Below are 57,671 nucleotides of genomic sequence, written 5' to 3'. Positions count from 1 at the left end.
ATCTGACCTTCGCTAACTGATGGTCTAACTGGTCGTGTGTTATTCATTTGGCCTTCACTAACAGACGGTCTTACTGGACGAGTATTTGTATTCGTTTGTCCAACACTTGGTCTTACTTCGCGAATTGGACGAGTGTTATTCGTTTGTCCTTGTCCAACAGATGGTCTCATTTCACGATTAGGACGAGTATTATTTGATTGACCTAATGATGGTCTAGTCGAATTATTAATTCTATCAACTCTTCCGTTTAATCCTGAAATTGGTCGTGTAGAGTTAATACTATTGTTTAAACGTCCACCATATCTGTAACCAGGTTGAGAGTAAATACCTCTTGGTCTGTATCCGTAATTTCCGTAATAACCATTTCCGTACCAGCTATTCCAACCGTAATGAGGGTATCCCCATCCGCCGTACCAAGGATCATTCCATCCCCAATTCATAGAGAAACCGAAACCTCCACCGTACCAGCCAGAAGAATACCAAGGGTTGAATCCCCATCGCCATGGATTATAGAAACTACCCCATCCGTAATAACCACCATACCAAGGTGAGTTGTTCCAAATATTAATTTCTACACCATCATTTCTTCCCCAATCGTAAGTGCTATTTCCAGAATAATTTAGTTGATAATCATCATTATTGTAAAAATTATTCCAACCATTTGAATTAATTTTTACTTTAGTTGAAGAATTTGTTGTACTGTCTGTTTCATCTTGATAATAAAATTGTTCGGCACCATTTCCTTCAGCGTCAAAATAAGGACTTCCTATTTTGATTTCACTTGGATTATCTTGTTCACTTTGCTCATTACCATTTTGAGGTTGAGCTTCTTGGTATGTTTTATCTGTTTTTGGATTATAGTAAACACCATCACTCTCATAACCGCTAGGTTGATAAGTAGAACAAGACGAAATTCCTAAAACAACTCCTAAAGCAAGTGTTATTTTAGATAATTTATTAGAAATTTTATAAACTTTGTTCATAATTATAAATTTACGTCGTTTGTTATCTTTAAATTTGCATAAATTCAAAGGCAATTTTTATGCCAAGTAAAGATACAAAACTTATTAACAAATATAAAAGAATATGGCAAAATTAACAACTCGTACTGAGGATTATTCAAAGTGGTATAACGAGCTTGTTGTTAAGGCGAATTTAGCTGAAAACTCAGGTGTTAGAGGTTGTATGGTGATCAAACCTTATGGCTATGCTATTTGGGAAAAACTACAAGCAGAACTAGACAAAAAATTTAAAGAAACTGGTCATCAAAATGCTTATTTCCCCTTATTTGTTCCTAAAAGTTTATTTGAAGCTGAAGAAAAAAATGCGGAAGGATTTGCAAAAGAATGTGCAGTTGTTACTCATTATCGTTTAAAAAATGATCCGGACAATAAAGGAAAATTAATAGTTGATCCAGATGCAAAATTAGAAGAAGAATTAATTGTTCGTCCAACATCTGAAGCAATTATTTGGAGTACATATAAAAACTGGATTCAGTCTTACCGCGATTTACCAATCTTAATCAATCAATGGGCAAATGTTGTTCGTTGGGAAATGAGAACGCGTTTGTTTTTAAGAACAACAGAATTCTTGTGGCAAGAAGGGCATACAGCACACGAAACAAAAGAAGAAGCTGTAGCAGAAGCAAAACAAATGCAAGAAGTTTATACGGAAGTTGTTGAGAATTTTATGGCGATTCCGGTTGTAAAAGGATATAAAACACCGTCAGAACGTTTTGCTGGTGCAGATGATACTTATACAATTGAAGCATTGATGCAAGATGGAAAAGCGTTGCAAGCTGGTACATCTCACTTTTTAGGTCAAAACTTTGCAAAAGCTTTTGATGTTAAATTTGTAAATAAAGAAGGAAAACAAGAATATGTTTGGGCAACATCTTGGGGAGTTTCTACTCGTTTGATGGGTGCATTAATTATGACGCATTCAGATGATTTAGGATTAGTTTTACCTCCTAAAATCGCACCAATACAAGTTGTTGTTGTTCCTATTTACAAAACGGCAGAACAGTTAGAAGAAATTCGTCAAGTTGTTGGTAAATTTTCGTCAGAATTAAAAGCGAAAGGAATTACAATCAAATTTGATGATGATGAAAAATATAAACCAGGTTGGAAATTTGCTGAATACGAATTAAAAGGTATTCCTGTACGTATTGCAATTGGTCCAAAAGATTTAGAAAAAGGTCAAGTTGAGATTGCTCGTCGTGATACATTAGAAAAGCAATTTGTTGCTTTGGATGAGGTTTCTGATAAAGTAGAAACGTTGTTAGAAGAAATTCAAACTAATTTATACCAACGTGCATTTGATTATCGCAAAGATCACACAACAGAAATTACGACTTATGATGAGTTTAAAGATGTTTTAGAAAACAAAGGAGGATTTATTTCTGCTTTATGGGACGGAACTGAAGAAACAGAAGAAGCAATTAAAAACGAAACAAAAGGTACAATTCGTTGTATTCCTATGGCGTTCGAAATTCCTACAGAAGGCGTAGATTTCTACTCAGGAAAACCTGCAAAATTTAGAGTTTTATATGCAAAAGCATATTAAGCAGAATATAATATTATAAAAAAGGTGCGAATTAATTCGCACCTTTTTTTGTTGAATGTTTTTTGTTATGTAACTCTTTCAGTTTTGCTTTTTGCTCTGCTGTAAAAACAGTATTGATTTCATCAAACTCCTTTTTACGAACTTCTTTCATTTTACGTTTCAATTCAAGTTTTTCATCTTTATAACTATCCTCAATTTGTTTAATTTTGATAACTTGAGCATCACTCAAATTCAAATCTTTTTTTAATTCTTGAAGTTTTTGTTCTCTCGAAGCATCATTATTTCTGTCCTGTGCACTAACCGCAGTTAATGTAAAAGCAAACAATCCGATACATAAGTATTTATAAATTCCATTTTTCATATCAATCATTTTAATATTTTGTGTACACTCTTTTGACATAGATTTTATAAAAAGGTTTAATCTAAAAATGTTAAATTTTAGATTTCCTGATCACTTTTCCTTGACAATAAATGATAAGAGTTGTAACATCTGACAAAAAGTGACGACTTATATATTTAATATTAAATATTTTTTGAAATCGATTAAACCTTTTCCAAAAAGGATTGTCAAACTATTTAGTAAAATTTAAAACTACAAACGAAAAATTAAACAAATGAGGTTAAGAAATTTATTTGCTTTGATGTTTATCTGTGTTTGTGCAAGTATAAATGCGCAAGACCTTATAAAGATTAAAGGAAAAGTCTTATCGAGCGACAACAAGCCAGTTGAATACACAACAATTTCGCTTGAAAGTACGGAAGAAGGAGGTGTTGTGGAAGGCGCAACAGATGCAAAAGGAGATTTTGTGATTGAAGCAAAAGCGGGTCATTATATTTTAGTAATAGAGCCATTAGGATACGATTTAATCCAAAAAGATATCGATTTAACTTCTGCTATAGATTTAGGAACTTTTACAGTAAAAACAGAGCAAACTGTTTCTTTAGGAGCAGCTGTTGTAACGGCAGAAAAACCAATTTATAAAGTAGAATTGGATAAAAAAGTATACGATATGGCGAATGATCCAATGTCTCAGGGTCAGTCTTTGTCGGATGCTTTGGCAAATGTGCCGTCTGTACAAGTAGATGCAGAAGGTAATGTGTCGTTAAGAGGAAATGATAATGTAAAGTTTTTGATTGATGGAAAACCATCAGGAATGTTGGGCGTTTCGTCGGTTGCAGAAGCTTTAAAAAATATTCCTGCAGAAAGTGTAGAACGTATCGAGTTGGTTACAAATCCATCTGCGCGTTACGAAGCTTCTGGATCTGCGGGTATCATTAATATTGTTTTGAAAAAAGGATCAAATACAGGATTTAACGGTTCTGTAACTTTGAATGGAGGAATTCCTACAATGATTGGTGGAAATGTTAACCTTAATTATAAAACAAAAAAGTTTAACTTTTTTACTAGTTTAGGTTCTCGTTACGCTGATAGAGAAGGTGAAGGTTCTGCTTTTATGACAAGTTTTAATCAAGACACAAAAGCAATTACACAATACAGAGCAACAGATCGTACAAATGATCGTATCAGACGAAATTATAACATTCGTTTGGGAACAGAGTATTATTTAGATGATAAAAATACAATCGGATTATCGGCTGGTTACCGTTATAATAACGGAAATAACAATGCATTAGTAGATTATAATTATTATGATAATGCAATGTCTTTCTTACGTAATGAGTATAATATTCAAGACGAAAAAGAAATCGAAAATAATTTTGATTTAGATGTTAGTTATAAACATGAATTTGATAAAAAAGGTCATGAACTAGCATTTACAGGACGTTTTTCTACTCAAAAAGAAGATGAAGACGGAGATGTTTTTAACTATAAAAAAGCAGATGATTTTTCTACAAGAATAACAGATAATTTAGAAGATCAAAAAAATATAGTAATTACAGCTGATTACGTAAAACCAATAGGAGAAAAAGGAAAATTTGAATTAGGTGCTCGTGCAGATTTTAGCGATACCAAAACAAATAATAAAACCTTTAATTTAACAGATACGGGAGAGTTAGTACCAGACAATAATTTCTTTGCAAATGTAGATAACAAGCAAAATGTAATTGCAGCTTATACACAATATGGAAATGCAATTGGAGAAAAATTTCAATATTTTGCAGGTTTACGTTTAGAGACTTCTGATATGGAAATTAATAACTACACTACAAATAAAAAAATTTCTAAAAAATACACAGATTTATTTCCAACATTAACGTTAAACTATAAATTTACAGAGAAAAACGAATTACAATTAAGTTATTCTCGTCGCGTGCAACGTCCAATGGGATTCATGTTAATGCCATTTTTCTCTGCAACTGATGATAGAAATATTAGAAATGGAAATCCAGATTTAAATCCAACTTATACAAATTCGTTAGAGTTATCTTACATCACAACGATCGGAAAATTGATGGTGACGCCAAGTTTATTTTACCAAAAAACGACAGATGTTATCAACCAATTTCAACGTAAAAATTATAACGATAACGGAGAAGATGTGTTAATCTCAAAACCAATAAATGTTGGTGACGAAGATCGTTATGGTTTAGATTTAACGGCAACTTATCGTCCAGCAAAATGGTGGAATTTAATGTTTAACGTAAATTTATTTGGTTACAACAGATCAGGTTATTACGAGGAGACTAATGCATTTAAAGATCCTATTACTGGTGTTGAAGGAACAAAAGTAGATTCGCAAGATTTTTCTGGAGACGGATTTAGTTCTCGTGGTCGTTTATCATCAAATTTCACATTACCAGCAAATTTTAAAGTACAAGTTGCAGGTAATTATATGGGAAGCATGAAAACGGCTCAACAAAAAATAGAAGATAATTTATCAATGGATTTTTCTTTATCAAAAGATTTATTCAATAAAAGAGCAACAATCTCATTTAATATTCGTGATGTATTTGATAGTAGAAAACGTGAAATGACAACGTACGCTTTAGATTATACAAACTACGAAAGCATGCGTTGGATGACACGATCTTTTAATTTATCATTTACATACCGCTTTAAAGCGTCAAATGAAAAAGAACAACGTGGAAAACGTCCTGATGGAGGTGAAGATATGGGAGGAGGCGAAGAAATGGTAATGCCAGCAGCTTCTTAATACAGTTTAGAAAATCGATAAAATAAAAAAAGGTTAGCAGAATTCTGCTAACCTTTTTTAGTTGATAAAACTTTATTTATTGTTTCTCTTTTAATAAATCTCTAATTTGGATCAATAACTCTTCTTGAGTTGGTCCTGCAGGTGCAGCTTCTTCTGCTGGCGCATCTTTTTTCAATTTATTGATTCCTTTTATCATCATAAATAATGCAAAAGCAACTACAATAAAAGAAATAGCAGCAGCTAAAAAACTACCGTATTTTATTGCTGTTCCAGGAATAACTAACGCAGCTAAATTTTCTGCATTAATAGCTTTTAAAGCTGGATTTAATAATGCTGGTGTAATTAAATCTTCTACCAAAGAAGTTACAATTTTACCAAATGCACCACCAATAACAACCCCGACAGCTAAGTCGATTACATTACCTTTTACGGCAAATTCTTTAAATTCTTTTAAAAATCCCATAAGTCTAAATTTATTTCAATGTCTATATAATAATTTATTTTAGTTTGATTGTGTTGTGTCTAATCTGTTTTTTGAAGAAATAAATAAGTAGATTCCGATTAACATAAAAGGAATACTTAAAACTTGTCCGTTGTTTAATCCAATATTTAATGCTTGTGCAACTGCTTCTTCTCCTTGGTTTTCTTTGTAAAACTCTACAATGAAACGTATTAAAAATAAGAAAAATAAGAATATTCCCAACAAAGCTCCCAAATATTTTCTCTTATCTGTTTTGTTGTAAGCATATATCATGACAAATCCTAAGATAATATAACCAATTGCTTCATAAATTTGAGCCGGATGACGTGGTACAACTTCTCCGTAACCACTACTTTGTTGATGAAATTTAACTGCCCAAGAAACTGCTGTTTCTTTACCAACAATTTCCGAATTATAAAAATTACCAATACGCACAGCAGCGCCTCCAAAAGGAACAACAACAGCAATACGATCTAATAACCAAAGTACATTTCGTTTCAAATATTTACGACTAAATAAATAAGAAGAAATAATAACACCAAGTGCTGCACCATGACTTGCTAATCCACTAAAACCGACAAATTCGTAATCTTGTAACAAACCAAAAAAAGCAGATTCACCTACCGCATGTTGCACGGGTAAAAAAACTTCAATCGGTCTTTCTATAAATGCAGAAGGATCATAAAAAAGATATTCTCCTAATCTTGCACCTGCAATGGCACCAACAAATGTGTAAAGAAATAAAGGGTCTAATAATTCTTTCTTTTGATGTTCTTTTTTAAATATGTTCGACATCAAATACCACCCAATTATAAAGGCAACTATCCAACATAAACTATAAATATGTACTTTAAATCCACCTAATTCAAATAAATAAGGTTTTGGATCCCAATCGATATACGCAATTAAATTTATCATTCTTTTTTGTTTTTAGGAACTGGGTCATAACCATGTCCGCCCCACGGATGGCAACGCCCAATTCGTTTTGTTCCAAGCCATAAACCTTTCAGTAAACCATGTTCTTTTAACGCTTCAATCATATACGACGAGCAAGTTGGTTGATACCTACAATTGCTTCCCATCCACGGAGAAATGGCAAGTTGATAAAAACGAACCAAAAGAATAAATGGTGTTACCAAAAATTTGTTCATTGGGCAAAGTTAATCAATCAACGAAATAAAAAAAGAATCAACTCTAAAGTTTTATCCGCTTTTGGAGTTGATTCTGTTGATTTTAGATATAAAAATTATTTTTTAATGTAAGATGCAGGATCTAAAGCTTTGTAAGACCAATTTTGTAAAAACTCTAACACAACTTTTGGATCATGTCCTTTTACTTCTTTACTCTCTAAATAACCCGAATTTTGTGTGTGAATTAAATTTCCTTTTCCATCTAAAATTACAAAAACAGGAAACCCAAAACGTTCTGGATGATTTAGCGCTGCCAAAGTTTCTTCGTTTTTATTTTTAGGAGAATAATTTACATGCACAACTTCGTAATTATTCGCAATATAATCTTTTACTTCTTGGTTTTCTTTTGTCAATTTATCAAACATAATGCACCACGCGCACCAATTTCCACCAATCTGTAATAAAACATGTTTTTTTTCTGTAGAGGCTTTTTGCACTGCATTTGCAATGTCTACTTTCGGATTAGCTTCTTCGTTATAAATTTTTGGTTTTTCGGTTTGTTGACCAAAAGCAAAACTTAATGATAAAACCATTAAGCTTAAAAAAAGTGATAATTTCTTCATTTTCGATTCTAAATATTGAATCGAAAATACAATAAAAAATTATGCCGAAATCAGTTTTCTACAAATTAATTAACCGATAACACGAATTTAATTTTTCTTGAACCGAATTAATTTCGGTTTTCTTTTCATAACATTTTGAATTGTTGATTACATTGATAGAAAATTTTGATTCAAATTCTAATCGATCCAATTCAATTTCATAAAAATTAATTTGATGATGAATTTGATTAAAATAATAATTCACCAATTCCGAATACATTGATTTATATTCTTTATTAAGTTGTATAAATTCTACAAATTCTTGTACTTCTATCAAAAACAAAATCATCTGTTTATTAATTTCAGATTGTTTGTCTTTCAATTCAATCTTTTTTAAATAATCTGTTGACAAAGTAATTTTATCACCTAAAAGTTGGTGTTTTCTTGTCAAAATCAATGCACATTCTAACGCTTTCTTCATCATCTTAATTTTTTATCTATCACAAAGTAAAGTCATTAAAAAGACAAAATATGTCGTTGAAAATTAAGTAGAGATTTATTTAAACTTTACCTAAATTTGAAGTCTAAATAGGATTTTATGAATGCGCCTTTAGCTGAAAGAATGCGTCCAAAAACGCTCGAAGATTACATTAATCAAAAACATTTGATAGGACCAAATGGACCAATTAAAATGATGTTGCAGCATGATATGATTGCTTCGATGATTTTTTGGGGTCCTCCAGGTACGGGAAAAACTACACTTGCACAATTAATTTCTGAGTTAACAGATCGTCCTTTTTATACTTTAAGCGCCATAAATTCTGGTGTAAAAGAAGTGCGAGAAGTAATTGATAAAGCAAAGAATCAGAATTTATTTTCGGGAACTAAAAATCCTATTTTATTTATAGATGAAATTCATCGTTTCAATAAATCGCAACAAGATAGTTTGTTGGGCGCGGTAGAAACTGGCTTGGTTACGTTGATTGGTGCTACAACAGAAAATCCAAGCTTCGAGGTTGTTCCTGCCTTGCTTTCGCGTGCGCAAGTTTATGTGTTAAAACATCTAGAAAAAGAAGATTTAGTAGATTTAATCCATCGAGCTATAAAAAAAGATGCAATTTTATCACAACAAAACATTGAGGTTGTCGAAACGAATGCATTGTTGAGATATTCTGGCGGTGATGCGCGTAAATTATTGAATGGTTTAGAATTGGTGATTAATAGTTTTGCTCCGACAGAAAAAATTACCATTAATGATAAAATTGTACACGAGCGTATTCAACAAAATTTAGCGCGTTATGATAAAACGGGCGAACAACATTACGATATTATTTCGGCATTTATAAAATCTATTCGTGGTTCCGATCCTAATGGAGCGGTTTATTGGTTGGCACGAATGATTGAAGGCGGCGAAGATTTAAAATTTATTGCGCGTAGATTGTTAATTTCTGCTTCAGAAGATGTGGGAAATGCAAATCCAACTGCAATGATTTTAGCGAATAATACTTTTCAGGCGGTTTCGGTTATCGGTTATCCAGAATCTCGAATTTTACTTAGCCAATGTGCGGTTTATTTGGCAAATTCGCCCAAAAGTAATGCAACTTATATGGCGATAAATACGGCTCAACAAGTTGTAAAACAAACGGGAGATTTGCCTGTGCCATTGCATTTACGAAATGCACCAACTAAATTGATGAAAGATTTAGATTATGGAAAAGAGTATAAATATTCGCACGATTTTCCAGGTAATTTTGCTGAACAAGAATTTTTACCAGATGAAATTGCTGGAACAGCTTTTTACGAGCCAGGAAATAATAAAAGAGAACAAGTAGATAAGCAGTCTTTAAACCAAAAATGGAAAGGGAAGTATGGCTATTAAATACAAAATTCCAATTATAATAGATAATTGGAATTTTTGTTTAGGTTGGTTAATAGGTTTAGGTAAGATTATTTAGTTTAGGTTGATATTTTATTGATATTGGTTGGTTATATTAGTAAATACAATATGCGTGCCAAAAGTTAAAAATTTTAATATAAAATGAAAATAATTAGAAAAATTTTAGTTATTTCTTGTTAAAAACAGTCGTAACTTGTTAAAAAATAAGCAAATGAAGCAAATACAAATAATAAACGGACCTAACTTAAATTTGTTAGGAGTTAGAGAACCAGAGATATACGGAAATCAAACTTTTGAAGACTTTTTTATAGAATTAAAACATCAGTTTCCAGAAGTTTCATTGCATTATTATCAGTCAAATCACGAAGGCGATATTATTGATAAATTGCACGAAGTTGGTTTTCGATATGATGGTATAGTTTTAAACTCAGCTGCTTACACGCATTATTCTTATGCAATTGCAGATGCGATAAAAGCGATAAAAACACCAGTTATAGAAGTTCATATTTCGGATATTTATGCACGCGAAGATTTCAGAAAAATTAGTATTACAGGAGAAAGTTGTCTTCAAATTATTTCGGGAAAAGGTTTACCTGGATATGTAGAAGCAATTGATAAATTTGTAAAATAAGCTTATTTTAAGTAACTTAATCATCTAAACTAAATTTAATAGCTATGAAAAAGATTTTATTTGGATGTATAATAAGTTTAACGGTTTTTAGTTGTAATAAAAAGCCAGATAAAGACGATGCAGAGTTGCGTGCACAAGTTATGGCTTCGTGCGAATCGACAGCTTTAAGCCCTGAAATGTCAGAAGAAAAAGAAATATTAGTAAAAGAATATTGCAGTTGTTCTACAGACAAAATGTTGGGCGAATTTACCTATGCAGAAATGATGATGATGAATAATCCGACGAAAGAATTAGAGGATAGATTGAAAAAAATGATTGATCCTTGTTTGAAAGATTTAGAAGCTAAATCAGCAGAATTAGAGAAAAAATAAGTTATAATAAAGTGTAAATAAAAAATCAATAAAATAAAAAAAGTCGAAACTATGTTTCGACTTTTTTTATTAATATTCTTTCTTGAATTGTTCTTTTTTAAACTCGTCTACCAACGTAACGTTTAAGCTATCAATGTAACCTATAATTTCTAGTTTACCAATTTTGCTTGTCGCAGAACTTGTAAATATTTTAGGTAATTCTTCCCATTTCTTTAAAAGTTCAACTTTATAATGGTTCAGATTTTTCTGCATTTGCGTACTTGTTAATTTATCAAGTTTTGTAAATACAATCGAAAATGGAATTTGTTTATTTCCTAACCATTCCATAAACTGCAAATCTATGGCTTGCGGCGTATGGCGAGAATCGATTAATAAAAATACGTTCACCAAATTTTTTCTGAATTCAATATAATCATAAATCATTCGGTTAAATCCTCCACGAACACCTTTTGGTGCTTTTGCAAAACCGTAACCAGGTAAATCGGCTAAATACCAAATATCATCCATCTCAAAAGTATTAATCAATTGAGTTTTTCCTGGTGTAGAAGATGTTTTTGCTAACGATTTACGTTCTGTTATCATGTTAATTAATGATGATTTCCCAACATTAGATCTTCCGATAAACGCATATTCTGGTTTGAACGGATCTGGACAATCCGTATATTTTTGTGAACTTTTTACAAATTCAGCTTTCTTAATCATAATTATGCTTTTGTTGTTGCATTAAATTGTTTTTCAACTAACCATTTAAATAAAATTTCGTTGAATAATTCTGGATGCTCCATCATAGGTGCATGTCCACACTTGTCAATCCAATACAAAGTTGCATCTGGCAATTCTTGCTCAAATTCTATAGCAACTTCTGGTGGAGTAACACTATCTTGTTTTCCCCAAATCAAACAAACTGGTATTTTGATATCAATCAAATCACCTTTCATGTTAGATTTTATGGCGTCACGCGCAATATATAAAGTTTTGATGGCTTTATTTCTGTCATTAACAGTGTTAAAAACATCATCAACAATTTCTTTTGTAGCAATAGCAGGATCGTAAAAAACTTCGCGCGTTTTACGTTCTACATATTCATAATTACCACGTTTTGGGTAAGTTTCGCCAAATGATTTTTCGTATAATCCCGAGCTTCCCGTTAAGCACAACGCTTTTACGAATTCTGGATGATGGCAAGCAACCATAAGACCAATATGACCTCCTAAAGAATTACCGACTAAAATAGCTGGCTCTTTTACAATTTCTTCTACAAATTTTGCAACATGTTTGGCTATATTCTTAATGTTTGTACTAATAACAGGTAATGAATATATTGGCAATTCTGGCGCATAAACTTTGTAGCCTCTTTCTGCAAAATAATTGGTAAGAGAGCTGAAATTACTAAGTTCACCCATTAACCCATGGAGCAAAACAATTGGTTGTCCTTCCCCTTCTTCGATATAAGAGAACTTATCTTTCTTTTTTAAGCTAAAAAACATTAAGTCGATATTAAGTCGACAAATTTAATTAATTATTAGTTTTTATTACTGCTTTATACGAAAAACTTTAAAACTCAATTATAAAACAGTGTAACAAGGTCTATATAAAATTTTAAAAGCGGGCGAATGCTACTGTTTTAACAATAAATAGGTTAACTCATTGATACTAAAAATAAAATTGTTAATAAATATTTAAATAAAAGTGGTAAAAAATGGTATTTAGTGGTAATATTTTATTTATTTTTGAAAAAATTCTATCGTGAATTCACTAATTGGTACATACGAGTGTAAGGTCGATACAAAGGGAAGACTCCCAATACCAGTCGGTTTAAAGAAACAATTGACTGATTATTTGGAAGATGGCTTTGTGTTGAAACGCTCTGTGTTTCAGAATTGTTTAGAACTACATCCTATGAAAGAATGGGAAAAAGTGATGAATGATCTGAATAAATTGAACCGATTTGTGAAAAAGAACAACGATTTTATTCGAATTTTTACCGCAGGGTTAAAAATTGTTGAAGTTGATACGAATGGAAGGCTTCAAATTTCAAAAGATTTAGTGAAATTTGCACAAATTAATAAAGATGTAGTTTTGAATTCTTCTGTTAACATGATTGAAATCTGGGATAAAGACTTGTATGAAAATGCAATAAACGTAGAGGATTTAGATTTTGCATCATTAGCGGAAGATGTAATGGGAAATTTTAACGAAAATGAGTGAATATCATAATCCTGTATTATTAAATGATAGTGTCGATGCATTAATAATTGATGCATCGGGTATATATGTAGATTGTACGTTCGGGGGTGGAGGACACTCTCGTGAAATATTAACACGTTTGGATCAAAACGGAAAATTATTTTCTTTTGATCAAGATGTTGATGCGCTTCGTAATAAAATTGACGATCCGCGTTTTGAGTTAGTCGAACAAAATTTTAGATTTCTTAAAAATAATCTAAGAATTAGAGGAATCAAACAAGTAGATGGTGTTTTAGGTGATTTGGGAGTTTCTTCTCATCAATTTGATACGCCCGAAAGAGGTTTTTCTACTCGTTTTGATGGCGAACTTGATATGCGAATGAATCAAAATGCGAAACTATCTGCAAAAACAATTATAAACGAATACGAAGAAACAGATTTAGCTCGAATTTTTTATGATTATGGCGAATTATCTGGTTCATATCGTTTAGCGAAAGAAGTTGTAAAAGCAAGAACAGAAAAACAAATTGAAACAATTGATGAGTTAAAACAAATTTTCTCATTCATTCCAAAAATGAAAGAAAATAAGTTTTTCGCTCAAATGTTTCAAGCATTACGAATAGAAGTAAATGACGAAATGGCTGCCTTAAAAGATATGTTAATGCAGTGTACAGATGTTATAAAACCAGGCGGACGCTTAGTTATTATTTCATATCATTCTTTAGAAGATCGTTTAACAAAACGATTTATGAAAAACGGAATGTTTGAAGGAGAACCAGAACGCGACGTTTACGGAAATTGGTCAGCACCATTCAAACCTTTACAATCAAAGGTAATTGTGCCGACAAAAGAAGAAATTAATGAAAATCCAAGAGCTCGTAGTGCGAAAATGCGCATTGCAGTAAGAAACGAAGAGTAAATGGCGAAAAAGAAGAAAATATTACCAGAGAAAAAAACTTTTTCAGGATTGTTAAGAGGTGAGTTTTTAATAAAAACAGGCTCGGAGCAAAACTGGAAATTTATGTTGTATTTGGTAGGATTGGCTTTTTTGAGTATTACAAGTTCGCATTGGGTAGATCGCAAAGTAGTTCGCATAGCAGAATTACAAGACAAAGTAGAAGATTTAAAATCTCAGTACACAGACAAGCATCGCGATTTGATGCGTATGCAACTAGAAACAGAAATCTTAGAACGTACAGCAGTGTATGGTTTAAAGATTCCAGATAAACAACCTTATTATATTGTAGACAAGGTTTATGACAGCGTCAACGAAAAATAAAAACAACATGGTCATCAAAGGATGGGTAATAGCCGGCGCTTTAGCGATATGGGCCATCTTTGTTATTGTTTTTATGTTTCGTATAAATATAGTAGAAGGAGTTGAATTAGAGCGTTTTGCAGAGAAAAATAACTTTAGGTTAGATACTGTTGCTGCAGAACGAGGAAATTTATATGCGTCTAATGGAGCCTTAATGGCAACAACGGTAACAAAGCATAATATTTTTGTTGATTTATCTGTTGTAAAAGACGAATTATTCAATACAGAAATGCACAATCTTGCCGATTCTTTAGGTAAGATGTTTACAAAATCACCAGCATATTTTTACGAGAAATTTTCGAAAGAACGTAAAAAGAAAAACCGCTACATGATGTTGGTGAAAGATTTGAATTATGAGGAGTATCAACGAATCAAAAAATTCCCAATTTTTAATAAAGGTCAAAACAAAGGTGGATTTATCCATGAAACTGAATCAAAACGAGAATTAATCGTTCAAGATATCGGTATTCGTACAATTGGATATGATGATCAACGCGGAAAAGTAGGTTTAGAAGGAGCATATTCTGACTTATTAAGCGGTGTAGAAGGTCGTCGTTGGGAACAATTTATGGGTAGAGGAAAATGGAAACCAATGAAAAGTTGGGAACAAGAACCTCAAGCTGGATCTTCTGTTTACACAACCATTGATGCTGATTTGCAAATGGTGGCTTACGATGCTTTATACAAACAACTTTCTCAATTCGAAGCGCAACATGGTAGTGTTGTTGTGATGGAAGTACAGACGGGAAAAATAAGAGCAATTGTTAATCTATCTCGTAAAAAAGATGGTACATATATAGACGATTATAATTATGCTGTAGGTGAAGCTGCAGAACCAGGATCAACATTCAAAACGGTGTCTTTATTAGCTGCGATGGATGATGGTTATATCAATAAAAATTCTACAGTAGAAACGGGTAATGGTAGCTATAAATTTTATGGTCGTACAATTACAGATACACATGGTTATGGAAGAATAACTGTGGATGGTGTAATCAAAAAATCATCAAATATTGGTACAGCTAAAATTATCAATCAATATTATGGTGCTAATCCAAGCTCATTTTTTGAGAAATTGGATAAATGGCACATGACAAAACCATTGGATGTAGATATTTTAGGAGAAGGTCGTCCAATTATGCATCGTCCTGATAGCAAAGCGTGGAGTAATATTACACTTCCGGTTATGGGATATGGATATGGATTGCAATTAACACCAATTCAGATTGTGACATTTTATAATGCAGTGGCAAATAATGGTAAAATGCTGAAACCATTGTTTATGGATAAAATCACGAAAAAAGGCGAAGCAGACAAAATATTTCAACCAGTTGTTTTAGTCGATCAATTAACATCTTTAGACAATATCAAACAAATGCAAGAAATGCTTCGTGGAGCGGTAGAACAAGGAACGGGACGTATTATTAGCAATAGTAATTATGATATTGCAGGTAAAACAGGTACAGCTCGTGTTGATTATTGGAAAAAAGATGGAAAAGGAATGCAATATCGTGCGTCTTTTGCAGGATATTTTCCAGCAGAAAAACCTAAATATTCATGTATAGTTGTGGTACATAAACCAAATACAGCAAAAGGATTTTATGGAGGTAGCGTAACAGCGCCTGTGTTTAAAAAAATTGCCGATTGGGTATATTCAAAAACACCTATACCTTTGCCAAAAGATTTAGTAAAAAGAAATACAGTAGCCGAATTTAAAAAAGGCGATAAAATAAATGTAGGTAAATCTAAAAATACAATTCCTAATGTTACTGGACACGTTGGTTCTGATGTAATTCCAGTGTTAGAGAATTTAGGTTTAGATGTACAATACACAGGTTTTGGAAAAGTGATAAGCCAATCCATTCCTGCAGGAACAAGATTTAAGAAAGGTGAAACGATTTATTTAATGTTGGAAGGATGAGAAATTTAGTTGACTTATTATATAAAGTTTCCATCTTAGAAACCATTGGCACTACAAAAGTAGACGTTAATGAGATTCAGTTCGATTCGAGAAAGGTAGGAAACAATGACGTTTTTGTAGCAGCAGAAGGTGTAACAGTAGACGGTCATCAGTATATAGATAAAGCAATCAGTTTAGGAGCGAAGGTTATCGTTTGCGAAAATTTACCTACTAATTTAGTAGAAGGCATTACTTATGTTAAAGTAGAAAACTCTACAATAGCATTGGGTATTATTGCATCCAATTATTACGGTAATCCAACAAAAGATTTAAAATTAGTTGGCGTTACAGGAACAAATGGAAAAACAACCACAACAACTTTATTATACGAGTTGTTTACAAACTTAGGATATGCGTGTGCTTTAGTCTCTACGATTAAAATTGTGATAGATGGCGAAGTTATTCCATCAACACACACAACACCAGATATTTTAACGTTAAACAAAATGTTTCGCGAAGCTGTAAATCGCGGATGCGAATATGCTTTTATGGAAGTTTCTTCGCATGGTATTCATCAAAATCGAATTGCTGGTTTGCATTTCGAAATTGCTGGTTTTACAAATATCACGCATGATCATTTAGATTATCACGAAACATTTGCAAATTATTTATCAGCAAAGAAAAAATTCTTTGACGATTTACCAAAAACATCAATCGCAATTTCTAATGCAGATGATAAAAATGGTAAAGTAATCCTTCAGAACACAGTTGCAACAAAAAAAATGTATGCACTAAGAACGGATGCTGATTTTAAAGGAAAAATTATTGAAAATCAATTTGATGGAATGCAACTAGAATTTAATGGAAAAGAATTCTGGACTTCATTAATCGGAAAATTCAATGCATATAATTTATTGTTAGTTTTCGGAGTAGCAACAATTTTAGGACAAGACGAAATCGAAGTGCTAAAAGGATTAAGTACTTTAGGAAACGTAGATGGACGTTTTCAGACATTTCAAACTCAAAAAGGCATTGTTATAATTGTAGATTATGCACATACGCCAGATGCGTTGGATAATGTTTTGAATACGATTGAAGCGATTCGTACAAAAAATGAAAAATTAATTACAGTTGTAGGTTGTGGTGGCGATCGCGATAAAACAAAACGTCCAGAAATGGCGGATATCGCAAGCGAAAAATCACAAGTTGCTATTTTTACATCAGATAATCCAAGAACCGAAGATGCAGAAGAAATTCTTCGCGAGATGGAAGTTGGCGTAAAAGCGCAATTTTATAATCGTACATTAAAAATAACTGATCGTAAAGAAGCGATAAAAACCGCTCTTAAAATGGCCGAACCAAAAGATATTATTTTAATCGCAGGTAAAGGCCACGAAACGTATCAGGAAATTAACGGAGTGAGAACACATTTTTCTGATGTAGAAGTTGCATCAGAATTAAGTAAACTATTGGACAAATAGAGTATGTTATACTATTTATTTGATTATTTAGAAGGTATCCATTTTCCAGGAGCGAGAATGTTTCAGTACACATCTTTTCGCGCAGGAATGGCAATTTTATTGGCAATGTTCATCAGCTTATTTTACGGAAAACGAATTATCAGTTATCTACGTAAAGAGCAAATGGGCGAAATTGTTCGTGATTTAGGATTAAAAGGACAAATAGAAAAAGCAGGAACGCCAACCATGGGTGGTTTAATTATCATCATGGCAACGTTAATTCCGACAATTCTATTTGCACGTTTAGACAATATTTATATCATCATTCTTTTGGTCTCAATGATTTGGTTGGGCGTAATTGGATTTTTGGATGATTATATCAAAGTTTTTAGAAAAAATAAAGACGGATTAAAAGGTAAATTTAAAATTCTAGGACAAGTTGGTCTTGGAGTTGTAGTTGGATTAATGCTTTACTTTAGTCCATCGGTTACCGTAAAACACCAAGAAAATAAAGTAAAATCAACTGCAAATACGGAGTTGACAGAATATAGACCAATTAAATTTGGAGCCGAAGAAAAAACGTTAGAAACAACAATGCCTTTTGTAAAAGGAAATGAGTTTAGCTATTCGGATATTTTATTTTGGATGGATGCACAAGATCGTCCAGTTTGGGCAGTAGCATCAATTTTCATCTTTGCCGTAATTTTTATCATTACAGCAGTTTCTAACGGAGCCAATTTAACAGATGGTATTGATGGTTTAGCAGCAGGTAGTTCCGCAGTAATTATGGCGGCTATTGCAGTGTTTGTCTTTGTATCTGGAAACCTAATGTTTGCCGATTATTTAAATATCATGTTTATTCCTCGTTCCGAAGAAGTTTTGATTTTTTGTGGTGCATTTTTAGGAGGATTAATAGGTTTTATTTGGTACAATACCTATCCAGCCCAAGTATTTATGGGAGATACAGGAAGTTTAACAATTGGAGGTGTAATTGCAGTTTTAGCAATTATAGTGCGTAAAGAATTATTACTACCAATTTTATGTGGAATTTTCTTTGCAGAAAGTTTATCGGTTATGCTTCAGGTATCTTATTTTAAATACACGAAGAAAAAATTTGGCGAAGGACGAAGAATCTTTTTGATGTCGCCATTGCATCACCATTATCAAAAATTGGGTTATCACGAAAGTAAAATTGTGGTAAGAGCAATTATCATCGGAATCATATTAGCGGTAATCAGTATCATTACCTTAAAGATTAGATAAAATGAAAAGATTAGTCATTTTAGGAGGAGGAGAAAGCGGCGTAGGAACTGCGATTCTTGCTAAAAAGGAAAATTTTGATGTTTTCCTTTCAGATAGAGGATTAATAAAAGAAAAATATAAACAACTTTTAGAAGAGCACGGGATTGCTTACGAAGAAGGTCAGCATACAGAAGATTTAATCTTGAATGCGGATGAAGTAATGAAAAGTCCAGGTATTCCGAAAAAAGCAGAGCTAATTCAGAAATTAGAAGAAAAAGGTGTTTCAATTCTTTCTGAGATTGAATTTGCGTCTCGTTACACAGACGCGAAGATAATTGCGATAACAGGATCTAATGGTAAAACAACAACATCAAGTTTGATGTACCATATCCTAAAGCAAGCTGGATTAAATGTAGAATTAGGCGGTAACATAGGCAAAAGTTTTGCGAAATCTGTAGCAGAAAATAACTTCGATTATTATGTATTAGAAGTAAGTAGTTTTCAGTTAGACGATATCAAAACAACGTTTAAACCCTTTGTTGCAATTTTGTTAAACATTACACCAGATCATTTAGACCAATACAATTATCAGTTTGATTTGTATGCACAGTCTAAATTCAGAATTACAATGAACCAAGATGAGAACGATTATTTTATTTACAATCTAGACGATCCAAAAACAATGGAGATGATTGATCAAATAACAATACGTTCAATTCGCAAACCGTTCACTATGATGGATGCAGCTCAAGACGCATACGCCAACAACGAATTGTTCAGAGTTAATGAAACAAATGGTGATTTTTCGATGAATGTTAACGAGTTAGGATTAATTGGTAAACACAATGTCTCTAATTCTTTAGCAGCTGCCGTTGCAGCAAAAATTATTAATATTCATAACGAAGATTTAAAAAGAAGTTTATCTGATTTTAAATCTGTAGAACATCGTTTAGAGCCAGTTTTAACAATTGGAGGAATAGATTTTATTAACGATTCTAAAGCAACCAATGTTAATGCAACATATTTTGCCTTAGAAAGTATGACAAAATCTGTTGTTTGGATAGTTGGAGGAACAGATAAAGGAAACGATTACAACGAAGTTTTACCTTTTGTAAAAAAGAAAGTAAAAGCAATTGTATGTTTAGGTGTTGATAACCAAAAAATCGTTGATTTTTTTAGCCCATACATCGATACAATTGTCGAAACAAATACAATGAAAGATTGTGTAGAACAAGCTTACAAATTAGCAAGCAAAGGAGAAACAGTATTATTATCACCAGCTTGTGCAAGTTTCGATTTATTTAAAGGATACGAAGATCGCGGTGATCAATTTAAAGAAAACGTAAGAAAATTATAATAACTAAACCAACCAATGGGGAACCTAGTTCAAAAATATTTTAAGGGCGATAAACCGCTTTGGGCTTTCATTTTATTGTTAGCTCTGTTTTCATTCTTACCTGTATATTCAGCAAGTTCTAACTTGGTATATACAGTTGGGTCGGGAACTATTTTTGGACATTTAGGTAAACACGCCGTTATTTTATTAGTTGGTTTATTAATTATATATGGTTTACAACGAGTAGATTATCGTTGGTTTGGCTTATTGGCTTTAAGTGCAGTTATAATACTCTCAATTGTGTTGCTCTTTACATTAATTCAAGGACAGACAATTGGAGGTGCAAATGCCGCACGTTGGTTAACAATTCCGGGAACAGGAATTGGTATTCAACCCTCAATGATTGCATCACAAGCATTGTTGATTTATATAGCTCGTTATTTAACAAAAAATAGAGACAAGGAATATACATGGAAAAACACGTTTTTACCATTATTCCTACCAATGATTGTAATTATAGGATTAATCTTTCCATCAAACGGATCAACAGCATTAATGTTGGCTGGGATGTGTGGATTATTATTAATTATTGGCGGATTTCCATTTAAATATCTATTCGTTATTGCAATGACGGGTATAGTTTTGGGAGGAGGATTTATTTGGGTAGCTCTATCAAAACCAGACTTAGTTTCAAATTCTCGTGTGCATACATGGATGTCACGTATCGAGAAATTTAATGATGATTCTGGATTAGAAAGTTACCAAGTATTACACGCCAAAGCAGCAATTGCAAGAGGTTTAAATGAAATGGCTGGACCAGGTAAAAGTGTGTTTAAACAAACTTTACCGCAATCATCTTCCGATTTTATTTTTGCAATTATTGTAGAAGAATATGGTGCAATTGGTGCAATATTATTAATCGGAATATTTCTGTTGATATTATTACGAATTTGTATCATAGCCTCAAAAATACACACCATTTTTGGCACATTATTGGTATTTGCCGTAGGCTTGCCAATTATAATACAAGCAATGGTAAATATGGCGGTAGCCGTAAATTTGATTCCAGTAACTGGTCAACCATTACCCATGATTAGTTACGGAGGAACATCCATTTGGATGACATGTATTTCTTTCGGAATTATTTTGAGTGTAAGTACTCAAATAAAATCGCAAGAAGAATTAGAAAAAGATAGAAAAGAACTAAGTGAAGAATACATCGAAGACATCGCCTAAAGTTTTAATAAGCGGCGGAGGAACAGGTGGACATATATATCCAGCCATAGCAATTGCAGACGAAATAAAAAGACGTTTGCCAGATGCTCAAATTTTGTTTGTAGGAGCAGAAGGAAGAATGGAAATGGAAAAAGTTCCGAAAGTAGGTTATCCCATAAAAGGTTTACCTATTTCTGGGTTTGATAGAAGTGATATGAAAGCGAATTTAAAATTTCCTTTCAAATTGATAAAAAGTTTAAATCTAGCAAAGAAAATCTACAAAGAATTTCAACCAGATTTAGCTGTTGGTACTGGTGGATATGCAAGTGGACCAATGTTGTGGATTGCAGGAAAAAATAATGTTCCGTATTTGTTACAAGAACAAAACTCTTTTCCAGGTGTAACCAACAAAATTTTGAAAAATAAAGCAGCTGCAATTTGTACAGCTTACGAAGGAATTACACAGTTTCCACAAGAAAAAGTGCATTATACTGGAAATCCTATTCGTGGTGAAATTTTTCAGAATTTACCATCAAAAGCAGAAGCAATTACTGTTTTTGGCTTAGATCCAGAAAAACCAACTATTTTATCAGTTGGTGGTTCGCAAGGATCAAGAGCAATGAACAATGCTTGGTTAGAAAACCTTGACGAATTTGTTGCAAGTGGCGTTCAATTAATTTGGCAAACAGGAAAGTTAGATTATCAAAAAATCAAAAATTTGGTTGGCGATAAATATCCAACAATTCATGTAACCGAATTTATTTATAACATGAAAGATGCTTATGCAGCATCAGATGCAATTGTTTCTCGCGCAGGTGCAATGGCAATTTCAGAATTATGTATTATAGGAAAACCTACAATTTTAATTCCGTTGCCAACAGCCGCAGAAGATCATCAAACAAAAAATGCAGAAGCTTTAGTAACTCAAAATGCAGCAATTTTGGTGAAAGATGCAGAAGCAAAACAAAAATTAGTCAAAGAAGTAATTGCTTTGGCAAATAATGAAGATTTGAAGAATAAATTAGCTCTAAATATAAAGCAACTTGGGAAACCAAATGCGACAAAAGAGATTGTAGATATATTACTGAATTTATTATAATGAATATTTTAGATAAAACATATTATTATTTCATCGGTGCAGGAGGAATCGGAATGAGCGCTTTGGAACGATTTTTTAAATCAATCGGGAAAAATGTAGCGGGTTACGATAAAACGCAAACCGAACTTACAGCAGAATTAATTGCTGAAGGAATTGATATTCATTTTGAAGATAATATTGATTTAATTCCTTCGGGAATTAATAAAGATAATACGTTGGTTATTTATACGCCAGCTGTACCAAAAGATCTTACTTTATTGAATTATTTTTTGGTAAATGACTTTAAGGTCATGAAACGTTCTGAGGTTTTAGGAGAAATTACAAAACATACTTACAACATTGGTGTTGCAGGTACACACGGTAAAACAACAACTTCTTCAATTTTAGGTCATATACTTAAAGTTGCAGATTTAGAATGTACAGCTTTTTTAGGTGGTATTGCAGAGAATTACGATTCTAATATCATCTCAAATGGTTCTAAATATACAGTTGCAGAAGCAGACGAATTTGATCGTTCTTTTTTACGATTATCGCCAAAATTAGCCATTATAACATCTGATGATGCAGATCATTTAGATATTTATGGAGAAAGAGACGAAGTAAAAAAATCATTTCAAGAATTTGGAAATATCGTCGAAGAAAAACTTTTTGTACACAAAGGTTTACCTTTTGATAATGCACTTACATACGGTGTAGATTTAGATGCAGATTACAATGCATACAACGTAAGAATAATTGATGGACATTATGTTTTTGATGTTAAAACACCAAACGGAATTTTAACTGATATTGGGATTTTATTACCAGGACATCACAATATGGAGAATGCTGTTGCAGCATTGGCTGTTGCAGATTATATGGGTGTTTCTCATGAAAAAATAAAAGAAGCTTTGTCTACTTTTATAGGAGTTAAAAGACGTTTTAATCGTTTCGAGATAAATGGTAAAATTTATATTGACGATTATGCGCATCATCCAACAGAATTGAATGCGGCAATTCGTTCAGTTCGCGAATTATATCCGGGTAAAAAAGTGTTAGGCGTTTTTCAGCCACATTTATTTACACGTACGCGCGATTTTGTAGATGAATTCGCACAAAGTCTAAGTCAATTAGATAGCTTAATTTTGTTAGATATTTATCCGGCAAGAGAGCTACCAATCGAAGGTGTAACTTCAAATTGGTTGCTTGAAAAGGTTGATTTAAACGAAAAAATTGTATCTTCATTAGAAGATTGCATGGAGAACATAAAAAAACAAGATTTTGACGTATTATTGACTGTGGGAGCAGGAAATATTGATACGATTGTTAAACCAATTAAAAAATGGTTAGGTGAAGCATAAATTAAAAATCATAAAAGTGGTTTTTGGAGTTGCGTTGCTTATTGCTTTAATAAGTTTTGCTGCAATTCATAATGCTTCACGTAAAGTGGAAAAATTGGACGTGGCTTTTGTTCAGCCAGTTGAAAACTATTTTATCAACGATAGTGTGATAAGAGAAGTGATTAACAAAGATGATAAAGACATCTTGAAACAAACGTTGAGCGAAGTAAACGTCAAAAAAATAGAAGAAAAAGTAAGTAAAAGCCCGTACGTTGATTCGGTACAAGTAAGTAAGGATATCAACGGACATTTACGACTTGATATAAAAGCAAATAAGGCAGTAGCCCGAATTAATGCGCCGAAAAATGAATTTTATTTGACAGAAAAAGGTACTAAAATGCCTTTATCAAAATTAAGTTCGGCAAATGTAATTTTAGTTTCGGGAGATGTAAAACCGAATGAATATGAGGAATTGAGTAAATTTGTACAAGCTTTAAAAGCAGACGATTTATTGAAAAATCATATCATTGCAGTTCAAAAAGTTGGTCAACGTTCTTATAATTTAATAGTTAACACAGGAAATTATTATATCGAATTAGGAACTTTAAACAATTTTGAACAAAAGTTACATAACCTAAAGTTATTTTATAATCAATATATCGATTATATCGGAACTGGAGATTATGAAAAATTAAGCTTAAAATTTGTCAATCAAGTTGTAGCAACCAAACGTATAAAAAATGGAAAACAATAGTAACATCGCAGTTGGTCTAGACATAGGGACTACTAAAATTGTAGCGCTAGTCGGAAGAAAAAATGAGAATGGTAAAATAGAAATACTTGGTCACGGACAAGCTAAAAGTTTGGGTGTGCACAGAGGTGTTGTAAATAATATTACACAAACCATTAATTCTATAAAAGAAGCGATAGAAAAAGCTGAACGTGCTTCTGGAGTTAAAATTACAGATGTTACTGTAGGTATTGCCGGACAACACATTCGTAGTTTACAACATAGCGATTATGTTACTCGTGCTAATTCTGAAGATGTTATTGATGATAATGATTTAAAACTGTTAACAAACCAAGTTTATAAATTGGTTATGTTACCAGGAGAAGAAATTATTCATGTTCTTCCTCAAGATTTTAAAGTAGATAACGAAGGCGAAATTAGAGAGCCAATCGGTATGTACGGAAGTCGTTTAGAAGCAAATTTTCATGTGGTTGTTGGGCAAGTTTCTTCAATCAGAAATATAGCGCGTTGTGTAAAAGCTGCTGGTTTACGTTTGGCTAGCATTACTTTAGAACCAATTGCGTCGTCTAGTGCTGCACTTAGCGAAGAAGAAAAAGAAGCAGGTGTTGCTTTGATTGATATAGGAGGTGGAACAACAGATATTGCAATTTTTAAAGACAATATTATTCGTCATACATCTGTAATTCCTTTCGGAGGAAATGTAATTACAGATGATATAAAAGTAGGATGTTCTATTATTGGAAAACAAGCCGAAGCATTAAAAGAGAAATTTGGATCTGCTTGGCCAGGAGAAAATAAAGAATCAGAAATAGTATCAATTCCAGGATTGAAAGGACGCGAAGCAAAAGAAATATCTTTAAAAAGATTATCACAAATAATACATGCACGTGTTCAAGAAATTTTAGAACAAGTTTATTTAGAATTAAAAAATTACGGTTGCGAAGATCAAAACAAAAAATTGATTGCCGGAATCGTGCTAACAGGTGGAGGATCAAAGCTAAAACATATCCGTCAGTTAACAGAATATGTAACTGGAATGGATGTACGCATTGGTTATTCTAACGAACATATTGTTGGTGCAAAAGCAGAAGAAATTTCTGGCCCAGAATATGCTACATCAGTGGGATTATTGATGAAAGGTTTAGACGAATTAGAGTCTAATTATCAAAGAGAAATTTTTGAAACACCAGTAATTAATAATCTAAATAATCAATCAGAAATTGAAATTGGTATTCGTCCAGAACAAAAGAAGATTGTACAAGAAGCAGAAGTTGAGGTAGAAAAAACAATTGAAAGACCAAAACGAGAAGATTATGTAGATGAATTATTAGATGAAGAAGTTGGTGATAAAAAAGCAACTAAATCTAAACCAGAAAAGAAAAACTTCTTTTCAAAATGGACAGATAAATTTATCCAAATGATTAACGAAACAGAATAATAAGAATATAACCAAATAAATTACGAACCAATTTAATAAGAAGAATATGAGTGATATGTTAACAGGAGATATTGTTTTCAACTTACCAAAAAGCCGCTCGCAAGCTATCAAAGTGATCGGTGTAGGTGGTGGTGGAAGCAATGCCGTAAACTACATGTTTGAGCAAGGAATCGCGGGTGTACAATTCGTGATTTGTAATACAGATTCACAAGCTTTGGCAAATAGCCCAGTACCAACAAGAATACAATTAGGACAAGCTATTACCGAAGGATTAGGAGCAGGTGCAAACCCAGAAGTGGGAGAGCAAGCTGCAATAGAAAGTATGGAAGAAGTAAAAGCAGTTTTAGACGAAGGTACTAAAATGGTTTTTATAACAGCCGGAATGGGTGGTGGAACAGGAACTGGAGCTGCTCCGGTAATTGCAGGAATCGCTAAAGAAATGGATATTTTAACAGTAGGTATTGTAACAGCGCCATTCTTTTTTGAAGGAAGAATGAGGTTGGAACAAGCTGAAAAAGGTATCGAAAATTTAAGAAAAAATGTTGATTCATTAATCGTTATCAACAACGATAAGTTACGTGAATTGTACGGAAATTTAGGTTTCAAAAACGGATTTTCTAAAGCAGATGAAGTTTTAACAACGGCAGCCAAAGGTATTGCAGAAGTTATTACACAACATTATGCTATGAATATTGATTTACGTGATGCGCGTACAGTGCTTAAAAACTCTGGTACAGCAATCATGGGATCTGCAAGAGGTTCTGGAGAAAATAAAGCAAAAGATGCAATTTCTGCAGCTTTAGATTCGCCATTACTTAATAACAATAAAATTACAGGTGCTCGCAATGTATTATTATTGATTTTGTCTGGTAATAACGAAATTACAATGGACGAAATCGGAGTAATCAACGACTATATTCAACAAGAAGCTGGTAATAGTGCCAACATTATTATGGGTATTGGCGAAGAGTTAGATTTAGGAGACGAAATCTCTGTAACTGTTGTGGCGACTGGTTTTCCTACAGAAGATCAAACGTACACAGGTAAAGAAGAACAAAAAATTGTTCATACACTAGAGGAAGAACAACCAATAAATAAAACATTATCTATCGATCAACCATTTGTTAATCGTGTAAAACCAATGACGTTAGATTTTGGTAGATCAAATTCGGGTTCGAATTCTGCTCCACAACAAAATCAAACGCCAGAAACACCGACTAATATTTATCGTAAGGCAGATACAAATCAAGATTATAATCAATCATATCATAATGCGCCAACGCAATCTTTGAATGATGATTCGCCAAAAAGATATGTTTTAGATGAGCTTGATGATGAACCAGTTCAAGAGAAAAAATCGTTTGATGATTTCGAACCACGTTTAAAATCTGATTTTAATCGTCCACAAGAACCGACAAATCAAGCGCCAACTAATCAAACATATAATTCATATTCTAATCCAGTTGCTTCGGAACAGTCTAATTATCCACAAAATAATTATTCAGGTTATCAAGCACCAAAATCGGAGACGTTTAATATTGATCAACCACAAACTTCAACTAATTATGCAAACGCAGTTGCACCAGAAGAGCAACAAGTGGCTGTAGAAGTTGATCCGTTTAGTAAACCAATAGAACAATCTACGGATAGCGATTTGAATAATGTAATTGAGGAAAGAAGAAATCGATTGAAACAATTTAATTTTAAATTTAACAATACGATGACTAATTCTCAAGTAGACGAATACGAAGCTATACCAGCTTATAAGCGTCAAGGACTTAATTTAGCAGATCGTAACGAGAACCAATCATCAGATTTTTCTGTCGGTACAAATCGCAATAACGATACGCAAATTCGTCCAAATAATTTTTTACATGATAATGTAGATTAATTATTAATCACTCGTAAAATATATTCTTATTATAGAAAAGGTTCATCACTTTTGTGATGAGCCTTTTTTTGTCTTAAATTTGTAGTCTAAAAGCAAAACTCATGAATTTAGAAACCCAAATAATGGGGCAATTAAAAGAAGCTATGAAAGCTAAAAATACAATTGCCTTAGAAGCTTTAAGAGCTGTAAAATCTGAATTATTATTAGCAAAAACATCTGGAGCTGGTGGTGAATTATCAGAAGATCAAGAAATTGCTTTATTACAAAAATTAGTAAAACAACGCAAAGAAGCGGCAGAACAATTTGATGCAAACGACAGAAAAGAGTTGGCAGAAAAAGAATTGGCACAAGCAGAAGTTATTCAACAATTTTTACCTGCACAGTTAACAGATGAAGAGTTAACAGTAGCAATAAAAGACATTGTTGCAGAAGTTGGTGCGACTTCTCCTAAAGATATGGGAAAGGTAATGGGAGCAGCTTCGGCAAAACTTGCTGGTAAAGCAGAAGGAAAGTTAATTTCGGCTAAAGTAAAAGAGATTTTAGCAAGCTTATAATTGATTTTTAGTTACTTAAAAATTAAGAAAAGGTAAAACTAATGTAGTTTTACCTTTTTTATTTCTTATTTGGATAAAATTACTCAAATTTTCAAAATAGTTAAATCATTGATTTTTAGCCAGAAAAACGATTTAAATGAATAATAGCCAAAATTATTGTGAAATTGACTTTATTTTAACAATTAATTAACAAATCGCTGTGTTGTACTGATATGGGTTGGTTGGGAAGAAAAAAAGATTAGAAATCAGTCGATTAGAATAATTCTAAATAAGAAGGCATTTCTACCCGTAAATTTGCAACGTAATCAGAAAATATCTAAAGGATGACGAAAAGCATTACAGCTTTTATAGCTTTGTTAATGATTTTTCCAATAGCAAACGCTGATGGTAAAATTTTTAAAGACGCTGGTAAGAATGACACAATTATTATGCCAGTTTCAGAGAAAAGGTTTAGTGAAGAAATTGATAATGATACCATCAAAGAAGATACATTATCAGTGGAAGATGAAAAAAAGGTTGAAGACATTTTAGAGAGCACTGCTCATGAAATATCAACAGGAGTTGTTTCTTGGTATGGAGGCAAGTTCCACGGACGCAAGACAGCAAGTGGTGAAAAGTACGACAAACATGAACTAACTGCTGCCCATAAGTCTTTACCATTTGGTACAAAAGTAAAAGTTACGAATATCAGAAACGGTAAATCTGTAGTTGTAGAAATTAACGACAGAGGTCCATATGCTAAATCTAGAGTTTTAGACTTAAGTCAAGCTGCATTCAGCGAAATTGGTCACACAAATACAGGTGTGATGCAAGTTGAATACGAAATTATGAATAGCGAAGACTAAGCTAAAATGTTCGGAAAAGAATAAAAAGGTTTAAGATTAAGTTCTTAAACCTTTTTTTATTTAATTAAGTTCACAAAAAAAGCCTGATAAATTAATATCAGGCTTACTATATAATAAGATATAAATCAATCTTAATCTAATATTTTAAGAACCTTAGTTGTTCTTGCGCGCGAAGCGTCAACTAATTCTGCGTTAGTTAAATCTTCTCCATGAGAAGGAATCATTTGTTTGATAAGCGGATTCCAATCATTCATCGATTTAGGGAAACATTGTCCAAGTAAATCAAGCATTGCACTTACAGATGTAGATGCACCCGGAGAAGCGCCTAATAAGGCAGAAATAGAACCATCTTGAGATGTTACGATTTCTGTTCCAAATTTTAAAATACCTTTTCCGTTTTGATTTTCGATAACTTGCACACGCTGACCAGCAGTTTGTTCAAACCAATCTTCAATTTTAGCTTCTGGATAATATTCTTTTAACTCTTCTATTTTTTGAGCTTTTGATAACATCACTTGCTCGACTAAATATTTCGTTAAATCCATATTATTAATTCCACAATTCATTAAGAAACCTACATTTCCTAAGTTTACAGATTTAAACAAATCACAGTTTGATCCGTATTTTAAGAATTTTGTAGAAAACGTAGCAAATGGTCCAAATAATAAAGATTGTTTGCCATCAATAACACGTGTATCTAAGTGAGGTACAGACATTGGTGGAGCACCAAGTTTTGCTTTACCATAAACTTTTGCATGATGTTTTTTGATCACTTCTTCGTTTTGACAAATTAACCATTGTCCACCAACAGGAAAGCCACCAAATTTTTTAGCTTCGGGAATACCAGATTTTTGTAATGATAAAATTGCACCACCACCAGCACCAATAAATACAAAATCTGCATTAACAGATTTGTTATTTCCTGATTTTAAATCTTTTACTTTAATCGCCCATTTACCATTATTTAAACGAGTTAAATCTTTAACTTCGTGTTCAGTTTCTAGTGTAATTTCGTTTTTGTCTAAAAGACCTTTAAAAATTTGACGTGTTAATTCTCCAAAGTTAACATCCGTTCCTAAATTCATGTGTGTTGCCGCAACTTTTTCTGCAGCAGCATCTCTACCTTCAACAATTAATGGCGACCATTCTTTGATTTTATTAAAATCTTCAGAATATTCCATTTCTTTAAATAAAGGATGTTGTGATAATTTTTCGTAACGTTTTTTCAAGAAATTTACATCGTCATCTCCCCAAACAAAAGACATGTGTGGAGTAGGACGTAAAAATTTTTCTGGAGAAGAAACATAATTATTTTCAACTAAGTACGACCAAAACTCTTTAGAAGTTTCAAATTGTTTTGCAATATTTATTGCTTTATCAATGTTAACAACTCCATTTTTGTCAATCGGTGTATAATTTAATTCACAAAAAGCAGAGTGACCTGTACCAGCATTATTGAAAGCATCAGAACTTTCAAATCCAATCTTATCTAATTTTTCAAAAACAGAAATTTTAATAGCAGGATTTATTTTTTTAAGAAGTATGCTTAGGGTAGCACTCATGATACCAGCACCAACTAACACTACCTCTTGAGGTTGTTTTTCCATTTCTCAAAAATATAATTATATTGCAAAGGTATTAATAAATAGGCTTTTTTGGGAAAGAATATGCATAAAAAAGAATGATTTTTTACATAAAATGATTTTTTAATAAAAAATCAATTTCAATTAAAGTGCAATATTCTATTCAATCTCAGTTGTACCAATACTTTCGATGTTGTCTTTTTGTAATAAATCAGCTTCAAAAGCTTTTTTATTGACAACTGTTGTTTTTGAAATTGTATCGTGAAATCCTGCTCCGAATAAAAAAGAAAGTGGTTCGAAAGGAATTATTCTACAAATACTTCTTACAAAATAATCTTTTGTTGTAGGTTCTGAACCGTCAATTCTAACAACTTTTGTATCTGAAATAAATTTTCCGATAGAGCGTCCTTTTGTGGCTGTTTCAATCAGAAAATAATAAAGAATAGTTACAGCATAACTAACAAGATTAATTGATAAATCATTATCAAATAGAGAATCATAAGTATTTGGTATAATTAAATAGAGAATGACCAGTATAAAAATAATTAATATAAAAAGGAAAATTATATCAATCAAATAATTAAGAAATCGTTTTCCTTTATCTGCTTTGTGTTCGCCAACAATATAATCTTGGTGCATAAGTTTTTGGTTTGATTAGATGATAAATATACTATAAACAATATTGTTTTTGAGGTTGTTTGATTAAAAATAATTCATAAAAAAAAGCCACTCAATTTGAGTGGCTTTTTGATTTTATAGGGCGATGTTAAAATTACATCATTCCTGGCATTCCACCTCCCATTGGAGGCATACCAGCGTCATCTTTTTTAATTTCTGTAACTACAGCTTCAGTTGTAATTAACATACCTGCAACAGAAGCAGCATTTTCTAATGCAACACGAGCAACTTTAGTTGGATCAATAACACCAGCTTCAATCATGTTTACATATTCGTCTGTTTTTGCATTGTAACCAAAGTCACCTGTACCTTCTTTTACTTTTGCAACAACTACAGAACCTTCACCACCTGCATTAAGAACAATTTGACGTAATGGCTCTTCAACTGCACGCGTTACAATTTTAATACCTGTAGCTTCGTCAGCGTTATTTGTGTCAATGTTAGATAAGTTACCTAAAGCTCTAACAAAAGCAACACCACCACCAGCAACAATACCTTCTTCTACAGCAGCGCGAGTTGCGTGTAAAGCATCATCAATACGGTCTTTTTTCTCTTTCATTTCAACTTCAGAAGCAGCACCAACGTAAAGTACAGCAACACCACCAGCTAATTTAGCTAAACGTTCTTGTAATTTTTCGCGATCATAGTCAGAAGTAGTTGTTTCTACTTGCGCTTTGATTTGGTTTACTCTGTTTTTGATTTGGCTTTGGTCACCAGCTCCATTAACAATAGTTGTATTGTCTTTATCAATAGTTACTCTTTCTGCAGTTCCTAACATTTCTAAAGTAGCAGTTTCTAAAGTAATTCCTTGTTCTTCAGAAATAACTGTACCTCCTGTTAAGATTGCAATATCCTCTAACATTGCTTTACGACGATCTCCAAAACCTGGTGCTTTAACAGCAGCAATTTTTAAAGAACCTCTTAAACGGTTAACAACTAAAGTAGCCAATGCTTGACCTTCAACTTCTTCAGAAATGATTAAGAATGGACGACCTGATTGAGCAACTGGCTCTAATAATGGTAAGATTTCTTGTAAGTTAGAGATTTTTTTCTCACATAATAAAATGTAAGGATTTTCTAACTCAGCAATCATTTTATCTGGGTTTGTTACGAAGTATGGAGATTGAAATCCGCGATCGAATTGCATACCTTCTACAACGTCAACATAAGTTTCTGTTCCTTTTGCTTCTTCAACAGTAATTACACCTTCTTTTCCTACTTTAGAAAAAGCTTCTGCGATTAATGAACCGATAGTTTCGTCATTATTTGCAGAGATAGAAGCAACTTGTTTGATTTTTTCTGATGAATCTCCAACTTCTTCTGATTGCTCTTTTAAGTTTGCAACGATAGAAATTACAGCTTTATCAATACCACGTTTCAAATCCATTGGATTTGCACCTGCAGCAACATTTTTTAATCCTTCGCGAACGATAGCTTGCGCTAAAACAGTCGCAGTAGTTGTACCATCACCAGCAACGTCGTTGGTTTTAGATGCAACTTCTTTTACCATTTGAGCACCTAAGTTTTCAATTGGATCTTCTAATTCGATTTCTTTTGCAACAGAAACACCGTCTTTTGTAACATGTGGAGCTCCGAAAGATTTTTCTAAAACTACATTACGACCTTTTGGTCCTAAAGTTACTTTAACTGCATTTGCTAATGCATCAACACCTCTTTTTAAAGCGTCTCTACACTCAATATCGAATTTAATATCTTTTGCCATTTTTTTTATTTTTTATAAGTTTGATTAAACGATTAATTAGATGATTGCTAAAATATCAGCTTCGCGCATGATTAAGTAATCTTTACCTTCTAATTTTAATTCTGTTCCAGAATATTTACCATAAAGTACTTTATCACCAATTGCAACTGTCATTGGTTCATCTTTTTTACCATTACCTACAGCTACAACAGTACCTTCTTGTGGTTTTTCTTTTGCTGAATCTGGAATGATAATTCCTGAAGCAGTTTTTGTTTCTGCTGGAGATGGTTCGATAACCACTCTATCCGCTAATGGTTTAATGTTTAATTGTGACATATGTATATTTTTATTTTTTGATTTGTTACTTTTAATTCAACGAAAAACGTGCCAATCGCTTTTTTCTGCCATTATGGATTGGTTAAATAATTTCTTAAAAATAAAAATGCCAAGCTGTCAGACAACTTGGCATATAAGTGCATTATGTGCAACTTTTTATTTTTTGATAATTAACTTCTTAGTGTATTTTTGTTGATCTGCTTCTACCGAAACAATATAAACTCCATTTCCTAATTGCTCTACATTTAATTGTTTATTTTTAGAAGAATTAAGTTTTGATGTATAAACAGTTCTACCCGCTAAATCTGTAATTGTGATTGTAGCATTAGCAACAGTTTTTGCAAAATTAAGTTGAACAATTCCTTTTGATGGATTTGGAGAAATTGTAAATAACTCATTTTTGTTTACTTCGTTTGTTGCTAATTTATCAGAAATTTCAAAATTTGAAGCATTAACCGCTAAGAAAACATTGTCTATTGCTTTTATCATAAAGCGCGCTTCTTTCGTCAATTTAATATCCGAAGGAACATTGAATGTATACGTTCCGTTATTTTGAATTGATTCTGCTAAAATGTAATCAAATTTTAGTCCACCATCTGTAGATAATAATACTTTTACATTTGTTGTATTAACTCCGTTAGCATCTGTACCAGCTACATCCCACGTAATTGTAGCAGGATAATTGTATGTCCAAGCTTCATTAGCAGCTTGCGATGTTATTTTAAAAGGACCAGCTTCTGCAATTACATTTAATTGTACATTTTTACGATCTGTTTGTCCTCCTTTTGGATTATTATCTCTTACAAGAAGTGAGAATTTTAATACTCTATTAACTGATGGTATAACTTCCCAAGTTAACGGCTCTATATTCGTATCTAAAATTAATTTATTTTGTAAGATAGCGCTTAGATTAGGGAAATATCTAAAATTATCTGTTGTAGGATTGTATGATCTAAATAATACGCCAGTTTTATTTGTAGACATTGGCAACAACGAAGTGCTAGATGTATCTGTTTGTTCCCAGTTATATGTTAATGCATCACCATCTTGATCAGATGCATTTGCTTCTAAAACAAAAGCTGTAGAATTTGGAACAGTGTAAGTTAATTTGTCTAGTGTAATTAATGGCTCATTATTCCCCGAATCTGTGTTTACAGAACAACTACCTGCAGTTGATTTTATAAAATTATAAATTTCATTAACAGTTACTGAACTAAAGTAAGGATCACTATGTAATTGTACATTTTCTGGTGCACAAATACCTGCATATGCCATAATAGTGCTTCCGCTTCCAGGTTCTACAGAGGTTGCTGTGTTTTTATTTCCACCAGCACAAGAGCCTTTTGTTCCGTTAAAAGTATGATTACCTCCAAATTGATGCCCCATTTCATGAGCAACGTAATCAATATAAAAAGCATCATTTATAGGAGCTCCAAGACCTGTTACACCCCCGGCTTTTATAGTAGAACAAGGGCTTTTTAAGTATGCAACACCACCACCACCAGTAGAAAATACGTGTCCAATATCATAATTAGCTGTTCCAATAACCTTATCAAGAACTGTTTGGTTTTCACCAAGCATAGCACTACCACTGTTATTTGTGTATTCATCTGTTGTTACAAAAATAATTTGATCATTATTAGAAACTAACTCCATTGTTACACCAAACTCTTTTTCGTAAACACCATTTACACGTGTCATTGCAACATTAATTGCAGACATAACGATGGCTTTTTTTTCTTCTTCTGTCCCTGATTGTCCGCCAGCTCTATTAACATGATAACGTGAATACTCTATCGTAGTAGCTAAAGCTAAACGATATTTTCTCATTTTTCCATCTGTAACAGTTTTATTAGCTGGAATAGATGAAATTGCTTGATCAATTAATTCATTTTGTTTATCATCATTTGTATGACAAGCAAAATTTAAATTATTTTCTACATTTTTTCGGTTATAGGTAATGTAAGTTTTTAAATCATTTGTATAAGCATCAATATACGAAGTTGATTGTGCAGTAAAAATCATTGCGCTAAAACCATGATATGGTGAATAACTAAAACGAATAGATGATTTTCCGTCTAATGATTTTCCTACGTAAGATTTTATTTGATTATATTTTTCCTGTAATTCAGGAGCCATAATCGAAGCTTCGTTTACTTCATATTTTGTTATTTTACCATTTTCATCTGGTATGTTAACAATTTGAGCAGCAGATCTACTTTTTACATTATTTAGGTCGTTTAGTAAATTATCAACATTAAGGCTAAATAATTTATATTCTTTTGGTGTACTAGAACGATCAACTAAATTGGTTGATTGAGCATTTCTTTGATTAATTTCTTTCCAGTGATTCTGTTGTGCAAAAACAGAACTACAACCTAATAGTAGTGTTAAAATAATAGATGTTTTTTTCATAATATTATAATTCAAGTGTTAATTTTTTTATCGTTTTAGGGATTTCTATGATTATTAAATTATCCATATTCGCAGGATCTTGATCTTCATTTAGTTCAAGTTTTAAACTGTTTTTCTTTGAAGAAGAATTTATTTCCGAAATATGATAATTCGCGATATTTTGTTTACAAATTACAGCAATATTTTTTGTAGAAAAGTCAATAATTTGAAGTGGTGGATTTCTTTGACCTGGTTTTACTAATGATAATTGAAATGTGTTATAATCCTCCATATTTGTAAAAACTTGCAATTCGTTTTTGCAACTTTCTTCTAAATAAGTAGATCTTAAAATATTTATTTCCGAACTTGGAATTATGGTAACATTTTTCTGTTGACTACAACCCATCGTAAATAAAATTAATAATAATAAAGAGGATAAATAATATTTCATAATTGATTTATTATCTAAATTAATGATTATTAATTAATATAAACAAAAAAAGCCTCACAAATTTGTGAGGCTTAGTTATGTAAAATAAATAATTATTTTGTTGGTTGTGCAGGTTGTGCCGGCAATTGTGCCGCACCGTTAGCAGATGGCTGCGCTGGTAAATTATTAGCAGGCGCCGTTACATTTTGTTTAATTGGTTTTAATGCGTTTGGATTTTCGTGTGTTACACCAGCTCCAACGATTAAAAGAATAATAGCGATAAATAATCCCCAAGTTGTGTTGTCTAAGAATTTGTTTGTTCTCTGAACTCCAAACATTTGGCTTCCTCCGCCACCGCCAAAAGTAGAAGATAATCCTCCTCCTTTAGGGTTTTGAGATAAAACTACTAATACCAACAATACGCATAAAATCATGATAATAACCATGAAAAACTGAAATAGTCCCATTTTATTATTTAGAGTTTTTTAAATTTTCAATTTCTTTAATTCGATTTGCAAATAAACTATTTTTTTCTGGATATTTCAAAATTAATATCTTATAAGCTTTAATTGCTTTATCATATTTTCTTTGCTCAATGTAAATTTGAGCCAAAGTTTCGGTCATCAAATCCGAATATTCTTCGCTGTTATGACTGAAATTTGATGAAACTTGGATAGGTGTAATATCCGTTTTTTTCATCGGAATTATTTTTGGATTTTTTTCCAAAAAGTCATCAATCAATTTATATTTTATTTCTCTTTCGGCAGTTTCTTGTTCTGCTTCAATTGTTTTTTGATCTTTTGATTGCGAAGGAACCTTTTTTAACCAATCCGAAAAAGAAAACGATTCTTTATCTAAATTATTGTTTAATTTTTCTTCGATTATAGCAGAATCTTGTACCATAACTTCTTTTTCTTCAGAAATCATTTCATCAATTATCACAACAGATTCTGATATTTCAACAAGATTATTTTCTTCAGTTTCTTGAATTGTATTTTTTTCTTCTGGCTGAGGTTTTTCAACAGAAATTTCTATTCCAGAAGTTTGTAACACCGCATTTTCAATTTCTTGATCCGACGTTTTATGTGCTAATTTAGATTCTTCAACAACTTTATTCAATTCATCTTCCGAAATAATTTCAACCACATGATCTGTTCTCAATTCAGATTCTTCGGTATCATTTTCAATCATTTCATCAACCAAATCGTTGTCAATATTATCTTCTTCAATTAGAGAAATAGGCTCAACTTTTAAAACTTCTTCCTCTAATTTCTCATCATTAAAAGATTCAGTTTCTTGTTCGATTGTATTTTCCTTTATCGTAGAATTTTCTTGTACATTTTCAATAATTTTTTCTTCTTTTGGAAGTGGTTTCGAATTGATATAATGATACAAATCAACACGATTACTACTATGGATAGAGGTTTTGTTTAAATAATCCTCAAACGATGGATGATTTTCTTTCTTCAAACCATAAAGCAAAAGTGCGCGCAAAGTATAGAAATAAGGATATTTTTCGACTTCTTTTTTAAGAAGCGGTATATCCGATTTTTCTACCTCGTACGGATGTGCTACTAAATATTCAATTCTAGTCATTGCTCAAATTTAAGTTAAATTTTACCAATCCATCGCAATAGAAGCAAATACTTGGTCGCGAATATCTTCGATAATTTTAGGAACAATATTAGGCTCTACAGTACTCAACATTGCATTTCCGTCATAAGGTTGAAAGGCAGAAAAAGTACGTTCGTAACTTTTAGTCTCGTCTTTGTTGTTAATATAACGAATTTTTACATAGACAGTTAATCGGTTTTCTGCTGCAATGTCATTACTCTGAATGGCTTGTGGCGCAACATCGTATCCAGAAATTTCTCCTTCAATAATTAAGTCCGAATTTTCGTTCGAGTTTAATTTTAACTTTGTTCTACTTCTAAAAATATCTTGTACCGCAATTGTTAAATCTTGACTTAAAGTCGGATTTTGTTGCGGTGCATAATTAGGAAAAGTAGCCACATAAATTGTTTGCCAATCGGGTTGAATTGCCGCGCCAGAAAGCGAATAACCGCCCGACATAGATCCACAACTTGATAACGTAAAAATAGCAAAAACGGATAATGCTAAAAATTTTAATCGATTCATGTTACAAATGATATTGTTTGATTTTACGGTACAACGTACGTTCGGAAATGCCTAATTCGTCTGCCGCCATTTTTCGTTTTCCTTTGTGTTTTTCCAAGGCCAATTTTATCATTTCCTTCTCATTATCTTGTAACGAAAGCGACTCTGGCTCTTCAATTGGACTAACATCATACACATCATCCGAATAATCGTATTGAGGTGGTTGATAAGTTGGTTTTGGAGCGTTTGCAGCTGGAACTAAATTATAAGAACTTGGCGTAAAATCGTGTTCATCTTCGTCTTGTTCTTGATAAACGCGCTGAATTAATTCTTGCGTACTACCATTAAATTCTTCATTGTCTTTGTGTTTAATCAAATCCAATGTTAAAGCACGTAAATCATTCAAATCTTTTTTCATGTCGAGCAGAACTTTAAATAAAAGTTCACGTTCCATAAAGTCAGAAGAATTCTTGTCTTTTTTATTGGTAACCGTTAACATTGTTGAACTATGTGGTAACAATTCCATTATTTTTTCTAATGAAATTACACGCTCTTTTTCAACAACAGAAACCTGTTCTGCAAAATTTCTTAATTGACGAATATTACCTGGCCAAGGATAATTTGCAATATAGTTTTGCGCTTCTGGAGAAAGCTCGATATGCGGCATTCTGTATTTATTCGCAAAATCTGAAGCAAATTTTCTGAACAATAAATTAATATCTTCTTTACGCTCGCGCAAAGGCGGAATATCAATTTGAATTGTATTTAAACGATAATATAAATCTTCTCGGAATTTAGCTTTTTCAACAGCTTCTTTCAGTTTTACATTGGTTGCGGCAACAATACGCACATTTGTTTTTTGCAATTCCGAAGAACCTACTTTCATAAATTCGCCCGATTCTAAAATACGTAACAAACGAATTTGTGTAGATAAGGGTAATTCGCCAACTTCATCTAAAAAAATTGTTCCTCCATCGGCAACTTCAAAATAACCTTTACGTGCTTGTGTAGCACCAGTAAAAGCTCCTTTTTCGTGACCAAATAATTCAGAATCAATTGTACCTTCTGGTATTGCACCGCAGTTTACAGCAATGTAAGCATTGTGTTTGCGGGCAGATTGATTGTGAATGATTTTTGGAAAAAACTCTTTACCAACACCACTTTCTCCGATAACCAAAACAGAGATGTCGGTAGGTGCAACTTGAATCGCTTTTTCAATTGCGCGATTCAAGACTACATTATTTCCAATGATTCCAAAACGTTGTTTAATAGTTTGTAAAGAATCCATTTTTTATTATTTTTTTAATTGTCAAGTTGAATTTATTTTTAATTATTGATTAAAAAATATTCAAAAGACATCAATTATTTTTAAGCTGAAATCATTTCGCCAATTATAGTGGCTGTTGTGCAAGTATTTGCTTTTACGTTTACAAAATCACCAATTTTTGTTCCTTCTACTTTCGGAAAAACAAGAACGGCATTGTGTGTATTTCTTCCGTACCAAAAGTTTTCGTCACGTTTAGAATTTCCTTCGATTAAAACCTCGTGTGTTTGTCCAAGATAACTATTCATACGTTCTGCAGAATGTTTTTGCTGCATTGCGATGATTTCTTGTAAACGACGTTTTTTGTCTTCTGGTAATACATCATCTGGCATTTTTTTGTGCGCAGGTGTTCCTGGACGCTCAGAATAAGCAAACATATAACCGAAATCATATTTCACATATTCCATTAACGATAATGTATCTTGGTGTTCTTCTTCTGTTTCTCCACAAAAACCAGCAATCATATCAAAAGAAATTGCACAACCTGGTACAATGCGACGAATTTTATCTATTAATTCAAAATATTCTTCGCGTGTGTGTTGACGATTCATACGCTCTAAAACAGTTGTAGAACCCGATTGCACAGGAAGGTGAATGTATTTACAAATGTTTTTGTGTTTCGCCATCATTTCTAAAACATCTTCCTGCATATCTTGTGGATTAGATGTAGAAAAACGAATTCTTACATTTGGAACTTGCGTAGCGACCATGTCTAATAATTGACCAAAATCTACCGCTGTTGCTTTCTGAATTTCGTTTGCATTTTTGAAATCTTTTTTAGCTCCACCACCATACCATAAGTACGAATCGACGTTTTGACCTAAAAGTGTAATTTCTTTGTAGCCACTTTCTGCTAATTCTTTACACTCATTTAAGATTGAATGTGGATCACGAGAACGCTCGCGACCACGTGTAAAAGGAACAACACAAAATGTACACATATTATCGCAACCACGTGTAATTGTTACAAAAGCTGTAACGCCATTTCCTCCTAAACGAACAGGTGAAATTTCGGCATATGTTTCTTCTTTTGATAATTGCACGTTTACAGCATCACGACCATCTTCTACTTCGTTTAGTAAATTTGGTAAATCGCGGTAAGCATCAGGACCAACAACAATATCAACTAAATGTTCTTCTTCAAGAAATTTATGTTTCAATCGTTCGGCCATACAACCTAAAACGCCAATTTTAAGACCTGGATTTTGTTTTTTAATTGCGTTTAAAGTTCCTAAACGTTTACGAACAGTTTGTTCTGCTTTTTCGCGGATAGAACAGGTGTTTAATAAAATTAAATCTGCTTCGTCTACTTTATTTGTGGTTTGATATCCTTCGTTATTTAAGATAGACGCAACAATCTCGCTATCCGAGAAATTCATTTGACAACCGTAGCTTTCTAAGAATAATTTCTTCGTTGCATTACGTGTAGGTGCTGTAAGTAAAGCCTCTCCTTGTCTTGCTTCGTCTATATGTTTTTCTTCTGTATGCATTCTGAAATGTATATTTATGGTGCAAAAATAATAAAACTATGTGACATATTGGCAGTAAAATTTTCTTTTGCATTTTATTAACATTATTGTAGATTTGAGGAAACCAAATTCTAAAAATAAAGAACGTATGGATAACAGTATACAGGAAAAGATTAATAAACAGCTAGAAACGGGATTTAAAGTAAGTGCAAGCTCTGTAATGGATAAAGCCTTTGAAATTTTTAAAGGTATTGCAGGTTTTGCAATCTTAGCTGTAATTATTTATGGATTAACTTCATGGATTTTGAGCGCTATTTTAGGAATTTTTCTTCCGACTGTAGAAATTGATCAAGATGAATTAGAAGCAATTTCAAACAGTGGTGATATTACTGCAATGCAAGATTATTATAAAGATATATTTATGAATTCTAATTTTGCACTTTCATCAACAATTAGTAGTTTATTATCATCGGCTTTATATCCAATTTTGTATAGTATTTTTGTGATGGCGCGTAAATTTGATCAACATCAAAATATTGAGTTTTCGGATATATTTGTTCATTATAAAAATGGTAAATTCTTAAACTTATTTTTAGTTACATTAATTGTTCAAATTGTAGGGTCTGTAGGTTTTGTATTATGTATTATTCCAGGTTTTGTGGTATATACAATGTGGTTATTAGTGCTTCCACTAATTATTTTTGCATCAGCAGATATTAAAGATGCACTTAGTTATAGTATGAAATTAGCTTTTAAAAGTTTTGGCGGATTTTTTACAGTATTATTAATATGTCTTGCAGCTTTGTTTGTCGGATTATTGTTATGTTGTATCGGTGTAATAGCAACAATTCCGATTATTTACATCCTAATGTATGTTTTATACAAAGAAGTTGTAGGTTTTTCTGAAGATAATTCAGATGAAATAAGTCAAATAGGAACAGATATTTATAAGGATAATCCTTACATGAAATAGAAAAAAATTGGAGCAGTTGAAAATCATTTTTGGCTGCTTCATTTTTTTGTCATTAATTTTGCAGAAATTTTTAAGAAAACAATATGTCGAAGAATCTCGTAATTGTTGAGTCCCCAGCAAAAGCAAAAACCATTCAAGGTTTTTTAGGTGATGATTTTATCGTGGAGTCAAGTTTTGGTCACGTGGTAGATCTACCGAAGAAAGGAATGGGTATCGAAATAGAAAATCATTTCAAACCAATTTACGAAGTCACACCAGATAAAAAAGATGTAGTTAGTAAGTTAAAAAAACTATCAGCAAAAGCACAAACTGTTTGGTTGGCATCCGATGAGGATCGCGAAGGTGAGGCAATTTCATGGCATTTGTACAATGTTTTAGGTTTAGAAAATAAAGATACAAAACGTATTGTTTTTAACGAAATTACAAAGAAAGCAATTCAACGCGCCGTAGAAAATCCTCGCGAAATAGATATTAATTTAGTTGATGCACAACAAGCGCGTCGTGTATTAGATCGTTTGGTAGGTTTTGAAATGTCTCCAATTTTATGGAAAAAAATTAAACCAGGCTTATCTGCAGGTCGTGTACAATCAGTTTCGGTTCGATTAATTGTCGAACGCGAAAAAGAAATTCAGAAATTTGTACCCGTTTCTTCTTATCGCTTTGTTGCAATTTTTGAAACAGCCGAAGGAAAAACTTTAAAAGCAGTACTTACAAAAGAATTTTCTAAATTAAAAGAAGCCGAAGATTTCTTAGAAACATGTATTGGCGCTAGTTTTAAGGTAAATGATTTACAGAAAAAACCTGCAAAACGTACACCTTCTGCACCATTTACAACATCTACAATACAACAAGAAGCTTCTCGTAAATTAGGTTTTTCAGTATCTAGAACCATGCGTGTTGCGCAACAATTATACGAATCTGGACACATTACTTACATGAGAACAGATAGTGTAAATTTATCTGATGATGCATTGTCGGCTTTAAAAGCAACAATTAGTGCAGAGTATGGTGATAAATATGTTGAGATAAGAAAATATAAAAACAAAAACTCATCTGCGCAAGAGGCTCACGAGGCAATTCGTCCAACACATTTCGAAAATCAATCGATTAGTGGAGACGATTCTATGCGTAAATTATATGATTTAATTTGGAAACGTACCGTTGCTTCGCAAATGGCAAATGCCGAATTAGAGCGTACAATTATTGATATTGATAACAATCAAAATAAATTTATTTTTCAAGCAAAAGGAGAAGTAATTGTTTTTGATGGTTTCTTAAAAGTTTACCAAGAATCTCATGATGATGAGGAAGTTGATGACGACAAAGTTTTATTACCAAGTGTAAAAGTTAACGAAAAGTTGATTGCAGACGAAATTAACGGAACTGAACGTTTTTCTCGTGCACCAGCGCGTTACACAGAAGCATCTTTGGTAAAGAAATTAGAAGAATTAGGTATTGGACGACCATCTACATACGCACCAACAATTTCTACAATCCAGAACAGAGGATATGTTGAAGTTGGAGAATTAGACGGAAATTCAAGAAAATACAATACATTAAAATTAGTTGATAATCAAATCAAAAAAGCTGAATTGACAGAGATTTATGGTGCAGATCGTCGTAAATTAATGCCAACAGATATAGGAATTGTTGTAAATGATTTCTTGGTTGATTATTTCAAAAATGTAATGGATTATGACTTTACAGCTCGCGTAGAATCTAGCTTTGATGATATTGCAGAAGGTAAAGTGAATTGGACAAATATGATTGGTGATTTTTATTCTAAATTTCACGATGTTGTAGAAGATGTTCAAGAAAATGCAGACCGTGCAACTGGAGAACGCGAATTAGGAATAGATCCTGTTTCGGGTAAAAAAGTGCATGCTCGTATTGGTCGTTTTGGACCGATGATACAAATTGGAGAATCGGATGACGAAGAAAAACCACGTTTTGCGAGTATTCAAAAACATCAATCAATTCATAATATTACATTAGAAGAAGCGATGAAACTTTTCGAATTACCGAAAGTTTTAGGCGAATATAAAGAACACGAAGTTGAGGTTAATATTGGTCGTTTTGGACCTTATGTTAAGTTTGACGATAAATACATTTCTATTCCAAAAGAAGAAGATCCAATGGATCTTTCGTTTGATCGTGCAGTAGAATTAATCGAAGAAAAGCTAAAAGCTGATGCTCCGGTTGCGCAATACGAAGGACACGATGTAACGAAAGGAAAAGGACGTTTTGGACCTTTTATCAAATGGAATGAATGGTTTATTAATGTGTCTAAAAAATATGATTTTGACCATCTTTCTCAAGCTGATATCATCGAGTTAATCGAAGATAAAAAGCGTAAAGAATCTGAACGCGTTGTGCGCGAATGGCCAAAACAAGAAATTAGATTAGAAAAAGCACGTTGGGGAAGATATAATTTGATTCAAGGCAAAATAAAAGTCGAATTATCAAAAGAAACTAATCCAGAAGCTTTAACTTTAGAAGAAGTTGAGAAAATAATTGCAGACAATGCGCCGAAGAAAAAAGCGCCTGCAAAAAAAGCAACAACTAAGAAAACTACAGCTAAAAAAACAACGACTAAAAAGTAATGTATAAAGACTTTTTAAAACCAGTTACAGAAGAATTACAAGACTTTGCGAAGTCTTGTAATTCTTTTTCGTTAGGTGCATCAATTAAATTTCAAGAAGATATTATTCTTGAAATAGAAGAAAATGCAGCCGATAAAATTGCGATAATTGGCGTAACAGAATCACGATCAAAGCAAAAAGATTTAATAGAAGATGTTGAATTTAGTTTAATTAGAACACAATTGTACGAGTTGCAATTGGGTAATTGGACGATTGATTTGTATGATTTTGGAGACATCAATTATTACGACGATAAACACGAAACTGAAACTGTTTTTAGAGAAGTTACAAACGGATTAATTCGCGACGGATACATTGTTGTTATTTTAGGTGGTTCGCCAAGTTTGGGTTATCAACAATACCGTGCTTACGACGAAGTAATTAATAAAATTAATTATTTATCAATCGACTATAAACTTCGATTAGGTAAAGATGAAGAGCAAACGACGGATCAAAATTATTTAACAAAAATTATTTCGAATGCGCCATTTAATCTTTTGGATTATACAAATGTCGGATTTCAGACTTATTTTGTTGCTCAAGAAAAACAAGATTTGATTCAACAATTAAATTTTGAAGCGATAAGATTAGGCGTAATTGCAGAATCTGTAAAAGAAATTGAACCTTTTTCTAGAGATGTAAATGCTGCGTTAATCAATCTTTCGAGCATGCAAGGCACAGATTTTTCATCAACCAAAAATATGACGCCAAACGGCTTTACGTCTAGAGAAATATGTGCAATTGCAAGATATTTGGGTTTCAGCAATAAATTGACCTCTCTTTACGTTTGTGATTATATCGAGAATTATAAAAAATTGGATCATTTACTTGTAGCGCAAATGATTTGGTATTTTATTGATGGAAAAAATCATCGTCCAGAGATAAAAAGTTTTGATGATACACAATATTTTGATAAAATTTTTGTTCCTACAGAAGGATATAATTATATTTTTTATAGAAATGTGTATACCAATCAATGGTGGATAGAAGTTGACAACACGGTTGATGGGGAAAGAAGTTTTGAGATAATTTCTTGTTCTGAAAAGGATTATGAACAAGCCTTAAATGGTGAAATCCCAAATAGATGGTGGAAGTATTTCAAAAAATTTTATTAAAAAATAATATATAATTCGAAAATCAATTAATAAAAATGCCTTAATTTGTAGCCTTATTAATTGACAACTAAAGTATAAACCTGTATAAAAAATAAATCTATAGCAGAATGAATAGAATTTTGGTAAGTGCATTGTTGCTAACTCTTTCTTTATCATCATGTAAAATGTTGAAAAACAGAGGGAGTAGTGATAGAAATGATGGACAAATAGTTTCGAAAGCATCATCGTCTTGGACACCAATTCGTCCAAAGGGAATGGTTCCGATTCCGAGTGGATCGTTTGTTTTAGGACAAACTGACTACGATTTTACAAAAACAAATGACGCTCCTGTAAAAACAGTTACTGTAACAGGTTTTTATATGGATGATACAGAAATTACAAACTCTGAGTATCAGATTTTTGTAAACTATGTAAAAGATTCTATTGCTCGTACTGCTTTAGCTAATAAAGCTGAAACATTAGGATTTGACCCGTTAAATCCTGGTACTGATAGTGAAGGAATTGGTGCATATTCGTACGTTTCTGGATCTGAAGATGGAGAAGGAACAGCGTATGACGAATACATCAAACAAAATAATACAGGTAGAGATGGACAATCTTTAGATGGTAAAAAACTAAACTGGAAAGCAAAATTAGAGTGGGATAAATACAAATATCCAGACGTTGATTATGCTGAAGTTATGGAAGGTTTATACTATCCACCAGAAGAAAGAATGAATGGTGAAAGACGTATTGATACGCGTAAATTAAACTATTCTTATGTGACAGTAGATCAAACTGCTGCTGCAAAGAAAAGAGGAACTTTTCGTGTAGATTTCCGTAAAGAATTTAATATGAATATCTATCCAGATACAACTGTTTGGGTAAGAGATTTTAACTATTCTTACAACGATCCAATGCACCAAGATTATTTTTGGCACAAAGCATATTCAAATTATCCTGTTGTAGGAATTAACTGGAATCAAGCAACTGCTTTTTGTGATTTCCGTACAAGATATCACAATACTGCTTTAAATAATAAAAAGAAAAAAGGAAACCAAGTAAAAGTAATTAGCTACCGTTTACCAACTGAAATTGAGTGGGAATATGCTGCGAAAGGAGGTTTAGAAAACGCACCTTACCCTTGGGGAGGACCATATTTAACAGACGATAGAGGATGTTATTTAGCTAACTTTAAACCAAAACGTGGAGATTATTTAGAAATCAACGATGGTAAAAAGACAGGTTACATGTACACAGCACCAGTAAAAACTTTCCGTGCAAATGGATACGGTTTATACGACATGGCTGGTAACGTAGCAGAATGGACAAGTTCACCATACAATAGATCATCATACACAATGTCTTCTTCTCTTAACCCGTCACTTACAATGACAGGAGAAGTTAATAGAAGTGTACGTGGAGGTTCTTGGAAAGATATCGGATATCTTTTGATGACATCTTCTAGAGATTGGGAAAATAAAGATTCTGCAAGAAGTTTCATCGGATTCCGTACTGTACAATCTTTCCCAGAAGGATCAAAAATAAATTTCAGAAAAACCAAATAAACTAGTATAAAAACAATTTAAATTAAAAAAGCACTTTTATGGCAATACAAGCTTCAAAACAAGAACGTCTTACAAATTTTTTGTATAATTTCTTTGCCGCAGTAGTAATTATCGGGGCATTATGTAAAATTACGCACACTAATTTAGGGCCACTTTCGGCAAACTTAATCTTAACAATTGGATTAGTTGCAGAAGCATTCGTTTTCTTATATTCAGCATTTTTCGATAAGCCAGAAGGAAGTTATGAGTGGGAAAAAGCTTATCCAGAATTATTAAGCGGAGAGCCAGTTCAAAGAAAAACTGCAGCTGTTGCAAATGCAGGAAATAATTTAACAATAGAATTAGACAAGGTTTTAGCAGATGCAAAATTAGACAAAGAAGTTTTCGAAAGATTACGTGGCTCTTTAGATAAATTTGGTTCAGCTGTAAACGAATTAAATACAACAACGTCTGCCGTAGCATCTACAGAGCAATATAGTAATGAGATTGCAAAAGCATCTAACAACATTAGTACATTGAATGGTGTTTACGCACAACAAATAGAAAACAGCCAAAAACAAGTAGAATTAAATAAACAATTTATCGAAGAAATGCAAAAATCTTCAGGTAGTTCAGAGCAATTCTTAAAAGAAATGCAAGAGCTTTCTGCAAACATTAATGCATTAAACAAAGTATACGGAGGTATGCTTTCTGCAATGAAAAACAACTAATCATTGCATTGATAAATTAAACTAATTATTAATTAATTCTATAAATTATTATGGCAGGAGGTGGTAGACTAACCGGACGTCAGAAGATGATCAACCTGATGTATCTCGTGTTCATTGCAATGATGGCATTGAATGTGGATCGCGAGGTATTGAGATCTTTTGAAAGCATAAATACAACTTTAGAGTCAACGTCTAAATTGACTTTAGAAAATAATAATACTTTTTACAATCAGATTGATTTAAAAGCGAAAGAAGATCCATCATACATGGATACAAAAACGCAAGCAGCTGAAGTAAGAAAACAAACAACAGATTTCGTTTCTTACATAGACGGATTGAAAAAAGAGTTAGCAGGAGCAGATTTTGTTTCGGGTAGCGAAGACACAGATTACAACGCATTATCAAATACAGAACCAATTGTTTCTTTATTCTTTAAAGGAAAAGGAGGTGATAACGGAAATGAGAAGGCACAAGAATTTACAGGTAAAGTAGACGGATACAGAAATTTCTTAATGCAGTTTGCAAAGAAAAGTCCAGAAGCTAAAAGTGCAGAAACTCGTATCAACGAATTTTTTGGAACTAAAGCAAAAGGAAAACAAACTTGGGTTCAAGAGAAATTTTATGATCAACCAATGGTTGCAGCTTTAACAAACTTAACTAAAATGCAAGTTGATGCACGTACGGAGGAAGGAAACTTAGTAAGAGCATTATTATCTGGTAAATTAGAAGAGAAAATTGAGTTAGACGCATTCCAAGGTTTATTCTTATCTCCAGGAGTTGTTAAAATTGGTGACGATGCAATATTAAATGTTGTATTAGGAGCTTACGATAACAGCGTAAAAGGATCTGTACAAACAAGTGTTGGTTCTGCACAAGTGGTAGATGGTAAAGCATCAATCAAATTAAATACTTCGTCAGTTGGTGTTCACCAATTAACAGGTAGTATTACGTATGTTGCAAACGGACAAACAAAAACAGCAACTATTTCGCCTTCAACTTACCAAGTTGTAGCGCAAACATTAGATAAAAAAGCAGCTGAAATTATTGAGAAAGATCCTACAGGAGGTTCTATCGTTGCAGATAATTTACGTGTTGTTTATCGTGGTGTAACAAACCCAATTTCAGCAACAATTAACGGTGCAAACGGACCAGTTAGTTTAAGTGTTTCTTCGGGAAGTGCTTCTGGTGCTGGAGCAAATAAATGGAATTATACTGCAGGTGGTGGTAGTGAAGTAGTGTTTACTGCATCGGCAAGAGCAAGTTCTGGTAAAACATTATCTGTTCGCGAAACATTCCGTGTAAAACCAGTTCCACCGGCACGTGGAGTAATTTTAGGAAAAACGAGTCCAGCTATTCCAGATAACGGAATTGCAGCACAAACAATTCGTATTGATTGGCCAGATTTCTTATTCCCAATTTCAGGAGAAGTAACATCATTCAATGTTAAAGTTCCTGGACAACCAACGGTTCGCGTTTCTGGAAGTAAAATGTCAGGTGCTGCGGGTGCAATATCTAAAGCTAAAAAAGGTGATATAATTGGAGTATTCGATATTAAGTACCGTACAAATTCTGGTGCAAATGGAGAAGCTTCTTCAATCGCAATTCAAGTACAATAATTAAAATTAAAAAATAAACAATATGAAGTATCTTTTGTTTGGTTTAATGAGTTTCTTTTCAACTCTTACAATGGCGCAAAATGTTCTTAACGCTGTTTCGCCAGAACAGTTAAGAAGAGACCGCGAAAATAAAACAAGAGTTGATGAAGCCGGTGATACTGTTAGTACAGCCCAAGACCCATTAAAATACGGATTTATCGAAGATAAAGACAATGTGTGGTCAAAAGTTGTATGGGAAGTGATCGATTTGAATGAAAGACTTAATCAGCCTTATTATTTAGCTGGTGACGAATTAGTTCAAAATTCTCAATCATTGTATGACGTTCTTGTAGAAGGAGTTCGTAGTAAAAAAATTACAGAAATTTACGACGACGAATTTTTCAAAAACAAAATGACGTACGACCAAATTATGGCGCGTAACGAGAAAAAAGATACACAACAGTATTACTATGATATGATAGCAGCTGGTGAAAAACCAGATGATGCAGCAATCTTTAATTACAAAGTAAAATCTGCTGATATCAAAATGTTAAAGACCAAAGGTCTTTGGTATATCGATCGTCGTTTAGGAGAACTTAGATACCGTTTGTTAGGTTTAGCAATTATGGGACCTGATGCACAATCTTTAGGAACAGAATTTAACGATGGTACTTTCGTAGATTTATTTTGGATTTGGTATCCAGATGCACGCCAAACATTGGTAAATGCAACTGTATTTAATCCAAGTAACTCTAATTCTGCGATTTCTTATGATGAAATGTTGAATGCTCGTCGATTTAATTCGATTATTTACAAAGCGCAAACAATGTACGGAACTAAGATGATCGAAGATTATATTCCAAACGATTCAAAAGGTCAGTTAGAAGAACATCACAAAATTAGAAACTCTATCATACAAGCCGAGGCTGATATGTGGAATTACTAAGAGATACAAAAGAGTACAAAAAAATCCGATCAATTTTGATCGGATTTTTTTGTTTATATATTTAATAAAATTTAGTTTTAATAGATAGTTAAAATTCATAAATATGAAGAAGATTATATTATTTAATATCTAATTTGCATCACCTTTTTCAATCCCATCTTCTATTTTTTCAATCACTTCTTGCTTTTCTTCTTCGTCCAATTTCATTTCTCCCGAATCGTCATCACTTCGTAAAACAACTTGAATGCTTATCGGAAAATGGTCCGAGCCAATATTTGGTTCGCGTTGCATTCCGATTAATCTAAATTGAGAACTTAAAAAATAATGATCCAAAGGCCAACGTAAAAACCAATGATGCGCATGAAAAGTATTGAACATTCCACGTCCGCGACGAGGGTCTAACATTTGAGAAGTTTTTAGAAATAAACGCGTCGTTCTACTCCAAGCAACATCATTCAAATCTCCAAAAACAATACAAGCTTTTCCATAATCTTTAGCTGATTTTCCAATCAATAAAATCTCGGCATCACGCTCAGTACTTTCTTCATTTTCTTGCGGAACTGGCGGCGTAGGATGTAAACCATACAAACGAACAAGCTGATTATTATATTCGATATCCGCAATAATAGAAGGAATTTCGGTACTAATTAAATAATTTACTTCGTAAGTATTGATTGGTAATTTCGAGTAAAATAAAAGTCCATACGTATTTTCTAAAGGAACTTCAATTTTATATGCATATTCATCTGTTGCATTTTTTATATTTTCTTTCCATGCATTATTTGTTTCCAACAAAAAAATCACATCCGGCTTTCTCTTTTTTATTAATTCAACCAAATTTTGATACTGTGTATTGTCTTGCAAAACATTATAAACAAGTAAATCTAAAGGTTTTTCGTTCTCATTTAATTCAACTTGATCAATCATTTTTTTACCGAAAGGCGAATACGGAATTATCATCCACAACAAATAAATAATGCAAAAAATTAAGCCACAAAAAAGAGAAATTGTAAATGGAGTTTTATCTGTAAACACAAATAAAACACAACAGATAAGTATTAAAATTAATTTCTGAAATCTTGGATAATCAAAAACGCGAACAGACCAATGTGTATTTTTTATGAACGGTATAAGGATTGATAAAATTAATAGGCTAGCAAAAATGGAATATATAATAAGCATAGATTTGATTGAATTTAGAATAAAGATAGCTAAAACCGAAACATTAATTAACTTTACAAACAAATTTTAGAACTTGAAAAAAGTAGATTATATCATCGTTGGGCAAGGTGTCGCAGGAACTTGTATGGCGATGAAATTAATGCAAGAAAACAAGACATTTATTGTAATTGACAATCATTTTCATAAAGCTTCGGCAATTGCGGCTGGAATTTATAACCCGGTTGTTTTAAAACGTTTTTCGATTGTTTGGAATGCTACAAAACAAATTAATCGTTTGCGCGAAGTTTTCGGTGATTTCGAAAAATTATTGAATAAAAAATACATTTATGATTTTCCTGTTTATCGAATTTTTAATGATGAACAAGAGAAAAAAACGTGGCTAAAAAAAGCAACGACTCATCCAGATTTGATTGATTATCTTTCGACAGAAACAGAACAATTAAATCAATATAATGCAATTCAAAACCCGATTGGTTCGGGAGAAGTATTGCATACCGGACGTGTAGATTTAACTAATCTTTTGGCTGATTTTAAAAATTATTTAGTCGATAAAGAATCGTTTTTAGATGAAACATTTGATTATGATGCATTAGTTTTAGACGATAATAAAGCGAGCTATAAAAATATTGAAGCAAATCGCGTTATTTTTTCGGAAGGATATAATATTTTAAACAATCCATATTTTAAAAATCTTCCGGTAATTGGTGTAAAGGGCGAAGTTCTAAAAATTAAAACCGAAGCAATTTTACCCGAAGCAGTTGTAAAAGGAAAAGAATTTTTGATGCCATTGGGTAATAATAATTATTTTGTTGGCGCAACCTACGACCGCGATAACGTTAATTATGAAAACACAACAGAAGCCAAAACATATTTGGTTGATGGTGTAAAACAATTTCTGAAAACTGATTTCGAAATTTTAGAGCAACATGCGTCTATTCGACCAACGGTTGTCGATCGTCGTCCAATAATTGGTCCGCATCCCATTTATTCGCAACTAATTTGTTTGAATGGTATGGGAACGCGAGGTACAATGTTGGCGCCGGTTATGGTAGACGATTTGTATGATTTTTTAGAGAATAATCAACCAATTGAGAAAGAAGCGTCGATTGTGCGTTTTTATGATCGATTTTAGAATTTATAAACCATGAAAAACTTTAATTTTAAAATTTTCGCAATTCAGCTTGTCGCAAGTATTTTGTTGTTTTTAGGAATTCAACAATTTTATGTGCTTGCAGAATTAGATTTAATCGAGTTGATTCATTCTATCGGAAAAGAAAATTTTTCTTATTATGTTCAGAAAAGCGATCAATTCGGAATAAGTAATAAATTAAAACATCTTTCGACAATCAAAATGATTTTATCGTTTGTTGCAATTGTATTGAGTTATATTATTTGTTCGGTTATCAATCACAAAAAACAATTGGACTGGAAAATGGCTTTATTTGTCGTTATTAGTTGTTTTGCGGTTTATCAATTCAAAATTATAAACCTTCCAATTCACTATATTTCGACTAAAAATTTAGCAATTGCATATTTTGTACCCGCGTCAATCGCTGTATTTATCAGTTTTTTTCTATATTATTTGAGTTATCGAGTAAAACCTTGACGTTGTAAGTTTTCAACAATAAAAAAAGAACGTATTTTTGCAAAATGTTATTAGTACAAAATTTAGGAGTTTATTTTGCGGGTAGATATTTATTCGAAAACGTTTCGTTCCGCATCAACAAAGGAAATCGTGTTGGTTTAGTAGGGAAAAATGGAGCAGGAAAATCTACATTGCTTAAGATTTTAGCCAAAAGTCAACAATCTTCAGAAGGAGAAGTGGTTTACGAAGGAGAAGTTACAGTTGGATATTTATCGCAAGATATCGATTTTGTAGAAGGCAGAACCGTTTGGCAAGAGGCTGATTCAGCTTTTGAACAATTAGTAGAAATACAAAATCACATAGATTTTGTAAACAAAGAATTGGTTGAACGTACCGATTACGAATCGGACGAATACGGAAAATTAATCGAAGATATTTCGACTTATACAGAACGTTTTGGTTTATTAGGTGGATACACAAAAGATGCCGAAATAGAACAAATCTTAATCGGTTTAGGTTTCAAAAAATCTGATTTTCACCGTCCAACAGATGAGTTTTCTGGAGGTTGGAGAATGCGTATTGAGTTAGCTAAATTATTACTTCAGAAAAATGATGTAATGTTGTTAGATGAGCCTACCAATCACTTAGACATTGATTCTATTGTTTGGTTAGAGGAGTTTTTACAAAGTTATTTAGGTGCTATTGTGTTGGTTTCGCATGACCGTCAGTTTTTAGACAATGTAACCAATCGTACAATAGAAATTGCAAACCGTCATATCTCAGATTTCAAAGCAAATTATACACGTTATTTAGAATTACGTGAAGATCGCCGCGAAAAACTAGAGCAAGCGCAGAAAAATCAAGATCAAATGATTAAGCACACGGAAGAATTAATTTCAAAATTCCGTGCAAAAGCAAGTAAAGCGTCGATGGCACAATCTTTAATTAAGAAATTGGATAAAATTGATCGTATCGAAATAGAAAATGAAGACATTACAAAAATGAATATTCGTTTTGTAGACGCTGTACAACCAGGACGTGTTATTTTTGAGTTAGACGAAGTTGGTGTTGCTTTTGGCGATCATCAAGTTTTTGATAATGTGTCATTTTATGTAAATCGTGGTGAAAAAGTAGCTTTTGTTGGTCAAAATGGTCAAGGAAAAACAACTTTATCACGTTGTATTATTGATGAACAAGTGCATTCTGGGAATATTAAACATGGTCATAATGTAGAAATTGGGTATTTTGCTCAAAATCAGGCACACATTTTAAATGATAAATTAACAGTTTTAGAAGAAGCGGAGGATTCTGCTACAGAGGAAACACGTAAACATGTTCGCGATTATTTAGGTGCGTTTATGTTTGGTGGAGATGCTGTGGAGAAAAAAGTTTCTGTTCTTTCTGGAGGAGAGCGAAATCGTTTGGCTTTGTGTAAATTATTGTTACGTCCGTTTAATGTTTTGATTATGGATGAGCCGACGAATCACTTGGATATTCAATCGAAAGAGATTCTTAAAAAAGCGCTTAAAAAATATACAGGAACATTAATTTTAGTTTCTCACGACCGTGAGTTTTTAGAAGGTTTGGTAGACAAAGTTTTTGATTTCCGTAATGGTCAAGTAAAAGAATATCTTTTTGGTATTGACGATTATTTAGCAGAAGTAAAAGCAGGTAATTTCCGCGAAGTTGAAAAAGGTTTTGAACCAGAAGTAAAAGTTGCGAAGAAAGTAGAAGTAAAGGTTGAAGAACCTAAAAATGAACTTTCTTTTGAAGATGCAAAGGAACAAAAACGTTTAAAAAATAAATTATCTCGTATTGAAACTGAGATTACAGATTTAGAAACGAAAGTTGTTGCAATAGAAACTAAAATGGCAGAAGGCAATCAATCTCAAAAAGAATTAGATGATTATCAAAATGCTCAAAAAGATTTAGAAAATAAAATGAAAGAGTGGGAGGAAGTTTCTGAACAAATCATTTAATTTTTTAGAATAGATTTTTAAAAACTAAATAAATTATAATAATTTAAGTGTTACATTTTTGTAACACTTTTTTTATGTAAAAATGTTATATTTAAAAGAATTTAAAACCTAATTTATGAGCGAATTTACAATTAGTCAATTTATAGAAAAGACAAAACAAAACGATGCTGAACACGATTATTTTGAGTTAGAAAAACCTCAAATGCTTGAGATTAATTTAAATAATCAAGCTGTTTGGACAAAAGCGGGAAGCATGGTTGCGTACACGGGAAATATTAAGTTTGAACGTGAAGGAATGTTATCGGGCGGTTTAGGTAAATTTTTGAAGAAAACATTATCAGGTGAAGGAGCAAAGTTAATGAAAGCCGAAGGTTCTGGACGTTTGTATGTTGCAGATTCTGGTAAAAAAGTACAGATTTTACAAATGAATAGCGAAGCAATTTGCGTAAATGGAAACGATGTTTTGGCACATGATCAATCTTTAAAAAGTGATATCACGATGTTAAAAAGCATTGCAGGTATGATGGCTGGTGGTTTATTTCAAGTAAAATTATCAGGATCGGGAATGGTTGCAATTTCTACACACGGCGATCCGTTGACGTTATTGGTTACACCCGAAAACCCTGTTTTTACAGATCCTAACGCAACAGTTGCTTGGTCTGGAAACTTATCTCCCGAATTAAAATCAAATGTATCCTTAAAGAGTATTTTAGGAAGAGGAAGCGGAGAAGAATTTCAAATGAAATTTTCTGGAAGCGGTTGGGTTTTGATTCAACCTTACGAAGAAGTTTATTTTCAAGAAGGCAAATAAATGATGAAACAATCATTTTTACCCATATTATCAAATGAGCCCAGGATTTTAATTCTGGGCTCTTTGCCTGGCGATTTATCAATAAAAAAAAATCAGTATTACGCACATCCACAAAATAGATTTTGGAAGATTTTAGAAATTATAAAGTATTAAAAAGCGAAAGATGAAAAAAATATTATTTTTAATTATTATTTGTCAATTTAGCTGCAAAGGCCAAGAATATTGTCCAGAAGGAACAAATTTATTACCAATGTACGGGCAGATTAAAAAATGCAAAGAACAACTTGATTCTGATAAAAAATTCATTGCAGAGTCAGAAAAGCATTTTGGTGACGAAAAAAAAGCATCTAAATTTTATGTTTCGAAAGGTTGGGAATATTTCTATAAAAATGAGAATGAAATATCTATGAAAAGATTTAATCAAGCTTGGCTTTTAGATGAAACCAATCCTGAAATTTATTGGGGATTCGGTAATTTATTGGGGAAAAAAGGAGAATTTGAAAAGTCAATAAAATATTTTGAAAAATCAATAGAAATTGACCCAAAAAATGCGAAAGTTTATGAATCAATTTCCATAAGTTATGGGCAAATTTTCTATAAAACAAAAAATATTAAATACTTAGATTTAACAATTGAGAACTTAAAAAAAGCTGTGAAAATTGAACCGGAAAATGGAAGAGCATTCGCACAGTTAGCAAGCTCATATTCATATTTTGTACAAAAGGACAGTTTAAGAAAATATATAAAAATTACTGATAGAATAGATCCTAATCTTATTAATCCAAAAATTAGAGAAATAGCAAAAAAATAAGTAAAATACTACTCTAAAATTTTAATGTCATACCTCTAAATTATAAGAAATAGATTTAAAAATATTGATCAATTACATTTCTTTACCAAGTACAAGTCCAGCAAATGCTCAATATTCTTTAGATAGATTAATCGAAATTTGGAAAAATGCCTTGATTTGAACGGATAATTAGCAATCAAAGGAAATAAATTAAAAAAAGTTTGAAAAAATATTTAGTGCTAAATTTTTTAAGTTGAGAAACTTAGAAAGTAAAGTTATAAAAACATTAAAAAATAATCTCTTAAAAGTTTTGTAATTAAAAAACCTACTCTATATTTGCACTCACAAACGCGGGAATAGCTCAATTGGTAGAGCGTCAGCCTTCCAAGCTGAATGTTGCGAGTTCGAGTCTCG

The 57,671-nt window shown here is 32.4% G+C and carries 54 protein-coding genes and 1 tRNA gene (2 of these 55 cut by a window edge); 34 read left to right on the top strand and 21 right to left on the bottom strand.

What is annotated here, in order from left to right; genetic code table 11:
• On the bottom strand, nt 1-983 hold the 5' portion of the coding sequence (locus BM072_RS04765; RefSeq protein ID WP_092907083.1) for a hypothetical protein. It extends 286 nt beyond the left edge of the window; 983 of the gene's 1,269 nt are visible here — the first part of the coding sequence; its start codon is at nt 981-983; its stop codon lies beyond the left edge, outside the window.
• A gap of 103 nt (nt 984-1,086) precedes the next feature.
• Between BM072_RS04765 and proS the strand changes: the two genes are divergently transcribed.
• Nucleotides 1,087-2,565 (top strand): proline--tRNA ligase, encoded by a 1,479-nt coding sequence (gene proS, locus BM072_RS04760; RefSeq protein ID WP_092907081.1) that lies wholly within the window; start codon nt 1,087-1,089, stop codon nt 2,563-2,565.
• Nucleotides 2,566-2,596: 31 nt separating this feature from the next.
• Here proS and BM072_RS04755 read toward each other — a convergent pair whose 3' ends face one another.
• A complete protein-coding gene (locus tag BM072_RS04755) occupies nt 2,597-2,965 on the bottom strand; it encodes a hypothetical protein (protein ID WP_092907079.1) in 369 nt (122 codons plus the stop codon).
• 214 nt (nt 2,966-3,179) lie between these two features.
• Here BM072_RS04755 and BM072_RS04750 point away from each other — a divergent pair, with 214 nt between their 5' ends.
• Nucleotides 3,180-5,681, top strand: coding sequence for a TonB-dependent receptor (locus BM072_RS04750; protein WP_092907077.1), 2,502 nt, complete (start codon nt 3,180-3,182; stop codon nt 5,679-5,681).
• A 76-nt stretch (nt 5,682-5,757) separates the two neighbouring features.
• Here the strand turns inward: BM072_RS04750 and mscL are convergent, their stop codons facing one another.
• The 5 genes from mscL to BM072_RS04725 all read right to left on the bottom strand — a co-directional run bounded on the left by mscL (nt 5,758) and on the right by BM072_RS04725 (nt 8,378).
• Nucleotides 5,758-6,144 (bottom strand): large conductance mechanosensitive channel protein MscL, encoded by a 387-nt coding sequence (gene mscL, locus BM072_RS04745; RefSeq protein ID WP_092907075.1) that lies wholly within the window; start codon nt 6,142-6,144, stop codon nt 5,758-5,760.
• 39 nt (nt 6,145-6,183) lie between these two features.
• Nucleotides 6,184-7,080, bottom strand: coding sequence for a prolipoprotein diacylglyceryl transferase (lgt, locus tag BM072_RS04740; protein ID WP_092907073.1), 897 nt, complete (start codon nt 7,078-7,080; stop codon nt 6,184-6,186).
• Nucleotides 7,077-7,313 (bottom strand): membrane protein insertion efficiency factor YidD, encoded by a 237-nt coding sequence (yidD, locus tag BM072_RS04735; RefSeq protein WP_092907071.1) that lies wholly within the window; start codon nt 7,311-7,313, stop codon nt 7,077-7,079. Before yidD ends, lgt begins: the two co-directional genes overlap by 4 nt.
• Nucleotides 7,314-7,408: 95 nt before the next feature.
• A complete protein-coding gene (locus BM072_RS04730) occupies nt 7,409-7,915 on the bottom strand; it encodes a thioredoxin family protein (protein WP_092907069.1) in 507 nt (168 codons plus the stop codon).
• 58 nt (nt 7,916-7,973) lie between these two features.
• The gene (locus BM072_RS04725) at nt 7,974-8,378 is read right to left on the bottom strand and encodes a hypothetical protein (protein WP_092907067.1); all 405 of its coding nucleotides are present in this window, start codon (nt 8,376-8,378) and stop codon (nt 7,974-7,976) included.
• Nucleotides 8,379-8,492: 114 nt separating this feature from the next.
• On the opposite strand from BM072_RS04725, the gene BM072_RS04720 reads away from it, so the two are divergent.
• From BM072_RS04720 to BM072_RS04710, 3 genes are all read left to right on the top strand, one after another.
• On the top strand, nt 8,493-9,773 hold the full coding sequence (locus BM072_RS04720; RefSeq protein ID WP_092907065.1) for a replication-associated recombination protein A: 1,281 nt from the start codon (nt 8,493-8,495) through the stop codon (nt 9,771-9,773).
• A 229-nt stretch (nt 9,774-10,002) separates the two neighbouring features.
• Nucleotides 10,003-10,422, top strand: coding sequence for a type II 3-dehydroquinate dehydratase (locus BM072_RS04715; protein ID WP_092907303.1), 420 nt, complete (start codon nt 10,003-10,005; stop codon nt 10,420-10,422).
• Between the two features lie 44 nt (nt 10,423-10,466).
• Nucleotides 10,467-10,793, top strand: a complete 327-nt coding sequence (locus BM072_RS04710; RefSeq protein ID WP_092907063.1) for a hypothetical protein — start codon at nt 10,467-10,469, stop codon at nt 10,791-10,793.
• A gap of 69 nt (nt 10,794-10,862) precedes the next feature.
• On the opposite strand, the gene yihA is transcribed toward BM072_RS04710, so the two are convergent.
• Together yihA and BM072_RS04700 are read right to left on the bottom strand one after the other, a co-directional pair.
• Nucleotides 10,863-11,495 (bottom strand): ribosome biogenesis GTP-binding protein YihA/YsxC, encoded by a 633-nt coding sequence (gene yihA, locus BM072_RS04705; RefSeq protein WP_092907061.1) that lies wholly within the window; start codon nt 11,493-11,495, stop codon nt 10,863-10,865.
• Nucleotides 11,496-11,497: 2 nt separating this feature from the next.
• Nucleotides 11,498-12,280, bottom strand: coding sequence for an alpha/beta fold hydrolase (locus BM072_RS04700; RefSeq protein ID WP_092907059.1), 783 nt, complete (start codon nt 12,278-12,280; stop codon nt 11,498-11,500).
• 259 nt (nt 12,281-12,539) lie between these two features.
• On the opposite strand from BM072_RS04700, the gene mraZ reads away from it, so the two are divergent.
• From mraZ to BM072_RS04625, 15 genes are all read left to right on the top strand, one after another.
• Nucleotides 12,540-13,001, top strand: coding sequence for a division/cell wall cluster transcriptional repressor MraZ (mraZ, locus tag BM072_RS04695; protein ID WP_092907057.1), 462 nt, complete (start codon nt 12,540-12,542; stop codon nt 12,999-13,001).
• Nucleotides 12,994-13,899: a 16S rRNA (cytosine(1402)-N(4))-methyltransferase RsmH gene (rsmH, locus tag BM072_RS04690; RefSeq protein ID WP_092907055.1), complete on the top strand. Its 906-nt coding sequence runs from the start codon at nt 12,994-12,996 to the stop codon at nt 13,897-13,899. Before mraZ ends, rsmH begins: the two co-directional genes overlap by 8 nt.
• Nucleotides 13,900-14,259, top strand: a complete 360-nt coding sequence (locus tag BM072_RS04685; RefSeq protein WP_092907053.1) for an FtsL-like putative cell division protein — start codon at nt 13,900-13,902, stop codon at nt 14,257-14,259. It abuts the gene before it with no gap.
• Nucleotides 14,237-16,219, top strand: a complete 1,983-nt coding sequence (locus BM072_RS04680) for a penicillin-binding protein (RefSeq protein ID WP_092907051.1) — start codon at nt 14,237-14,239, stop codon at nt 16,217-16,219. The genes BM072_RS04685 and BM072_RS04680 overlap by 23 nt, the downstream gene beginning before the upstream one ends.
• Nucleotides 16,216-17,679 carry a UDP-N-acetylmuramoyl-L-alanyl-D-glutamate--2,6-diaminopimelate ligase gene (locus BM072_RS04675; protein WP_092907049.1) on the top strand — a complete coding sequence of 488 codons (1,464 nt, stop codon included), beginning with the start codon at nt 16,216-16,218 and terminating at the stop codon, nt 17,677-17,679. Before BM072_RS04680 ends, BM072_RS04675 begins: the two co-directional genes overlap by 4 nt.
• Nucleotides 17,680-17,682: 3 nt before the next feature.
• Entirely contained in the window at nt 17,683-18,921 is a 1,239-nt protein-coding gene (gene mraY / locus BM072_RS04670) for a phospho-N-acetylmuramoyl-pentapeptide-transferase (protein ID WP_092907047.1), read from the top strand.
• Nucleotide 18,922: 1 nt separating this feature from the next.
• A complete protein-coding gene (murD, locus tag BM072_RS04665; protein WP_092907045.1) occupies nt 18,923-20,257 on the top strand; it encodes a UDP-N-acetylmuramoyl-L-alanine--D-glutamate ligase in 1,335 nt (444 codons plus the stop codon).
• Between the two features lie 15 nt (nt 20,258-20,272).
• Nucleotides 20,273-21,472, top strand: coding sequence for an FtsW/RodA/SpoVE family cell cycle protein (locus BM072_RS04660; RefSeq protein WP_092907043.1), 1,200 nt, complete (start codon nt 20,273-20,275; stop codon nt 21,470-21,472).
• A complete protein-coding gene (gene murG / locus BM072_RS04655; protein ID WP_092907041.1) occupies nt 21,444-22,550 on the top strand; it encodes an undecaprenyldiphospho-muramoylpentapeptide beta-N-acetylglucosaminyltransferase in 1,107 nt (368 codons plus the stop codon). Before BM072_RS04660 ends, murG begins: the two co-directional genes overlap by 29 nt.
• A complete protein-coding gene (gene murC / locus BM072_RS04650; protein ID WP_092907039.1) occupies nt 22,550-23,890 on the top strand; it encodes a UDP-N-acetylmuramate--L-alanine ligase in 1,341 nt (446 codons plus the stop codon). Before murG ends, murC begins: the two co-directional genes overlap by 1 nt.
• Nucleotides 23,880-24,623 carry a cell division protein FtsQ/DivIB gene (locus BM072_RS04645; protein ID WP_092907037.1) on the top strand — a complete coding sequence of 248 codons (744 nt, stop codon included), beginning with the start codon at nt 23,880-23,882 and terminating at the stop codon, nt 24,621-24,623. Before murC ends, BM072_RS04645 begins: the two co-directional genes overlap by 11 nt.
• A complete protein-coding gene (gene ftsA, locus BM072_RS04640) occupies nt 24,610-26,058 on the top strand; it encodes a cell division protein FtsA (protein WP_092907036.1) in 1,449 nt (482 codons plus the stop codon). The genes BM072_RS04645 and ftsA overlap by 14 nt, the downstream gene beginning before the upstream one ends.
• A gap of 46 nt (nt 26,059-26,104) precedes the next feature.
• A complete protein-coding gene (ftsZ, locus tag BM072_RS04635; RefSeq protein ID WP_407927120.1) occupies nt 26,105-27,949 on the top strand; it encodes a cell division protein FtsZ in 1,845 nt (614 codons plus the stop codon).
• A 101-nt stretch (nt 27,950-28,050) separates the two neighbouring features.
• Nucleotides 28,051-28,503 carry a GatB/YqeY domain-containing protein gene (locus BM072_RS04630; RefSeq protein ID WP_092907032.1) on the top strand — a complete coding sequence of 151 codons (453 nt, stop codon included), beginning with the start codon at nt 28,051-28,053 and terminating at the stop codon, nt 28,501-28,503.
• A 323-nt stretch (nt 28,504-28,826) separates the two neighbouring features.
• Complete coding sequence (locus BM072_RS04625) at nt 28,827-29,348, top strand: septal ring lytic transglycosylase RlpA family protein (protein WP_092907030.1); 522 nt, start codon at nt 28,827-28,829, stop codon at nt 29,346-29,348.
• Between the two features lie 131 nt (nt 29,349-29,479).
• Here BM072_RS04625 and mqo read toward each other — a convergent pair whose 3' ends face one another.
• The 11 genes from mqo to miaB form a co-directional block, all read right to left on the bottom strand.
• Entirely contained in the window at nt 29,480-30,955 is a 1,476-nt protein-coding gene (gene mqo, locus BM072_RS04620) for a malate dehydrogenase (quinone) (protein ID WP_092907028.1), read from the bottom strand.
• A 135-nt stretch (nt 30,956-31,090) separates the two neighbouring features.
• Nucleotides 31,091-31,570, bottom strand: a complete 480-nt coding sequence (locus BM072_RS04615; RefSeq protein ID WP_092907026.1) for an RDD family protein — start codon at nt 31,568-31,570, stop codon at nt 31,091-31,093.
• A 133-nt stretch (nt 31,571-31,703) separates the two neighbouring features.
• The gene (gene groL / locus BM072_RS04610) at nt 31,704-33,332 is read right to left on the bottom strand and encodes a chaperonin GroEL (protein ID WP_092907024.1); all 1,629 of its coding nucleotides are present in this window, start codon (nt 33,330-33,332) and stop codon (nt 31,704-31,706) included.
• 36 nt (nt 33,333-33,368) lie between these two features.
• Nucleotides 33,369-33,647 carry a co-chaperone GroES gene (locus tag BM072_RS04605; protein WP_092907022.1) on the bottom strand — a complete coding sequence of 93 codons (279 nt, stop codon included), beginning with the start codon at nt 33,645-33,647 and terminating at the stop codon, nt 33,369-33,371.
• A 156-nt stretch (nt 33,648-33,803) separates the two neighbouring features.
• Nucleotides 33,804-36,062 (bottom strand): zinc-dependent metalloprotease family protein, encoded by a 2,259-nt coding sequence (locus BM072_RS04600; protein ID WP_092907020.1) that lies wholly within the window; start codon nt 36,060-36,062, stop codon nt 33,804-33,806.
• Between the two features lie 4 nt (nt 36,063-36,066).
• A complete protein-coding gene (locus tag BM072_RS04595) occupies nt 36,067-36,492 on the bottom strand; it encodes a hypothetical protein (protein ID WP_125113529.1) in 426 nt (141 codons plus the stop codon).
• A gap of 92 nt (nt 36,493-36,584) precedes the next feature.
• Complete coding sequence (gene secG / locus BM072_RS04590) at nt 36,585-36,938, bottom strand: preprotein translocase subunit SecG (RefSeq protein WP_092907016.1); 354 nt, start codon at nt 36,936-36,938, stop codon at nt 36,585-36,587.
• A 4-nt stretch (nt 36,939-36,942) separates the two neighbouring features.
• The gene (locus BM072_RS04585) at nt 36,943-38,067 is read right to left on the bottom strand and encodes a tetratricopeptide repeat protein (RefSeq protein WP_092907014.1); all 1,125 of its coding nucleotides are present in this window, start codon (nt 38,065-38,067) and stop codon (nt 36,943-36,945) included.
• Nucleotides 38,068-38,088: 21 nt separating this feature from the next.
• Nucleotides 38,089-38,610, bottom strand: coding sequence for an LptE family protein (locus tag BM072_RS04580; RefSeq protein ID WP_092907012.1), 522 nt, complete (start codon nt 38,608-38,610; stop codon nt 38,089-38,091).
• Nucleotide 38,611: 1 nt separating this feature from the next.
• Entirely contained in the window at nt 38,612-39,877 is a 1,266-nt protein-coding gene (locus BM072_RS04575; RefSeq protein ID WP_092907010.1) for a sigma-54 interaction domain-containing protein, read from the bottom strand.
• Nucleotides 39,878-39,957: 80 nt separating this feature from the next.
• Nucleotides 39,958-41,403 carry a tRNA (N6-isopentenyl adenosine(37)-C2)-methylthiotransferase MiaB gene (gene miaB / locus BM072_RS04570; protein ID WP_092907008.1) on the bottom strand — a complete coding sequence of 482 codons (1,446 nt, stop codon included), beginning with the start codon at nt 41,401-41,403 and terminating at the stop codon, nt 39,958-39,960.
• Between the two features lie 127 nt (nt 41,404-41,530).
• Here miaB and BM072_RS04565 point away from each other — a divergent pair, with 127 nt between their 5' ends.
• From BM072_RS04565 to porN, 7 genes are all read left to right on the top strand, one after another.
• Nucleotides 41,531-42,355: a hypothetical protein gene (locus BM072_RS04565; RefSeq protein WP_125113530.1), complete on the top strand. Its 825-nt coding sequence runs from the start codon at nt 41,531-41,533 to the stop codon at nt 42,353-42,355.
• Nucleotides 42,356-42,438: 83 nt separating this feature from the next.
• Nucleotides 42,439-44,958 (top strand): type I DNA topoisomerase, encoded by a 2,520-nt coding sequence (gene topA / locus BM072_RS04560; protein ID WP_092907004.1) that lies wholly within the window; start codon nt 42,439-42,441, stop codon nt 44,956-44,958.
• A complete protein-coding gene (locus tag BM072_RS04555) occupies nt 44,958-46,112 on the top strand; it encodes an arginase family protein (RefSeq protein ID WP_092907002.1) in 1,155 nt (384 codons plus the stop codon). The genes topA and BM072_RS04555 overlap by 1 nt, the downstream gene beginning before the upstream one ends.
• Before the next feature lie 107 nt (nt 46,113-46,219).
• Nucleotides 46,220-47,659 carry a T9SS ring complex lipoprotein PorK/GldK gene (gene porK, locus BM072_RS04550; RefSeq protein ID WP_177190254.1) on the top strand — a complete coding sequence of 480 codons (1,440 nt, stop codon included), beginning with the start codon at nt 46,220-46,222 and terminating at the stop codon, nt 47,657-47,659.
• Nucleotides 47,660-47,697: 38 nt separating this feature from the next.
• Nucleotides 47,698-48,369, top strand: coding sequence for a type IX secretion system motor protein PorL/GldL (gene porL / locus BM072_RS04545; RefSeq protein WP_092906998.1), 672 nt, complete (start codon nt 47,698-47,700; stop codon nt 48,367-48,369).
• A gap of 50 nt (nt 48,370-48,419) precedes the next feature.
• Nucleotides 48,420-49,985, top strand: a complete 1,566-nt coding sequence (gene porM, locus BM072_RS04540; RefSeq protein WP_092906996.1) for a type IX secretion system motor protein PorM/GldM — start codon at nt 48,420-48,422, stop codon at nt 49,983-49,985.
• A 22-nt stretch (nt 49,986-50,007) separates the two neighbouring features.
• On the top strand, nt 50,008-50,910 hold the full coding sequence (gene porN, locus BM072_RS04535) for a type IX secretion system ring subunit PorN/GldN (protein ID WP_092906994.1): 903 nt from the start codon (nt 50,008-50,010) through the stop codon (nt 50,908-50,910).
• A 129-nt stretch (nt 50,911-51,039) separates the two neighbouring features.
• On the opposite strand, the gene BM072_RS04530 is transcribed toward porN, so the two are convergent.
• Complete coding sequence (locus tag BM072_RS04530; protein ID WP_245752055.1) at nt 51,040-51,837, bottom strand: endonuclease/exonuclease/phosphatase family protein; 798 nt, start codon at nt 51,835-51,837, stop codon at nt 51,040-51,042.
• A 328-nt stretch (nt 51,838-52,165) separates the two neighbouring features.
• Here BM072_RS04530 and BM072_RS04525 point away from each other — a divergent pair, with 328 nt between their 5' ends.
• From BM072_RS04525 to BM072_RS04490, 7 genes are all read left to right on the top strand, one after another.
• Nucleotides 52,166-53,224: an NAD(P)/FAD-dependent oxidoreductase gene (locus tag BM072_RS04525; protein WP_092906992.1), complete on the top strand. Its 1,059-nt coding sequence runs from the start codon at nt 52,166-52,168 to the stop codon at nt 53,222-53,224.
• Between the two features lie 12 nt (nt 53,225-53,236).
• Nucleotides 53,237-53,698 carry a hypothetical protein gene (locus BM072_RS04520; RefSeq protein ID WP_092906990.1) on the top strand — a complete coding sequence of 154 codons (462 nt, stop codon included), beginning with the start codon at nt 53,237-53,239 and terminating at the stop codon, nt 53,696-53,698.
• Between the two features lie 44 nt (nt 53,699-53,742).
• Nucleotides 53,743-55,656: an ABC-F family ATP-binding cassette domain-containing protein gene (locus BM072_RS04515; protein WP_092906988.1), complete on the top strand. Its 1,914-nt coding sequence runs from the start codon at nt 53,743-53,745 to the stop codon at nt 55,654-55,656.
• A 115-nt stretch (nt 55,657-55,771) separates the two neighbouring features.
• Nucleotides 55,772-56,467: an AIM24 family protein gene (locus tag BM072_RS04510; protein ID WP_092906986.1), complete on the top strand. Its 696-nt coding sequence runs from the start codon at nt 55,772-55,774 to the stop codon at nt 56,465-56,467.
• Nucleotides 56,468-56,620 (top strand): uracil-DNA glycosylase family protein, encoded by a 153-nt coding sequence (locus BM072_RS15605; protein ID WP_125113531.1) that lies wholly within the window; start codon nt 56,468-56,470, stop codon nt 56,618-56,620.
• Between the two features lie 10 nt (nt 56,621-56,630).
• Nucleotides 56,631-57,278 carry a tetratricopeptide repeat protein gene (locus tag BM072_RS04500; RefSeq protein ID WP_092906984.1) on the top strand — a complete coding sequence of 216 codons (648 nt, stop codon included), beginning with the start codon at nt 56,631-56,633 and terminating at the stop codon, nt 57,276-57,278.
• A gap of 329 nt (nt 57,279-57,607) precedes the next feature.
• Nucleotides 57,608-57,671 (top strand) — tRNA-Gly (locus tag BM072_RS04490) (it continues 9 nt past the right edge of the window).

The organism is Algoriella xinjiangensis, from assembly GCF_900115015.1.
GTDB lineage: Bacteria > Bacteroidota > Bacteroidia > Flavobacteriales > Weeksellaceae > Empedobacter > Empedobacter xinjiangensis.
Note: the sequence above shows the minus strand (reverse complement) of the source record. Positions and strands in the feature narration are given on the sequence as shown.

Excerpts from the sequence above, each read along its gene's own strand:
- proS (WP_092907081.1), top strand. The coding sequence starts at position 1,087 with ATGGCAAAATTAACAACTCGTACTGAGGATTATTCAAAGTGGTATAAC.
- BM072_RS04755 (WP_092907079.1), bottom strand. The coding sequence starts at position 2,965 with ATGTCAAAAGAGTGTACACAAAATATTAAAATGATTGATATGAAAAAT.
- BM072_RS04750 (WP_092907077.1), top strand. The coding sequence starts at position 3,180 with ATGAGGTTAAGAAATTTATTTGCTTTGATGTTTATCTGTGTTTGTGCA.
- mscL (WP_092907075.1), bottom strand. The coding sequence starts at position 6,144 with ATGGGATTTTTAAAAGAATTTAAAGAATTTGCCGTAAAAGGTAATGTA.
- lgt (WP_092907073.1), bottom strand. The coding sequence starts at position 7,080 with ATGATAAATTTAATTGCGTATATCGATTGGGATCCAAAACCTTATTTA.
- yidD (WP_092907071.1), bottom strand. The coding sequence starts at position 7,313 with ATGAACAAATTTTTGGTAACACCATTTATTCTTTTGGTTCGTTTTTAT.
- BM072_RS04730 (WP_092907069.1), bottom strand. The coding sequence starts at position 7,915 with ATGAAGAAATTATCACTTTTTTTAAGCTTAATGGTTTTATCATTAAGT.
- BM072_RS04725 (WP_092907067.1), bottom strand. The coding sequence starts at position 8,378 with ATGATGAAGAAAGCGTTAGAATGTGCATTGATTTTGACAAGAAAACAC.
- BM072_RS04720 (WP_092907065.1), top strand. The coding sequence starts at position 8,493 with ATGAATGCGCCTTTAGCTGAAAGAATGCGTCCAAAAACGCTCGAAGAT.
- BM072_RS04715 (WP_092907303.1), top strand. The coding sequence starts at position 10,003 with ATGAAGCAAATACAAATAATAAACGGACCTAACTTAAATTTGTTAGGA.
- BM072_RS04710 (WP_092907063.1), top strand. The coding sequence starts at position 10,467 with ATGAAAAAGATTTTATTTGGATGTATAATAAGTTTAACGGTTTTTAGT.
- yihA (WP_092907061.1), bottom strand. The coding sequence starts at position 11,495 with ATGATTAAGAAAGCTGAATTTGTAAAAAGTTCACAAAAATATACGGAT.
- BM072_RS04700 (WP_092907059.1), bottom strand. The coding sequence starts at position 12,280 with ATGTTTTTTAGCTTAAAAAAGAAAGATAAGTTCTCTTATATCGAAGAA.
- rsmH (WP_092907055.1), top strand. The coding sequence starts at position 12,994 with ATGAGTGAATATCATAATCCTGTATTATTAAATGATAGTGTCGATGCA.
- BM072_RS04685 (WP_092907053.1), top strand. The coding sequence starts at position 13,900 with ATGGCGAAAAAGAAGAAAATATTACCAGAGAAAAAAACTTTTTCAGGA.
- BM072_RS04680 (WP_092907051.1), top strand. The coding sequence starts at position 14,237 with ATGACAGCGTCAACGAAAAATAAAAACAACATGGTCATCAAAGGATGG.
- BM072_RS04675 (WP_092907049.1), top strand. The coding sequence starts at position 16,216 with ATGAGAAATTTAGTTGACTTATTATATAAAGTTTCCATCTTAGAAACC.
- mraY (WP_092907047.1), top strand. The coding sequence starts at position 17,683 with ATGTTATACTATTTATTTGATTATTTAGAAGGTATCCATTTTCCAGGA.
- murD (WP_092907045.1), top strand. The coding sequence starts at position 18,923 with ATGAAAAGATTAGTCATTTTAGGAGGAGGAGAAAGCGGCGTAGGAACT.
- BM072_RS04660 (WP_092907043.1), top strand. The coding sequence starts at position 20,273 with ATGGGGAACCTAGTTCAAAAATATTTTAAGGGCGATAAACCGCTTTGG.
- murC (WP_092907039.1), top strand. The coding sequence starts at position 22,550 with ATGAATATTTTAGATAAAACATATTATTATTTCATCGGTGCAGGAGGA.
- ftsA (WP_092907036.1), top strand. The coding sequence starts at position 24,610 with ATGGAAAACAATAGTAACATCGCAGTTGGTCTAGACATAGGGACTACT.
- ftsZ (WP_407927120.1), top strand. The coding sequence starts at position 26,105 with ATGAGTGATATGTTAACAGGAGATATTGTTTTCAACTTACCAAAAAGC.
- BM072_RS04630 (WP_092907032.1), top strand. The coding sequence starts at position 28,051 with ATGAATTTAGAAACCCAAATAATGGGGCAATTAAAAGAAGCTATGAAA.
- BM072_RS04625 (WP_092907030.1), top strand. The coding sequence starts at position 28,827 with ATGACGAAAAGCATTACAGCTTTTATAGCTTTGTTAATGATTTTTCCA.
- mqo (WP_092907028.1), bottom strand. The coding sequence starts at position 30,955 with ATGGAAAAACAACCTCAAGAGGTAGTGTTAGTTGGTGCTGGTATCATG.
- BM072_RS04615 (WP_092907026.1), bottom strand. The coding sequence starts at position 31,570 with ATGCACCAAGATTATATTGTTGGCGAACACAAAGCAGATAAAGGAAAA.
- groL (WP_092907024.1), bottom strand. The coding sequence starts at position 33,332 with ATGGCAAAAGATATTAAATTCGATATTGAGTGTAGAGACGCTTTAAAA.
- BM072_RS04605 (WP_092907022.1), bottom strand. The coding sequence starts at position 33,647 with ATGTCACAATTAAACATTAAACCATTAGCGGATAGAGTGGTTATCGAA.
- BM072_RS04600 (WP_092907020.1), bottom strand. The coding sequence starts at position 36,062 with ATGAAAAAAACATCTATTATTTTAACACTACTATTAGGTTGTAGTTCT.
- BM072_RS04595 (WP_125113529.1), bottom strand. The coding sequence starts at position 36,492 with ATGAAATATTATTTATCCTCTTTATTATTATTAATTTTATTTACGATG.
- secG (WP_092907016.1), bottom strand. The coding sequence starts at position 36,938 with ATGGGACTATTTCAGTTTTTCATGGTTATTATCATGATTTTATGCGTA.
- BM072_RS04585 (WP_092907014.1), bottom strand. The coding sequence starts at position 38,067 with ATGACTAGAATTGAATATTTAGTAGCACATCCGTACGAGGTAGAAAAA.
- BM072_RS04580 (WP_092907012.1), bottom strand. The coding sequence starts at position 38,610 with ATGAATCGATTAAAATTTTTAGCATTATCCGTTTTTGCTATTTTTACG.
- BM072_RS04575 (WP_092907010.1), bottom strand. The coding sequence starts at position 39,877 with ATGGATTCTTTACAAACTATTAAACAACGTTTTGGAATCATTGGAAAT.
- miaB (WP_092907008.1), bottom strand. The coding sequence starts at position 41,403 with ATGCATACAGAAGAAAAACATATAGACGAAGCAAGACAAGGAGAGGCT.
- BM072_RS04565 (WP_125113530.1), top strand. The coding sequence starts at position 41,531 with ATGGATAACAGTATACAGGAAAAGATTAATAAACAGCTAGAAACGGGA.
- topA (WP_092907004.1), top strand. The coding sequence starts at position 42,439 with ATGTCGAAGAATCTCGTAATTGTTGAGTCCCCAGCAAAAGCAAAAACC.
- BM072_RS04555 (WP_092907002.1), top strand. The coding sequence starts at position 44,958 with ATGTATAAAGACTTTTTAAAACCAGTTACAGAAGAATTACAAGACTTT.
- porK (WP_177190254.1), top strand. The coding sequence starts at position 46,220 with ATGAATAGAATTTTGGTAAGTGCATTGTTGCTAACTCTTTCTTTATCA.
- porL (WP_092906998.1), top strand. The coding sequence starts at position 47,698 with ATGGCAATACAAGCTTCAAAACAAGAACGTCTTACAAATTTTTTGTAT.
- porM (WP_092906996.1), top strand. The coding sequence starts at position 48,420 with ATGGCAGGAGGTGGTAGACTAACCGGACGTCAGAAGATGATCAACCTG.
- porN (WP_092906994.1), top strand. The coding sequence starts at position 50,008 with ATGAAGTATCTTTTGTTTGGTTTAATGAGTTTCTTTTCAACTCTTACA.
- BM072_RS04530 (WP_245752055.1), bottom strand. The coding sequence starts at position 51,837 with ATGATTGATCAAGTTGAATTAAATGAGAACGAAAAACCTTTAGATTTA.
- BM072_RS04520 (WP_092906990.1), top strand. The coding sequence starts at position 53,237 with ATGAAAAACTTTAATTTTAAAATTTTCGCAATTCAGCTTGTCGCAAGT.
- BM072_RS04515 (WP_092906988.1), top strand. The coding sequence starts at position 53,743 with ATGTTATTAGTACAAAATTTAGGAGTTTATTTTGCGGGTAGATATTTA.
- BM072_RS04510 (WP_092906986.1), top strand. The coding sequence starts at position 55,772 with ATGAGCGAATTTACAATTAGTCAATTTATAGAAAAGACAAAACAAAAC.
- BM072_RS15605 (WP_125113531.1), top strand. The coding sequence starts at position 56,468 with ATGATGAAACAATCATTTTTACCCATATTATCAAATGAGCCCAGGATT.
- BM072_RS04500 (WP_092906984.1), top strand. The coding sequence starts at position 56,631 with ATGAAAAAAATATTATTTTTAATTATTATTTGTCAATTTAGCTGCAAA.